This window comes from Streptomyces sp. NPDC002602 (assembly GCF_042889445.1).
In the GTDB taxonomy this organism is placed as follows: domain Bacteria; phylum Actinomycetota; class Actinomycetes; order Streptomycetales; family Streptomycetaceae; genus Streptomyces.
This window is the reverse complement of sequence record NZ_JBIAQX010000015.1, coordinates 1-56401: the sequence shown is the minus strand read 5'-3', so window position 1 is coordinate 56401 and position 56401 is coordinate 1. Positions and strand designations below refer to the sequence as shown.

At 72.8% G+C, this 56401-nt stretch carries 49 protein-coding genes (1 of these 49 cut by a window edge); 30 read left to right on the top strand and 19 right to left on the bottom strand.

Features of this window, described 5'->3' with window-relative positions:
* Positions 1 to 1103 carry the 5' portion of a phosphoserine transaminase gene (gene serC, locus ACFYW3_RS29970; RefSeq protein WP_351381316.1) on the bottom strand. 19 nt of this gene lie to the left of the window's left edge, so only the first 1103 of its 1122 coding nucleotides appear in the window; its start codon is at positions 1101 to 1103; its stop codon lies beyond the left edge, outside the window.
* Between the two features lie 238 nt (positions 1104 to 1341).
* On the opposite strand from serC, the gene ACFYW3_RS29965 reads away from it, so the two are divergent.
* Positions 1342 to 2301: an EamA family transporter gene (locus ACFYW3_RS29965; RefSeq protein WP_351750277.1), complete on the top strand. Its 960-nt coding sequence runs from the start codon at positions 1342 to 1344 to the stop codon at positions 2299 to 2301.
* Positions 2302 to 2407: 106 nt separating this feature from the next.
* On the opposite strand, the gene ACFYW3_RS29960 is transcribed toward ACFYW3_RS29965, so the two are convergent.
* Positions 2408 to 4030, bottom strand: a complete 1623-nt coding sequence (locus tag ACFYW3_RS29960; protein WP_351750278.1) for an alpha/beta fold hydrolase — start codon at positions 4028 to 4030, stop codon at positions 2408 to 2410.
* 318 nt (positions 4031 to 4348) lie between these two features.
* Between ACFYW3_RS29960 and ACFYW3_RS29955 the strand changes: the two genes are divergently transcribed.
* The 7 genes from ACFYW3_RS29955 to ACFYW3_RS29925 all read left to right on the top strand — a co-directional run bounded on the left by ACFYW3_RS29955 (position 4349) and on the right by ACFYW3_RS29925 (position 13023).
* Positions 4349 to 5149 (top strand): TIGR03084 family metal-binding protein, encoded by an 801-nt coding sequence (locus ACFYW3_RS29955; RefSeq protein WP_351750279.1) that lies wholly within the window; start codon positions 4349 to 4351, stop codon positions 5147 to 5149.
* Positions 5146 to 6912 (top strand): acyclic terpene utilization AtuA family protein, encoded by a 1767-nt coding sequence (locus ACFYW3_RS29950; RefSeq protein ID WP_389387917.1) that lies wholly within the window; start codon positions 5146 to 5148, stop codon positions 6910 to 6912. Before ACFYW3_RS29955 ends, ACFYW3_RS29950 begins: the two co-directional genes overlap by 4 nt.
* Positions 6909 to 8507 (top strand): carboxyl transferase domain-containing protein, encoded by a 1599-nt coding sequence (locus tag ACFYW3_RS29945; protein WP_351750281.1) that lies wholly within the window; start codon positions 6909 to 6911, stop codon positions 8505 to 8507. Before ACFYW3_RS29950 ends, ACFYW3_RS29945 begins: the two co-directional genes overlap by 4 nt.
* Positions 8508 to 8515: 8 nt before the next feature.
* Positions 8516 to 10471: a biotin carboxylase N-terminal domain-containing protein gene (locus ACFYW3_RS29940; RefSeq protein WP_351750282.1), complete on the top strand. Its 1956-nt coding sequence runs from the start codon at positions 8516 to 8518 to the stop codon at positions 10469 to 10471.
* Complete coding sequence (locus ACFYW3_RS29935; protein ID WP_266970338.1) at positions 10468 to 11628, top strand: acyl-CoA dehydrogenase family protein; 1161 nt, start codon at positions 10468 to 10470, stop codon at positions 11626 to 11628. Before ACFYW3_RS29940 ends, ACFYW3_RS29935 begins: the two co-directional genes overlap by 4 nt.
* A gap of 73 nt (positions 11629 to 11701) precedes the next feature.
* Positions 11702 to 12448, top strand: coding sequence for an enoyl-CoA hydratase family protein (locus ACFYW3_RS29930; RefSeq protein ID WP_053681024.1), 747 nt, complete (start codon positions 11702 to 11704; stop codon positions 12446 to 12448).
* Entirely contained in the window at positions 12436 to 13023 is a 588-nt protein-coding gene (locus ACFYW3_RS29925; RefSeq protein WP_053681023.1) for a TetR/AcrR family transcriptional regulator, read from the top strand. Before ACFYW3_RS29930 ends, ACFYW3_RS29925 begins: the two co-directional genes overlap by 13 nt.
* Before the next feature lie 75 nt (positions 13024 to 13098).
* Here ACFYW3_RS29925 and ACFYW3_RS29920 read toward each other — a convergent pair whose 3' ends face one another.
* Entirely contained in the window at positions 13099 to 14205 is a 1107-nt protein-coding gene (locus tag ACFYW3_RS29920; RefSeq protein WP_053681020.1) for a citrate synthase 2, read from the bottom strand.
* Between the two features lie 239 nt (positions 14206 to 14444).
* Here ACFYW3_RS29920 and pdxH point away from each other — a divergent pair, with 239 nt between their 5' ends.
* From pdxH to ACFYW3_RS29900, 4 genes are all read left to right on the top strand, one after another.
* Positions 14445 to 15107, top strand: coding sequence for a pyridoxamine 5'-phosphate oxidase (pdxH, locus tag ACFYW3_RS29915; RefSeq protein ID WP_351750284.1), 663 nt, complete (start codon positions 14445 to 14447; stop codon positions 15105 to 15107).
* A 373-nt stretch (positions 15108 to 15480) separates the two neighbouring features.
* Entirely contained in the window at positions 15481 to 16080 is a 600-nt protein-coding gene (locus ACFYW3_RS29910; RefSeq protein ID WP_389387916.1) for a PH domain-containing protein, read from the top strand.
* A 117-nt stretch (positions 16081 to 16197) separates the two neighbouring features.
* Positions 16198 to 17532 carry a PAS domain-containing protein gene (locus ACFYW3_RS29905; protein ID WP_389387915.1) on the top strand — a complete coding sequence of 445 codons (1335 nt, stop codon included), beginning with the start codon at positions 16198 to 16200 and terminating at the stop codon, positions 17530 to 17532.
* Positions 17533 to 17607: 75 nt separating this feature from the next.
* Positions 17608 to 18282, top strand: coding sequence for a M15 family metallopeptidase (locus ACFYW3_RS29900; protein WP_351750287.1), 675 nt, complete (start codon positions 17608 to 17610; stop codon positions 18280 to 18282).
* An 18-nt stretch (positions 18283 to 18300) separates the two neighbouring features.
* Here the strand turns inward: ACFYW3_RS29900 and ACFYW3_RS29895 are convergent, their stop codons facing one another.
* Positions 18301 to 19281 carry a CorA family divalent cation transporter gene (locus ACFYW3_RS29895; RefSeq protein ID WP_351750288.1) on the bottom strand — a complete coding sequence of 327 codons (981 nt, stop codon included), beginning with the start codon at positions 19279 to 19281 and terminating at the stop codon, positions 18301 to 18303.
* Between the two features lie 166 nt (positions 19282 to 19447).
* A complete protein-coding gene (locus tag ACFYW3_RS29890; protein ID WP_351750289.1) occupies positions 19448 to 20203 on the bottom strand; it encodes an SIS domain-containing protein in 756 nt (251 codons plus the stop codon).
* 234 nt (positions 20204 to 20437) lie between these two features.
* Here ACFYW3_RS29890 and ACFYW3_RS29885 point away from each other — a divergent pair, with 234 nt between their 5' ends.
* Together ACFYW3_RS29885 and ACFYW3_RS29880 are read left to right on the top strand one after the other, a co-directional pair.
* Positions 20438 to 21130 carry a metal-dependent transcriptional regulator gene (locus ACFYW3_RS29885; protein ID WP_053681012.1) on the top strand — a complete coding sequence of 231 codons (693 nt, stop codon included), beginning with the start codon at positions 20438 to 20440 and terminating at the stop codon, positions 21128 to 21130.
* A gap of 514 nt (positions 21131 to 21644) precedes the next feature.
* Positions 21645 to 22544, top strand: coding sequence for an alpha/beta fold hydrolase (locus ACFYW3_RS29880; protein ID WP_389387914.1), 900 nt, complete (start codon positions 21645 to 21647; stop codon positions 22542 to 22544).
* On the opposite strand, the gene ACFYW3_RS29875 is transcribed toward ACFYW3_RS29880, so the two are convergent.
* Both ACFYW3_RS29875 and ACFYW3_RS29870 read right to left on the bottom strand, forming a co-directional pair.
* Positions 22528 to 22728 (bottom strand): DUF397 domain-containing protein, encoded by a 201-nt coding sequence (locus ACFYW3_RS29875; protein ID WP_389387913.1) that lies wholly within the window; start codon positions 22726 to 22728, stop codon positions 22528 to 22530. The genes ACFYW3_RS29880 and ACFYW3_RS29875 overlap by 17 nt on opposite strands.
* Positions 22725 to 23591, bottom strand: a complete 867-nt coding sequence (locus tag ACFYW3_RS29870) for a helix-turn-helix domain-containing protein (protein WP_389387912.1) — start codon at positions 23589 to 23591, stop codon at positions 22725 to 22727. The genes ACFYW3_RS29875 and ACFYW3_RS29870 overlap by 4 nt, the downstream gene beginning before the upstream one ends.
* 197 nt (positions 23592 to 23788) lie before the next feature.
* Between ACFYW3_RS29870 and ACFYW3_RS29865 the strand changes: the two genes are divergently transcribed.
* Complete coding sequence (locus ACFYW3_RS29865) at positions 23789 to 24220, top strand: ATP-binding protein (RefSeq protein WP_389387911.1); 432 nt, start codon at positions 23789 to 23791, stop codon at positions 24218 to 24220.
* A gap of 120 nt (positions 24221 to 24340) precedes the next feature.
* Here the strand turns inward: ACFYW3_RS29865 and ACFYW3_RS29860 are convergent, their stop codons facing one another.
* From ACFYW3_RS29860 to ACFYW3_RS29850, 3 genes are all read right to left on the bottom strand, one after another.
* On the bottom strand, positions 24341 to 25990 hold the full coding sequence (locus ACFYW3_RS29860; protein WP_389387910.1) for a transporter: 1650 nt from the start codon (positions 25988 to 25990) through the stop codon (positions 24341 to 24343).
* A complete protein-coding gene (locus ACFYW3_RS29855; protein ID WP_389387909.1) occupies positions 25987 to 26820 on the bottom strand; it encodes an ABC transporter ATP-binding protein in 834 nt (277 codons plus the stop codon). The genes ACFYW3_RS29860 and ACFYW3_RS29855 overlap by 4 nt, the downstream gene beginning before the upstream one ends.
* 114 nt (positions 26821 to 26934) lie before the next feature.
* Positions 26935 to 27606 (bottom strand): bifunctional DNA primase/polymerase, encoded by a 672-nt coding sequence (locus ACFYW3_RS29850; RefSeq protein ID WP_389387908.1) that lies wholly within the window; start codon positions 27604 to 27606, stop codon positions 26935 to 26937.
* A gap of 221 nt (positions 27607 to 27827) precedes the next feature.
* Here ACFYW3_RS29850 and ACFYW3_RS29845 point away from each other — a divergent pair, with 221 nt between their 5' ends.
* Both ACFYW3_RS29845 and ACFYW3_RS29840 read left to right on the top strand, forming a co-directional pair.
* Positions 27828 to 29210, top strand: coding sequence for a transcriptional regulator (locus tag ACFYW3_RS29845; RefSeq protein WP_351750296.1), 1383 nt, complete (start codon positions 27828 to 27830; stop codon positions 29208 to 29210).
* A gap of 126 nt (positions 29211 to 29336) precedes the next feature.
* The gene (locus ACFYW3_RS29840) at positions 29337 to 30986 is read left to right on the top strand and encodes a hypothetical protein (protein ID WP_389387907.1); all 1650 of its coding nucleotides are present in this window, start codon (positions 29337 to 29339) and stop codon (positions 30984 to 30986) included.
* Positions 30987 to 31098: 112 nt separating this feature from the next.
* Here the strand turns inward: ACFYW3_RS29840 and ACFYW3_RS29835 are convergent, their stop codons facing one another.
* Positions 31099 to 32373 (bottom strand): ABC transporter substrate-binding protein, encoded by a 1275-nt coding sequence (locus ACFYW3_RS29835; RefSeq protein WP_351750298.1) that lies wholly within the window; start codon positions 32371 to 32373, stop codon positions 31099 to 31101.
* A gap of 198 nt (positions 32374 to 32571) precedes the next feature.
* On the opposite strand from ACFYW3_RS29835, the gene ACFYW3_RS29830 reads away from it, so the two are divergent.
* Together ACFYW3_RS29830 and purU are read left to right on the top strand one after the other, a co-directional pair.
* Positions 32572 to 33018, top strand: a complete 447-nt coding sequence (locus tag ACFYW3_RS29830) for a hypothetical protein (protein WP_351750305.1) — start codon at positions 32572 to 32574, stop codon at positions 33016 to 33018.
* A 14-nt stretch (positions 33019 to 33032) separates the two neighbouring features.
* Positions 33033 to 33905, top strand: a complete 873-nt coding sequence (gene purU, locus ACFYW3_RS29825; RefSeq protein WP_053680988.1) for a formyltetrahydrofolate deformylase — start codon at positions 33033 to 33035, stop codon at positions 33903 to 33905.
* Positions 33906 to 34541: 636 nt separating this feature from the next.
* Here purU and ACFYW3_RS29820 read toward each other — a convergent pair.
* Together ACFYW3_RS29820 and ACFYW3_RS29815 are read right to left on the bottom strand one after the other, a co-directional pair.
* A complete protein-coding gene (locus ACFYW3_RS29820) occupies positions 34542 to 35978 on the bottom strand; it encodes a maleylpyruvate isomerase N-terminal domain-containing protein (protein ID WP_389387906.1) in 1437 nt (478 codons plus the stop codon).
* Positions 35975 to 36553 carry a sigma-70 family RNA polymerase sigma factor gene (locus ACFYW3_RS29815; RefSeq protein ID WP_351758609.1) on the bottom strand — a complete coding sequence of 193 codons (579 nt, stop codon included), beginning with the start codon at positions 36551 to 36553 and terminating at the stop codon, positions 35975 to 35977. Before ACFYW3_RS29815 ends, ACFYW3_RS29820 begins: the two co-directional genes overlap by 4 nt.
* 336 nt (positions 36554 to 36889) lie before the next feature.
* Between ACFYW3_RS29815 and ACFYW3_RS29810 the strand changes: the two genes are divergently transcribed.
* Positions 36890 to 37411, top strand: coding sequence for an EF-hand domain-containing protein (locus ACFYW3_RS29810; protein ID WP_351758612.1), 522 nt, complete (start codon positions 36890 to 36892; stop codon positions 37409 to 37411).
* 197 nt (positions 37412 to 37608) lie between these two features.
* On the opposite strand, the gene ACFYW3_RS29805 is transcribed toward ACFYW3_RS29810, so the two are convergent.
* Complete coding sequence (locus ACFYW3_RS29805; RefSeq protein WP_389387905.1) at positions 37609 to 39429, bottom strand: AMP-binding protein; 1821 nt, start codon at positions 39427 to 39429, stop codon at positions 37609 to 37611.
* Positions 39430 to 39556: 127 nt separating this feature from the next.
* Between ACFYW3_RS29805 and ACFYW3_RS29800 the strand changes: the two genes are divergently transcribed.
* The 4 genes from ACFYW3_RS29800 to ACFYW3_RS29785 all read left to right on the top strand — a co-directional run bounded on the left by ACFYW3_RS29800 (position 39557) and on the right by ACFYW3_RS29785 (position 43741).
* Positions 39557 to 40774 (top strand): amidohydrolase family protein, encoded by a 1218-nt coding sequence (locus tag ACFYW3_RS29800; RefSeq protein ID WP_351758617.1) that lies wholly within the window; start codon positions 39557 to 39559, stop codon positions 40772 to 40774.
* Complete coding sequence (locus ACFYW3_RS29795; RefSeq protein ID WP_351758620.1) at positions 40765 to 41928, top strand: acyl-CoA dehydrogenase family protein; 1164 nt, start codon at positions 40765 to 40767, stop codon at positions 41926 to 41928. Before ACFYW3_RS29800 ends, ACFYW3_RS29795 begins: the two co-directional genes overlap by 10 nt.
* A gap of 4 nt (positions 41929 to 41932) precedes the next feature.
* Positions 41933 to 42850 carry an acyl-CoA dehydrogenase family protein gene (locus ACFYW3_RS29790; RefSeq protein WP_389387904.1) on the top strand — a complete coding sequence of 306 codons (918 nt, stop codon included), beginning with the start codon at positions 41933 to 41935 and terminating at the stop codon, positions 42848 to 42850.
* Between the two features lie 417 nt (positions 42851 to 43267).
* Positions 43268 to 43741: an ATP-binding protein gene (locus tag ACFYW3_RS29785; protein ID WP_351758624.1), complete on the top strand. Its 474-nt coding sequence runs from the start codon at positions 43268 to 43270 to the stop codon at positions 43739 to 43741.
* Positions 43742 to 43995: 254 nt separating this feature from the next.
* Here ACFYW3_RS29785 and ACFYW3_RS29780 read toward each other — a convergent pair whose 3' ends face one another.
* Positions 43996 to 44922, bottom strand: coding sequence for a cyclase family protein (locus tag ACFYW3_RS29780; RefSeq protein ID WP_389387970.1), 927 nt, complete (start codon positions 44920 to 44922; stop codon positions 43996 to 43998).
* Between the two features lie 109 nt (positions 44923 to 45031).
* On the opposite strand from ACFYW3_RS29780, the gene ACFYW3_RS29775 reads away from it, so the two are divergent.
* Genes ACFYW3_RS29775 through ACFYW3_RS29765 form a run of 3 tightly spaced genes read left to right on the top strand, consistent with a single transcriptional unit; the run spans position 45032 to position 48280 of the window.
* Entirely contained in the window at positions 45032 to 45952 is a 921-nt protein-coding gene (locus tag ACFYW3_RS29775; protein ID WP_389387903.1) for an SDR family NAD(P)-dependent oxidoreductase, read from the top strand.
* A 10-nt stretch (positions 45953 to 45962) separates the two neighbouring features.
* Complete coding sequence (locus tag ACFYW3_RS29770) at positions 45963 to 47216, top strand: acyl-CoA dehydrogenase family protein (protein ID WP_389387902.1); 1254 nt, start codon at positions 45963 to 45965, stop codon at positions 47214 to 47216.
* A complete protein-coding gene (locus ACFYW3_RS29765; RefSeq protein WP_351758632.1) occupies positions 47213 to 48280 on the top strand; it encodes a Zn-dependent alcohol dehydrogenase in 1068 nt (355 codons plus the stop codon). Before ACFYW3_RS29770 ends, ACFYW3_RS29765 begins: the two co-directional genes overlap by 4 nt.
* 92 nt (positions 48281 to 48372) lie before the next feature.
* On the opposite strand, the gene ACFYW3_RS29760 is transcribed toward ACFYW3_RS29765, so the two are convergent.
* Positions 48373 to 48984 (bottom strand): flavin reductase family protein, encoded by a 612-nt coding sequence (locus ACFYW3_RS29760; RefSeq protein WP_389387969.1) that lies wholly within the window; start codon positions 48982 to 48984, stop codon positions 48373 to 48375.
* A 355-nt stretch (positions 48985 to 49339) separates the two neighbouring features.
* Between ACFYW3_RS29760 and ACFYW3_RS29755 the strand changes: the two genes are divergently transcribed.
* Positions 49340 to 50119 carry a VOC family protein gene (locus tag ACFYW3_RS29755; RefSeq protein WP_351758634.1) on the top strand — a complete coding sequence of 260 codons (780 nt, stop codon included), beginning with the start codon at positions 49340 to 49342 and terminating at the stop codon, positions 50117 to 50119.
* 84 nt (positions 50120 to 50203) lie between these two features.
* On the opposite strand, the gene ACFYW3_RS29750 is transcribed toward ACFYW3_RS29755, so the two are convergent.
* The 3 genes from ACFYW3_RS29750 to ACFYW3_RS29740 form a co-directional block, all read right to left on the bottom strand.
* On the bottom strand, positions 50204 to 51043 hold the full coding sequence (locus tag ACFYW3_RS29750) for an enoyl-CoA hydratase/isomerase family protein (protein WP_389387901.1): 840 nt from the start codon (positions 51041 to 51043) through the stop codon (positions 50204 to 50206).
* A gap of 119 nt (positions 51044 to 51162) precedes the next feature.
* Complete coding sequence (locus ACFYW3_RS29745) at positions 51163 to 53397, bottom strand: acetate--CoA ligase family protein (protein ID WP_351758638.1); 2235 nt, start codon at positions 53395 to 53397, stop codon at positions 51163 to 51165.
* A 409-nt stretch (positions 53398 to 53806) separates the two neighbouring features.
* Positions 53807 to 54976, bottom strand: a complete 1170-nt coding sequence (locus ACFYW3_RS29740; protein ID WP_389387900.1) for a flavin-containing monooxygenase — start codon at positions 54974 to 54976, stop codon at positions 53807 to 53809.
* A 294-nt stretch (positions 54977 to 55270) separates the two neighbouring features.
* Here ACFYW3_RS29740 and ACFYW3_RS29735 point away from each other — a divergent pair, with 294 nt between their 5' ends.
* Together ACFYW3_RS29735 and ACFYW3_RS29730 are read left to right on the top strand one after the other, a co-directional pair.
* A complete protein-coding gene (locus tag ACFYW3_RS29735) occupies positions 55271 to 55723 on the top strand; it encodes a DoxX family membrane protein (RefSeq protein WP_389387899.1) in 453 nt (150 codons plus the stop codon).
* Positions 55720 to 56229: a Zn-ribbon domain-containing OB-fold protein gene (locus ACFYW3_RS29730; protein WP_389387898.1), complete on the top strand. Its 510-nt coding sequence runs from the start codon at positions 55720 to 55722 to the stop codon at positions 56227 to 56229. Before ACFYW3_RS29735 ends, ACFYW3_RS29730 begins: the two co-directional genes overlap by 4 nt.
* The last annotated feature ends 172 nt before the right edge of the window (positions 56230 to 56401 follow it).

The following is a 56401-nucleotide window of genomic DNA, read 5'->3' as shown; positions in this document are numbered from 1 at the left end:
TGGTCGATGCACGCGGTCAGCGCCTGCACGTCCGCCGGGTCGATCGCGGGGAACATCGCGACGCGCAGTTGGTTGCGACCGAGCTTGCGGTACGGCTCGGTGTCCACGATGCCGTTGGCGCGCAGCACCTTGGCGACCGCCGCCGCGTCGATGTCGTCGGAGAAGTCGATCGTGCCGATGACGGCGGACCGCTTGTCGGCGTCCGTGACGAACGGGTTCGCGTACTTCGACGCCTCGGCCCAGCCGTAGAGGTTGCGCGCGCTGGCCGCCGTGCGACCGGTCGTGAACTCCAGGCCGCCCTGGCTGTTCATCCACTCCAGTTGCCGGTCCAGCAGGAAGAGGGTGGACAGCGCCGGGGTGTTGTACGTCTGGTTCTTCAGCGAGTTGTCGATCGCCGTCGGCAGGGAGAAGAACTCCGGGATGTGCCGGCTGCCGGACGCGTGCACGCGCGCCGCGCGCTCCAGCGCCGCCGGGGAGAACGCCGCCAGCCACAGGCCGCCGTCCGAGGCGAAGGACTTCTGCGGGGCGAAGTAGTAGACGTCGGTCTCGGTGATGTCCACCGGCAGACCGCCGGCGCCCGAGGTCGCGTCCACCAGGACGAGCGAACCGGCATCGGCGCCCGCGACCCGCTTGATCGGCGCCGCGACACCCGTCGAGGTCTCGTTGTGGGTGTACGCGTACACGTCCACGCCGGCCTCGGCGACCGGCTCGGGGTGCGTGCCCGGCTCCGAGGAGATCACGGACGGCGCGTCCAGCCACGGCGCGAGCTTCGCGGCGGTGGCGAACTTGGAGGAGAACTCACCGAAGGTGAGGTGCTGGGACTTCTTCTCGATGAGCCCGGCGGTCGCGATGTCCCAGAAGGCGGTGGAGCCGCCGTTGCCCAGGATCACCTCGTAGCCCTCGGGGAGGGAGAAGAGGTCCCGGAGTCCCTGCCGCACCGAGCCGACCAGGTTCTTGACCGGGGCCTGGCGGTGGGAGGTTCCGAGCAGGGAGGTACCGGTGGCGGCCAGGGCGTCGAGCGCCTCGGTCCGCACCTTGGAGGGGCCCGCGCCGAAGCGTCCGTCGGCGGGCTTGATGTCAGCGGGAATCTGGATCTCAGCCACGAGCGGAGCGTATCGGGTCCCGGACGCGGTCTCGGAGCCACGTCCATTCGGTGAGACGCGGTGTCCCGGAGGGCGGGTGCTCGGCCGAGCGTCCGGTGCGGAGGGCGTCCGGAGGGGCTGCCGGGCCCGTCACCTCGCGCAACGCACGGCCGCCGGCTTCGGCCGGGGGTGCGGTGGAGTGACCGATGTAAGGCAAGAATCGGCTTGCCACCCGTTACAGACGGCTTAGCCTGGGGAGATGACCGCGTCCACTCCTCCCGTGTCCCCACGCGCCTCCCGGCCCGCGACCGCGCCCGCCCCGACCCCCGCCGAGGCGGCCGCGTCCGGTGGTGTCCGCGCCCGTCTCGGGCCGGTCGCGCTGGTGGTCTCGGCCGGGGTCTCCGTCCAGTTCGGCGCGGCCCTGGCGGTCATGATCATGCCGAGGGCCGGGGCGGCGGGCGTGGTCACGCTCCGGTTGGCGGCCGCGGCGCTGGTCCTGCTGGTCCTGTGCCGCCCCAAGGTGCGCGGGTACAAACGCGCCGACTGGACCACCGTCCTGTGGTTCGGCGTGACCATGGCCGGCATGAACGGCCTCTTCTACCAGGCCATCGACCGCATCCCGCTCGGCCCGGCCGTGACCCTGGAGGTCCTCGGCCCGCTCGCCCTCTCGGTGGTCGTCTCCCGCCGCCTGGTCAACGTCCTGTGGGCCGGCCTGGCCCTGGCGGGGGTCGTGCTCCTCGCCGGCCACGGGGGCGGCGGCTTCGGCGGGCTCGATCCGCTGGGCGCCGCGTTCGCGCTCGGAGCCGGCGCGATGTGGGCGGCGTACATCGTGTTCAGCGCGCGTACGGGGCGTCGGTTCCCGCAGGCGGACGGCCTGGCCCTGGCCATGGCGGTCGCCGCGGTCCTCTGCCTGCCCCTGGGCATCGTCGAGGCGGGCTCCGACCTCCTGGTCCCGAGCACCCTGGCGCTCGGTCTGGGCGTCGCCGTGATGTCCTCGGTGCTGCCCTACACCCTGGAACTGCTGGCCCTGCGCAAGCTGCCCGCCCCCACCTTCGCGATCCTGATGAGTCTGGAACCGGCCATCGCCGCGACCGCCGGTTTCCTGGTCCTGCACCAGGCGCTGTCCGCCCTGGACGCCCTCGCCATCGTCCTGGTGATCGCGGCGAGCATGGGCGCGGTCCGCTCCCAGATCGGCAAGCGGGCCCTGACGACCCCCTGAGTCGTCTCCTCTTTCCCCGGGACGCCTCCCGCCCCGCCGCCCACGAGAGGGCGGCGGGGCGGTTCCGTACCCGCGGGGAGGCGGTCGGGTCTCGCGCCGCGTCGGCTCAGCCGAGCGGCAGGTCCAGGAAGGACGGCGTGGCCTCCGGGGAGGTGAAGGCCAGCGTGGCGCGCGGCAGGTTGGCGTCGCCGTAGAAGGGGTCGCGGCCGTCGATCACCAGCAGCAGCCGGTGCCCGCGCGGGACGTCGTACGCCGTCGCCTGGAGTTCGATGTCCGCGCCGATCAGGCTGTCCGGGGGCGAGTCGAGGTCGCTGAACGGCGCGTGGGTGACGAGGTGGGCGCTCCCGTCCGGTGCCGTGTCGAACAGGTACGCCACGAAGGTGGATCCGGGGTTCGCCGCCCGGTACGTCACCCGCAGGCGGGGCGTGCCCCGCAGTCGGGCGATCTCCTCCTCGGGCGGCGCCGCCCAGACGGCCGCCACGCCGCGGTCGATGGCACCGGTCGGGTAGACCTTCGGCCGCCCGGCCATCTCCGCGTAACCGGACGTCACGATCGCGTCGGCGACGGTCGCCGGGGTGTCCACCCCGCACACCACGGCCGCCGTCCAGCCGGCCTCGGGCTTGTGCGCCAGTTCGCCACCGCCCGTCAGGTGGACGCGCCGGGTCCGCTCGGTGACGGCGGACCAGCCGGCGCGCGCCTCCAGGCCCTTGCCCCACATCACCTCGCTGACCACCCGGGCCTGGTCGGCGACGCCGTTGTCGATGCCCCTCAGGTGGTGGTCGAACCAGCGGTGGGCGTCCGTCCAGATCCGGTTCGGCAGGCCGAGCATGCCGGACATCTCGGGCCCGGAGTGGTCCCCGATGGAGAGGTCGAGGCGTTTGGGGCCGGTCAGTTCGTTGAACATCCGCACGGTCTGGTTGCCGGGGAAGAGCGTCTCGTGCCAGGCCTGCGCGAAGAGGATCGGGACCTGGCGCCGGTTGAGCTCCTTGACGTGGGTGAGGGGCGAGCGCTGCTCCGCCCACCGCAGGGTCCCCTCGATGTCACGGTTGGCCAGCACGTTCTCGAAGACGCTCCGCGTCCGCGGGCTCAGTCGGGCCTTCGCGGCGGCGCCCAGCAGGGCCTCCACGGCTGCGACATGGCGGGTCGAGTTCTCGAAGAAGGCCTCCCCGAGGTCGCCCCAGGTGCTGAGCGCGACGACGGCGTCCACGCGGGTGTCGTGCGCGGCGACGAGCTGGCTGATGCCGGAGCCGTAGGAGTCCCCGAGGAACCCGATTCTGGTGATCGGCCCGGCGGTCCGCTCGACGATGTGGTCCAGGGCGCGACTGCCGTCCGCGACGTCGAGCGGGCCCGCCACGTCGACCTGGCCCTCGGAGCCGGCGAAACCGCGGGCGGTGTAGGCGAGGACGTTGTAGCCGCGCGCCGCGAAGAGCGCGCCCTGGACGGCGTACGTGAGCCAGCCCAGGTTCGTCCACGGCGAGGGCATCACGATCACCGGCCGGGGGTCCGACCCGGTGTGCCGCCAGAGCGCGGCGTCGAGCAGGTCCCCGTCGGCGCCGGTCACCTTGCCGCGGCTGAACACGGCGACGGACCGGACCTCCTCGACGTCGGCGGCGCGGGAGGGGGACAGGCCGGTGAGGTCACCGGTTTCGAGGGCGGTGACGAAGGCGTGCAGGGCGTTCGCGTCGAGTTCGGGGTAGAGGGAGAAGTCGGCTGAGTTCACGTACGTCACGTCGGTTCATCCTCTTCGTCGAGTGCGATGACATGAACGGATGCGCGCTCTGGGCCCGGAGCGAAGCACTCAGTATCGGTGCGGCGACGGAGAGTTGCGTCGCGTTCCCGGCGTACGGCCGAATTCGCCCCCGAGGGCGGCGCCGCACCCGCCCGCCGCGCCCCTCGCCGGACGGGTCGGGGGGCAAATCCATTGCCGTTCGGGCGAGTTGGACGGGCCGGCGGGAACGTGACAGTCCCCGAAGAAATCATGCAAGCGTGCTTGATTGTTTTGTGGACCCCTGCCAGGCTTCCCCCACGCCGAGAAGGGGAGCGCACCGTGCCCGATCCGTCCGCCGTCGCCGTCTTCACCGATCTCCGAGAGGAGGCTCGGGACCTCGATTCCCTGGTCGGGGACATGTCCGAGCCCGGTTGGGCGAAGGCCACCCCCGCGAGCGGCTGGACCGTCGCCCACCAGATCGCCCACCTGCACTGGACCGACCGCGCCGCCCTGCTGTCCCTCACCGACCCGGCCGGCTTCGCGCGGATGGTCGAGGAGGCCCTCGCCGCCCCCGACTCCTTCGTCGACGAGGGCGCCGCCGAAGGGGCCGCGCTGGCGCCCGCCGAACTGCTCGCCCGCTGGCGGACCACCCGCACCGCCCTCGACGAGGCGCTCGCGGTCGCCTCGCCCGACACCCGCTTCCCCTGGTACGGGCCGCCCATGAAGGCCGCCTCCATGGCGAGCGCCCGCCTGATGGAGACCTGGGCCCACGGGCAGGACGTCGCCGACGCCCTCGGGGTCCGCCGCACCCCCACCGCCCGGCTGCGGCACGTCGCGCGGATCGGGATCCGGGCGCGCGACTACGCGTACGCGGTCCGGGGCCTGCCGGCGCCCGAGGGGGAGTTCCGGGTGGAACTCACCGCCCCCGACGGGGCCGAGCCCTGGACGTACGGTCCCGCCGACGCCGCCCAGCGGATCAACGGATCCGCCCTCGACTTCTGCCTGTTGGTGACCCAGCGGGTGCACCGCGCGGACACCGACCTGACGGCGACGGGCCCGGACGCCGACCGTTGGCTGGACATCGCCCAGGCCTTCGCGGGCCCGGCGGGCCCCGGCCGCGCGCCGGAGGGCTCCCGATGACCCGGCGCCCGCTGCGGATCGGCAACGCCTCGGGCTTCTACGGGGACCGGTTCGGCGCCGTGCGCGAGATGCTCACCGGCGGACCGCTCGACGTGCTGACGGGCGACTACCTGGCCGAACTCACCATGCTGATCCTCGGCCGCGACCGCCTGAAGAACCCCGACCTCGGCTACGCCAAGACCTTCCTGCGCCAGTTGGAGGAGAACCTCGCCCTCGCGCACGAGCGGGGCGTACGGATCGTCGCGAACGCCGGCGGCCTGAACCCGGCGGGACTCGCCGACGCGCTGCGGGAGTTGGCGGACAAGCTGGGCGTGCCCGTCTCGGTGGCGCACGTCGAGGGCGACGACCTGATGCCCTTCTCGGAGGGCGCGCTGACGGCCAACGCCTACCTGGGCGGCGCCGGGATCACCGCCTGCCTGCGGGCGGGCGCGGACGTGGTGGTCACGGGCCGGGTCACCGACGCGGCGCTGGTCAGCGGCTCGGCGGCCTGGTGGTTCGACTGGGCGCCGGACGCGTACGACCGGCTGGCGGGTGCGGTCGTCGCCGGTCACGTCCTGGAGTGCGGCACCCAGGCCACCGGCGGCAACTACGCCTTCTTCACCCGGCACGACGTCCGCACCCCCGGCTTCCCGCTCGCGGAGATCGCCGAGGACGGTACCTCGATCGTCACCAAGCATCCGGGCACGGGCGGGGCGATCACCGTCGGCACCGTCACCGCCCAACTCCTCTACGAGACACAGGGCGTCCGCTACCTCGGGCCGGACGTGACGGCCCGCCTCGACACCGTCCGCCTCGCCCCGGCCGGCCCGGACCGGGTCGCGATCTGCGGCGTCGTCGGCGAGGCCCCGCCCGACACCCTCAAGGTGGGAGTGACCCGGATCGGGGGCTGGCGCAACGAGGTGGTGTTCGTCCTGACCGGCCTCGACGTCGAAGCCAAGGCCGACCTGGTCAAGGCGCAACTCGCGGAAGCCCTCGCGGGAGTGGCCACCGTGACATGGACCCTGGCCCGCACGGACCACCTTGACCCGGACACGGAGGAGACCGCGAGCGCCCTGCTCCGCCTGGTCGTCCGCGACCCGTCCCCGGACCGGGTCGGCCGGGGCCTGACCGCCGCCGCGATCGAACTGGCCCTGGGCAGCTACCCGGGCTTCCACGTGACGGCCCCTCCGGGCCCGGCCCAGCCGTACGGGGTCTTCACCTCGTCCCTGGTCCCGGCCACGACGGTCCCCCACGTGGCGGTCCTCCCCGACACCACCCGCCACCCGATCCCGCCCGTCCCGGCCCCGTCGGCGCTGACCACCCCGGCCCCGCCGGCGTTCGAGGCGCCGGGGTCCGGGGGCGGAACCCCCGAAGGCGACCGGGGCGCGGCCCCGGTTCCGGGAACGGGCCCCGCGGCGGCCACCACCCGCGTCCCGCTCGGCGCCCTGTTCGGCGCCCGCAGCGGCGACAAGGGCGGCGACGCCAACATCGGCGTCTGGGCCGAGAGCGACGCCGCCTGGCAGTGGCTCCGCGCGACCCTCACGGCCGAGGCCCTCACCACCCTGCTCCCCGAGACCTCGGGTCTCCCCGTCGCCCGTCACGAACTCCCGCACCTGAGGGCCCTCAACTTCACCGTCACCGGCATCCTCGGCGCCGGCGTGGCCTCGGGCCACCGCTTCGACCCGCAGGCCAAGGCCCTCGGCGAATGGCTGCGCGCCCGCCACCTCGACATCCCGACGCACCTCCTGTCGGCCGACCCCGCCCCGGAGGGGACCCGCCCATGACCCGCCTCGGCACCACCGTGGATCCGCACGCCCCCGAGCACACGGCCGCCCGTACCGCCGCCCTCGCCCGCCTCGCCGAACTCGACGCCGAGCACCACAAGGCCCTGCTCGGCGGCGGCGAGAAGTACACGGACCGGCACCGGACGCGCGGCAAACTGCCCGCCCGGGAGCGCATCGAGCTGCTCCTCGATCCGGACACCCCGTTCCTGGAACTGTCCCCGCTCGCCGCCTGGGGCAGCGACTACCCGGTCGGCGCCTCGATGATCACCGGTATCGGGACCGTCGAGGGCGTCGAGTGCCTGATCACCGCCAACGACCCGACCGTGCGCGGCGGTGCCAGCAATCCCTGGACGCTCCGCAAGGCCCTGCGGGCCAACGAGATCGCCCGGCAGAACCGGTTGCCCTGCATCAGCCTCGTCGAGTCCGGTGGCGCCGATCTCCCGTCCCAGAAGGAGATCTTCATCCCGGGCGGGGCGATCTTCCGCGACATCACCCGGCTCTCGGCCGAGGGCATTCCCACCGTCGCCGTCGTCTTCGGCAACTCCACCGCCGGAGGCGCGTACGTCCCCGGGATGTCCGACCACACCATCATGATCAAGGACCGGTCGAAGGTGTTCCTCGGCGGCCCGCCGCTGGTCAAGATGGCCACCGGCGAGGAGAGCGACGACGAGTCCCTCGGCGGGGCCGACATGCACGCCCGGACCTCGGGCCTCGCCGACCACTACGCCCTCGACGAGTACGACGCGATCCGCCAGGCCCGCCGGGTCGTGGCCCGCCTCAACCACCGCAAGGCCCGCGTCGAGCCGCCGCGCGCCGAGGAACCCGTCCACGACCCCGAGGAGCTCCTCGGCATCGTCCCGGCCGACCTGAAGACCCCCTTCGACCCCCGCGAGGTCATCGCCCGCCTCGTCGACGGCTCCGACTTCGACGAGTTCAAGCCCCTGTACGGCACCAGCCTGGTCACCGGCTGGGCGACCCTGCACGGGTATCCGATCGGCATCCTCGCCAACGCGCAGGGCGTCCTGTTCAGCGCCGAGTCGCAGAAGGCCACCCAGTTCATCCAGCTCGCCAACCAGCGCGACATCCCGCTGCTGTTCCTCCACAACACCACCGGCTACATGGTCGGCAAGGAGTACGAGCAGGGCGGCATCGTCAAGCACGGCTCGATGATGATCAACGCGGTGTCCAACTCCCGGGTCCCGCACCTGTCCGTCCTCGTCGGCGCCAGCTACGGCGCCGGGCACTACGGGATGTGCGGTCGCGCCTTCGAGCCGCGGTTCCTCTTCGCCTGGCCGAGCGCCAAGTCCGCCGTCATGGGCCCCCAACAGCTCGCCGGGGTGCTCTCGATCGTCTCCCGCCAATCGGCCGCCGCGAAGGGGCAGCCCTACGACGAGGAGGCCGACGCGGGCATGCGCGCGTTCGTCGAGGCGCAGATCGAGTCCGAGTCCCTGCCGATGTTCCTGTCCGGTCGGCTGTACGACGACGGCGTCATCGACCCGCGCGACACCCGTACCGTCCTCGGCCTGTGCCTGTCGGCCGTCCACAACGCCCCCGTCGAGGGCGCCCGTGGCGGCTTCGGCGTCTTCCGGATGTGAGCCCGCAGATGACCATCACCTCCCTGCTCGTCGCCAACCGCGGCGAGATCGCCGTACGGATCTTCCGCACCGCCCGCGCCCTGGGCCTGGCCACCGTCGCCGTGCACTCAGACCCCGACGCGGACGCCCTGCACGTCCGGTCCGCCGACGCGGCGGTCCGGCTGCCGGGCGCGGCCCCCGCCGACACCTACCTGCGCGGTGATCTGGTCGTCGAGGCCGCCCTCGCGGCGGGCGCCGACGCCGTCCACCCCGGCTACGGATTCCTCTCCGAGAACGCCGACTTCGCCCGCGAGGTACGAGCCGCCGGGTTGACCTGGATCGGGCCGCCGCCCGAGGCCATCGAGGCCATGGCCTCCAAGACCCGGGCCAAGGACCTCATGCGGGCCGCCGGGGTGCCGCTCCTCGAACCCGTCGACCCGGCGCAGGCCGGAGCCGCCGACCTGCCCCTGCTGTTGAAGGCCGCGGCGGGCGGCGGCGGCCGAGGGATGCGCGTCGTACGGGACCTCGACCTGCTCAAGGAGGAGCTGGAGGGCGCCCGCGCCGAGGCCCGGTCGGCGTTCGGGGACGGCGAGGTGTTCGCCGAGCCCTACGTGGAGCGCGGCCGGCACGTGGAGGTGCAGATCCTCGCGGACGCCCACGGCACCGTCTGGGCCCTCGGCACCCGCGACTGCTCCCTGCAACGCCGCCACCAGAAGGTCATCGAGGAGGCCCCGGCCCCCGGGCTCCCGGCGCCGCTGCGCGAGAGCCTGCACCAGGCCGCCGTGGCCGCCGCCCGGGCCGTGTCCTACCAGGGCGCGGGCACCGTCGAGTTCCTCGTCACCGCCGACGGCCGCCCGTACTTCCTGGAGATGAACACCCGCCTCCAGGTGGAACACCCCGTCACCGAGGCCGTCTTCGACCTCGACCTGGTGGCCCTGCAACTGCGCGTCGCCGAGGGCGCGGCCCTGCCGACGCAGCCCCCGGAGGCGGACGGTCACGCCGTCGAGGCCCGGCTGTACGCCGAGGACCCGGGCCGGGACTGGCGCCCGCAGACCGGCGTCCTGCACACCCTGGCCGTCCCCGGGGAGGTCCGTGTGGACACCGGGTTCACCGACGGGGACACCGTCGGCGTGCACTACGACCCGATGCTCGCCAAGGTGATCGCCCACGCCCCGACCCGCGCCGAGGCCGTACGGATCCTGGCCCACGCCCTGGCCGGCGCCCGGGTCCACGGCCTGACCACCAACCGCGACCTGCTCGTACGGTCCCTTCGCCACCCCGAGTTCACCGCGGGCCTGCTCGACACCGGCTTCTACGGACGCCACCTCGACGCCCTCACCGCCGAGAACCCCGACGACGCCGCCCCGGCCCTGGCCGCGCTCGCCGCCGCCCTCGCCGACGCCGCGCCGGCGCCCGGGGCCCCGCTCGCCGCCCGCGTCGGCGCCTGGCGCAACGTCGTCTCCCAACCGCAGACCCGCCGCTACGAGATCGCCGGCGCCCCGTACGAGGTCGGCTACCACCCGGCCCGCAGCGGCCCCCCGGTCCCCGTGGACCACCCCGGCGTCCGCGTCCTGGCCGCCGCGCCCGAGCGGGTCACCCTCGAAGTCGACGGGGTCCGACGGGTGTTCCACGTGAAACACAAATCGAACAAGGGGGGTGTGGGGGCCGCCGAGATCTGGGTGGACTCCCCGCTCGGCGCCCACACCCTCACCCGCCTGCCCCGCTTCTCCGACCCCCGGGACCGCACCGAACCGGGCTCCCTGCTCGCCCCCATGCCCGGCACCGTCGTCCGCGTCGCCGAGGGCCTGGCCCCCGGCTCGGCCGTCACCGCCGGACAGCCCCTGCTCTGGCTGGAGGCGATGAAGATGGAACACCGCATCGTCGCGCCCGCCTCCGGCACGCTCACCGCGCTCCACGCCGCCACCGGCCAACAGGTCGAGTTCGGCGCCCTGCTCGCCGTAGTCCAGGAGGAAACGCCCGCATGAGCACCGTCGTAGAGACCGAAGAACACCAGGCCCTGCGCTCCGCCGTCGCAGCCCTCGGCAAGCGGTACGGCCGCGAGTACCTCGCCCGGGTCGCCCGCGAGGGCGGCCACCCCGACGAACTGTGGGCCGACGCCGCGAAGCTCGGCTACCTCGGCGTCAACCTCCCCGAGGAGTACGGCGGCGGGGGCGGCGGCATCGCCGAACTCTCCATCGTCCTGGAGGAACTGGGCGCCGCCGGCTGTCCCCTGCTGATGATGGTCGTCTCACCCGCCATCTGCGGCACGGTGATCTCCCGCTTCGGCACCGAGGCCCAGAAGCGGACCTGGCTTCCCGGCCTCGCCGACGGCACCCGCACCATGGCCTTCGGCATCACCGAACCCGACGCCGGCTCCAACTCCCACCGCATCACCACCACCGCCCGCCGCGACGGCGACGACTGGGTGCTGAACGGCCGCAAGGTGTTCATCTCCGGCGTGGACATCGCCGACGCCACGCTCATCGTGAGCCGCACCGAGGACGCGCGGACCGGCAGCCTCAAGCCCTGCCTGTTCATCGTCCCGCGCGAGACCCCCGGCTTCTCCCGCTCCCTGATCGACATGGAACTCCAGGCCGCCGAGAAGCAGTGGGAGCTGGTCCTGGACGAGGTGCGGCTGCCCGCCGACGCCCTGGTAGGCGACGAGGACGCCGGACTCCTCCAACTGTTCGCCGGACTCAACCCCGAACGGATCATGACCGCCGCCTTCGCGATCGGCATGGGCCGGTACGCCCTCGCCAAGGCCGTGGACTACGCCAAGACCCGCCGGGTGTGGAAGGAGCCCATCGGGGCACACCAGGCCATCGCCCACCCGCTGGCCCAGTCCCACATCGAACTGGAACTGGCCCGCCTGATGACGCGGAAGGCCGCCGCGCTCTACGACGCGGGCGACGACATGGGCGCGGGCGAGGCCGCCAACATGGCCAAGTACGCTGCCGCCGAGGCCTGCGTACGGGCGGTGGACCAGTCCGTGCACACCCTGGGCGGCAACGGCCTCACCCGGGAGTACGGCCTGGCCTCGCTGATCACCGCCTCCCGCGTCGCCCGCATAGCCCCCGTCAGCCGGGAGATGATCCTCAACTTCGTCTCCCACCAGACCCTCGGCCTGCCCAAGTCGTACTAGCACCGCACCGGGCGCCGCCCCCCCACGGGAGGGGCGGCGCCACGACCGGCACGAGCCCCACCGGAGGAACGGCATGACCCCCCTCGTCGGCGCAGCCCACGACCGTGGCATCACCACGCTCACGCTCGACTCCCCGGCCAACCGCAACGCGCTCTCCGCGGACCTCGTCGCCGCTCTGCGCGCGGCCCTCGCCGAGGCGGGCGCCGACCCCGCGACCCGGGCCGTCGTCCTCACCCACACCGGCACCACCTTCTGCGCCGGCGCCGACCTGAAGTCCCCCTGCGACCCGGCGGACTTCGTGGCCCTGCTCACCGAGTTGACCGAGCTGCCCAAACCGGTCGTCGCCCGCGTCACCGGACACGTCCGGGCGGGCGGTCTGGGCCTGCTCGGCGCCTGCGACATCGCGGCGGCCGGACCGGGCTCCACGTACGCCTTCACCGAGACGCACCTCGGCGTGGTCCCGGCCGTCATCTCGGCGCCGCTGCTGCCGCGCCTGGACCCCCGGGCCGCCTCCCGGTACTTCCTGACCGCCGAGGCGTTCGACGCGGCGGAAGCCGCCCGGATCGGCCTGCTGAGCCTGCACGGCGCGGCCGGCGAGGACGTCGACGAGCTGCTCGCCCCCGTCCTCGCGGGACTGCGCAAGGCCGGCCCCGAGGCCCTCGCCGCGACCAAGGAACTGGTCACCGCCCCCGTCCGGGCCGCCCTGGCCCGGGACGGGGCGGCACTCACCGAGCTGTCCGCCCGCCACTTCGGCTCCGCCGAGGCCCGCGAGGGCATCGGAGCCCGCTTCGAGCGCCGGGACCCCTCGTGGGCACTGTGACCGGACCCAAGCAGGCCCGCAGCCGGGTGACCCGCCGCCACCTCCTGGAGGCCGCCGTCTCCTGCCTGGCCGAGCACGGCTGGGCGGGCTCCACCGTCGCGGTCGTCGCCGAGCGCGCCGGCGTCTCGCGGGGCGCGGCCCAGCACCACTTCCCGACCCGCGAGGACCTGTTCACGGCCGCCGTCGAGTACGTGGCCGAGGAGCGCTCCACCGCCGTACGGACCCTCTTCCAGGCCGGACCGGCGGCCCGGCCCGTGGTGGTGGAGGCGCTGGTGGACATGTACACCGGGACGCTCTTCCGGGCCGCGCTCCAACTGTGGGTCGCCGCCTCCAACGAGGAGCAGTTGCGCCCCCGGGTGACCGAGCTGGAAGCCCGGGTCGGCCGCGAGACCCACCGCATCGCCGTCGAGCTGCTGGGCGCGGACGAGTCGGTACCGGGCGTCCGGGAGACCGTGCAGGGGCTCCTGGACATGGCGCGCGGCCTCGGGCTGGCGAACGTGCTGACCGACGACACGGCCCGCCGGGCCCGCGTCGTCGCCCAGTGGGCCCGGATCCTGGACTCCGCGCTCACCTGAGACGGACACGACACGGCGACGGCACCGCACCCCGTCCCGGGTGCGGTGCCGTCGCCCTGGTGTGACCCCGCGGCGTCAGGCCGTCTCGGCCATGTCCGCGTAGCCGGCGATCTCGCGCGGGTTGCGCACACCGGGACCGGTGTAGCGCGCCGACGGACGCACGAGGCGACCCGTGCGCTTCTGCTCCAGGATGTGCGCCGACCAGCCGGCCGTGCGGGCGCAGGTGAACATCGAGGTGAACATGTGCGCCGGCACCTCCGCGAAGTCCAGCATGATCGCGGCCCAGAACTCCACGTTCGTCGCGAGCACCCGGTCGGGACGGCGCGCGTGCAGCTCCTCCAGCGCGGCCTTCTCCAGCGCGGCGGCCACCTCGTAGCGCGGGGCGTCCAGCTCCTTGGCGGTGCGCCGCAGCACGCGGGCACGCGGGTCCTCGGCACGGTAGACGCGGTGCCCGAAGCCCATCAGGCGCTCGCCCTTGTCGAGGGCCTTCTTCACGTACGCCACGGCGTCGCCGGTGCGCTCGATCTCCTCGATCATGCCGAGGACGCGCGAGGGCGCGCCGCCGTGCAACGGGCCCGACATGGCGCCGACCGCGCCCGACAGGGCGGCCGCGACGTCGGCGCCGGTGGAGGCGATGACGCGCGCGGTGAAGGTGGAGGCGTTCATGCCGTGCTCGGCGGCCGAGGTCCAGTACGCGTCGACGGCCTTGACGTGCCGCGGGTCGGGCTCGCCCCGCCAGCGGATCATGAACCGTTCGACGACGGACCCGGCCTTGTCGATCTCCTTCTGCGGGACCATCGGCAGGCCCTGCCCGCGGGCGGACTGGGCGACGTACGACAGTGCCATCACGGCCGCGCGCGCCAGGTCGTCGCGGGCGGTGCGCTCGTCGATGTCGAGGAGCGGTTTCAGACCCCACACGGGGGCGAGCATGGCGAGCGCGGACTGCACGTCGACACGGATGTCGCCGGAGTGGACCGGGATCGGGAACGGTTCGGCGGCCGGCAGGCCGGGGTTGAAAGCACCGTCGACCAGCAGGCCCCAGACGTTCCCGAAGGAGACGTGGCCGACCAGGTCTTCGATGTCCACCCCCCGGTAGCGGAGCGATCCGCCCTCCTTGTCGGGCTCGGCGATCTCCGTCTCGAACGCGACGACCCCTTCGAGCCCGGGTACGAAGTCGGACATCAGGCGGCTCCTCAGATAGTGCGAACACGCGCGGCTCCCGGCGTGATTCGCGGTCCGGCGCGGTCATCCCCGTTGATGCCCGGCACGGCCGTCGGTCACCCTCGCGGGGACCCTCGGACCGGCCCCAAGATTTTGTCCGTTCCGCTTGTCGTTCGGAAGCGTGACATACGGCACACCTCCGTCGGGAGAACGCCTCCCGGCGGACGGCGGGGGAGCCGGCGGGGGAGGACTGCGGCAGGATGGCCGGCGTGACCGATCAGGACCATGACCCCGCCGCCATGCGCAAGCAGTACCGCTCGCAGCTCGTCGACGTGGACAGCCTCGCCGACGACCCGATGGCGCAGTTCTCCCTGTGGTTCCAGGAGGCCGCCGACGCGAACCTCTTCGAACCCAACGCGATGGTCGTCTCCACGGCCACCCCCGACGGCCGGCCCAGCTCCCGCACGGTGCTGCTGAAGCAGTTCGACGAGCGGGGCTTCGTCTTCTTCACCAACCACGGCTCCCGCAAGGGCCGCGAGCTCGACGCGAACCCGTACGCCTCGCTGCTCTTCCCCTGGCACCCGATCGCCCGCCAGGTGATCGTGACCGGCACGGCCGCGCGCATCGGCCGGGACGAGACGGCCGCGTACTTCCGTTCCCGCCCGCACGGCTCCCAACTGGGCGCCTGGGCGAGCGAGCAGTCCCGCGTCATCGGCTCCCGCGCCGAGCTGGACCGGCGGTACGCGGAGCTGGCGGAACGCTATCCGGAGGGGGAGCAGGTCCCGGTGCCGCCGGAGTGGGGCGGCCTGCGGGTGGTCCCGGACGCGGTGGAGTTCTGGCAGGGCCACGAGAACCGGCTGCACGACCGGCTGCGCTACGTCCGCGAGGGCGGGAAGTGGCGGGTCGAGCGCCTCTGCCCGTGAGCCGCCGGGCGGCCGGAGGGCGAGGCGGCGAGAACGCAGGCGACCCGCGGGCTCTGGTTCCTCTCCTGCAGTGAGAGGAGCCGGCCGGACGTACCGGCGAGCCCGCGGGTCGGGTGACTGCTTGGGATTGGCGCCTGGCGTTCCCGCCGGGCACCGCACTGGGTGCGTGCGACGACGGGCGCTTTAGCCCGCAGCCACCTCACGCGTCCGGTTTCCGTACATTTCGGGAACCACCTCCCTTCTCGTGTACCGCAGAGCCTACGACCCCTCCCCGGGTCCCTCAACTTATTAATTCGGGCCACACAACTCCCCTTACCGAGGCCTGAGTTGCTCCCTACACTGGCGTCCCGCGCGGGGAAACGGGGAGGGCGTCATGAGCACACGGCTGCCGCGGGAGTACCGGGTCCGCTCGGAGCAGATGGCCGGCGTGTACGTCGCCGTCGGCATCGGCACACCGGGCGTGCTGCTGACCGTGCTGAACATGGAGAACACCCCGGGGTGGGTGAAGTCCCTGGTCGTGGCCCTGGTGCTGGCCTTCTTCGGCTGGCTGGTCGTGGCCGCGAAACGCTGTTCCACCTCCGCCGACCTCAAGGGGATCCGGGTCCGCCGCTTCACCGGGACCCGCAGGCTGGCCTGGGGGGAGGTCCAGGACATCCGCGCCGCCCCGAACCCGAGCGCGCACACCGCGAAGAACCAGCCGACGGTCCTCTCGTACGCCTACGACGACGCCGGCCGCCGCGTCCAGCTGATGTACGTCGACGACAACCACGTCGACGTCGCCCGCGAGGTCGACGCCCTGCGCGCCGCCTGGGAGGAACTGCGCGGTCCGGACTGGGCACAGGATCCGGAGGCGCTGCGCCGCATCGCGCGCCACGACGTCCGCGACCGGCGCGCACGGAAGACCTACCTGTGGACCGTCATGATCATCGTGGTGGTCTTCGTCGTCGCGATGGTGTCGCTGTTCACCGGCTGAGCGGCCCGATCCCCGGGGACATACCGGGATGATTCCGGGAAGCGGGTGTGGGGTGCGTCACGTTCCAGTTGAATGATCCGACGTGCCGCACACGCGAACACCTGCAGGGGGTGCCAGGTGAGTGCTTCCGGACGTAACGAGACCACCGACGATCTGCTCGCAGCGCTGCTGGACGGGATGGACGCCGCGCTCTGCGCGTTCGACTCCGACGGCGTGATCACCCACTGGAACCGCGAGGCCGAACGGATCCTCGGCTGGTCCGCCGCCGAGGCGGTGGGCCGGCGCGGGTTCGCGGGCTGGGCGGTGCGCGCCGCCGACGCGCACGACGTGGAGGACCGGATCATGTCCGCCCAGGACGCGCCGGGACGGCAGGTGAACGAGTTCGCGCTGCTCACCAAGGACGGCGGCCGGGTCCTCGTCCGCACCCAGTCCGCAGGCGTCCCGGGCGCGGACGGCAAACCCGCCGGCGTCTACTGCGCGTTCAGCGAGGTCCACGCCCAGATCGACCTGGAGCGTTCCATCGCCCTCAGCGAGGCCCTGATGGAGGACGCCTCCTGGGGCGTCGTCCTGGTGGACGTGGACCTGCGCCCGGCCGTGGTGAACACCCACGCCGCCCGCGCGTTCGGCTCCGGCCGCACCGCGCTCCTCGGCCGGCCGCTCGGCGAACTGCTGACCCAGGGCGTCGAGGAACTGGAGGGCGCCCTCCAGCACGTGCTCGCCGAGGGCGCTCCGCCGTCCCCCGTCGAGCTGTGGGTGTCCGTCCGCACCCCCGAGGGGGTGCGCCGACGCTGCTGGCGCTGCGGGTTCCTGCGGCTGGCCTCGCCCCTCGCGGAGGAGCCCGTGCCGCTCGGGGTGGGCTGGCTGTTCCAGGACGTCACCGAGGCCCGACGGGCCGCGCTCGACACCGGACAGTCCCGGTTTCGGTCCAACCAGCTCTACCGGGCCGGCCGGGCCGCCGCCGAGTGCGAGGACCCCGCCGAGGCGGCCGCCGTACGCCTGGACTTCGCCCTCGCCGGCTTCGCGGAACACGCCCTGGTCGACGTGCTCGAGGAGACGGGAGCGGACCCCGGGCGCCGCCGCAGACTCGTCCGGGCGGCGGCTTCGGCGTCCGGCCAGACCCTGCTGCTGCCGGGGCCCGGCGCGATCCCCCTGCGGTACGAGTCCCTGCACCCGGCGCTCCAGGCCCTGGACCGGATCGGCCCGGTACGCACCAGCGCCCCGGGCGGCGAACCGGCCGACGGCTGGGCCAGGGCGCGCCACTGGCCCGAGGACGCGGCGCACGCGCTGTGCACCGTACTGCGCAGCCGGGGCCGCACCCTGGGCGCGCTGACCTTCCTGCGCGGGGCCTCCCGGGCCGCCTTCGAGCGGGCCGACGCGCTGTACGCGGAGGAGGTCGCCGCCCGGGTCGCCGCGGACCTGGACTTGGCGGGCCGGGCCCGCGACCGGCACTGAGGGCTCCCCGCGCCGGGAGCGTCTCGCCCTGCGTGGCGGACGGCGCCGGGCGGACCGCCCGCCTACCGTGATCCGGTGCGCCACACCTCCACCGTGCGCGTCCCGGCAGCGGTCGTCGTCCTGTGCGCCACCGCCCTGTCCTGCACCTCGCCGCCCCCGGCGCCGCGCCTCCAGGCCCCGCGCCCGGAACTCGGCGCGCGCGTAACGGCCGTCCCGGCGGGCGCGCTCGGCGTCACCCATCGGGCCGGTTGCCCCGTACCGCCCGACCGGCTGCGACTGATCCGGATGAACCACTGGGGCTTCGACGGCAAGGTCCACCAAGGCGAGATGGTCGCCCACGAACGGGTCGTCCGCCCCCTGCTGCACGTCTTCGGCAAGGCCTTCGAGGCCAGGTTCCCGATCCGGCGGATGCGGGTGACGGCCGCGTACGGCGGCGACGACGACGCGTCGATGGCCGCCGACAACACCTCCGCCTTCAACTGTCGCCGGGTCACCGGCGACCCTGGGCGGCTCTCCCGGCACTCCTACGGCGACGCCGTCGACATCAACCCCGTCGAGAACCCGTACGTCGACCGCGACGGCGACGTCCACCCACCCGCGGCCCGCGCCCACCTGGACCGCGACCACCCCACCCCCGGCATGCTCCGCGCGGGGGACGTCGTCACCCGCGCGTTCCGGGAGATCGGCTGGTCCTGGGGCGGACGCTGGAGCAACCCGGACTACCAGCACTTCTCCGAGACCGGCGGCTAGGCCGGACCCGGGCGCTCGCTACTCGTCGTCGACGCGGCCGTCGTCGTCGCGCAGCCTGCGCCAGATGCGGGTGCGGTGCAGCGCGTACAGCGCGACGATCAGGAAGGCCACCTGGAGCCCCACGGCGAGCAGCCAGAAGACGGCCCCGCTCTCGATCTCGTCCGTCAGATAGGCGAAGTTCATGCCGAAGAACCCGGTCAGGAAGGTCAACGGCAGGAAGATCGTCGACACGATCGCCAGTCGGTTGATCACGCCGTTCTGGTCGCCCGACACCAGCGAGGAGTAGCTCCCGAAGGCCCGTCGGGCGGCCTCCTGGAGGGACTCGATGTCCGTGAGCACCAGCCGCGCGGTGCGCTGGTACTCGCGGACGAGCCGCTGGCGCGTCTCCGGGAAGGCGTCGCTCAGCATCCGGCGCGTGACGGTCTCCTCCGCCACCCGGTGGTAGGGGAGGAGCGTGTGGTGCAGGAGGGCCGCGGTGCGGCGCAGCCGGGACAGACGGTAGAGCTGCTCGGGTTCCCGCCGGCGGAACATGTCGTTCTCCAGGTCCTCCACCTCCAGCAGGGCCTGGACCGCGGACCGGCGGTAGCTCTCCAGGGCGGCGTCCAGCAGCAGGAACAGCATGGCCACGGCGTCGGTCGGCTTCTCGTGCGGGAAACGGGCCGCGAGGTCGCGCACCAGCCCGGTCGGCCCCCGGTGCGCCGTGAGCAGGTACCGCTCGGTCACCACGGCGTGCAGGTGGACGATGCGACCCGCCTCGACCGAGGGCACGACGAACGCGGCGCTGTCCCCGAGGAACTCGGCCCGGGCGAATTCATCCTCCCTGCCGAGCCACGTCAGGTCCTGCTCCTCCAGACCGAGCAGGCGGGCCAGCGGCTGTTCGTCGGGCGGGGTCTCCTCGGGCAGTTCCACGTCCACGAGCAGGAACCGGGAGGCCGCGAGACGCTCGCGCGCCTCCGCGACGGGGGCACGCGTCATGACGCCCTCCGGCATGGAGACCATCGATACGATCATCGTCCCTCGCCGTGGGTGGGCCGGTGCGGTCCTTCCCAGACTCCACCCGGCGTGACCCCCCGCAACCGCGGTGACGCATTCGCCCGGCAACGCCTCCCCGAACAGGTGACGGCGTGGAACGGGTGAACGTCGTGACCCGGGGCGCGCCGCGCCCTCAGTGCCGGAAGAAGATCCGGTCGCCGTACTCCTGCATGACGCGGCCGTTCCACTCGTGCCCGCCATCCACGTTGCCGGAGCGCAGCAGCGGGGGTTCGACCCCGCGCGCGGCCAGCTCGCCGGCGGCGGCCGCCATCATGGCCTGCATGATCGCGCTGGTCACGACGGTGGAGGCGGGGGCGAAGGGCGCGTCGATGCCGTCGATGCTCAGTTCGGCGTCCCCCACCGCGATCTTGCTGTCCAGGACGACGTCGCAGTGGTCCTTGAGGAAGGTGCCAGAGACGTGCCGCGACCTGGTCTCGGTCGCGTACGCCACCGAGGTCACCCCGATGACCTTCAGTCCGATGGCGCGGGCGTTCATGGCCATCTCCACCGGCAGGGCGTTGCGCCCGGAGAGGGAGATGATCACGAGGACGTCGCCCTCGGAGGCCGGGCTGCTGTCGAGGACCGCCCCGGCGAGACCGTCCACGCGTTCCAGGGCGCTGCCGAGGGTGGCGGGCATGACGTCGACGCCGGCGGTGCCGGGGACGGCGAGGAAGTTCATCAGGGCGAGCCCGCCGGCCCGGTAGACCACGTCCTGGGCGGGCAGCGAGGAGTGCCCGGCCCCGAAGGCGAAGAGCCGCTTCCCGGAGGCGACGGCCTCGGCGATGATCACGCCGGCGTCGGCGATCCGTGCTGCCTCCTCGTCACGCACCCGCTCCAGCAGGCCGATGGCCGCGTCGAAGAACTGCCCGGCCAACTTGCTCTCGCTCATACGCCGAAGGCCCTTCCAGGGGTGAGGTGCGTCCGTGTTCGCCGCTCACCGTGCGGTCTGGACCAAGGGCGTGTCAATACGAACGTCAATCGAGGGACGAAAGGGCCTCCAGTGGGCCGCGGGACCGGGACCCGAGACGTCCGGTGCGGCCCTTGACGCTCGGCACGGGACGGTTGTCGGCGCGATGCGTCAGAATTGGGGGCAGGGCCAGCGCACGCAATCCGAGGGGCACGAATGTCCGGACTGATCGATACCACGGAGATGTATCTCCGCACCATCCTCGAACTGGAAGAGGAAGGTGTTGTCCCCATGCGCGCCCGTATCGCCGAGCGGCTCGATCAGAGCGGCCCGACGGTGAGCCAGACGGTCGCGAGGATGGAGCGCGACGGCCTGGTGGCGGTCGCCAGCGACCGGCACCTTGAGCTGACCGAGGAGGGGCGCCGGCTGGCGACGCGCGTGATGCGCAAGCACCGGCTCGCGGAGTGCCTCCTCGTCGACGTCATCGGCCTGGAGTGGGAGCAGGTGCACGCCGAGGCCTGTCGCTGGGAGCACGTGATGAGCGAGGCGGTGGAGCGGCGGGTGCTGGAGCTGCTGCGTCACCCGACCGAGTCGCCGTACGGCAACCCGATCCCGGGGTTGGAGGAGCTGGGCGAGAAGGCCGAGGCCGACCCGTTCCTGGAGGACGGCATGGTCAGCCTCGCCGAGCTGGACCCGGGCGCCGAGGGCAAGACGGTGGTCGTGCGCCGGATCGGCGAGCCGATCCAGACGGACGCCCAGCTGATGTACACGTTGCGGCGCGCCGGCGTGCAGCCCGGCTCGGTGGTCAGCGTGACGGAGTCCCCGGGCGGGGTGCTGGTCGGCAGCGGTGGAGAGGCGGCGGAGCTCGACTCGGAGGTCGCCTCGCACGTCTTCGTGGCGAAGCGCTGACCTTTGGCGCGGACCCTTGGCGGGTCCTCCGAACGGGCGTAGTACTGGTCGGTACGAGGTAGGACAGAGCCAAGGGCGTGACCATGGCCGCGCTCTGGCCGCTTCGGCCGCGACGAGACCGTGACGACACGAGACCGTGACGGCGCAAGAATGTGGCGGCACGAGACTGTGACGGTACGAGACTGTGGCGGCACAAGACTGTGGCGGCACAAGACTGTGGCGGCACAAGACTGTGGCGGTACGAGAATGTGAAGACCTTGGACGTGGGCGGTCCCGGCGCCTTGCGGCGCCGGGACCCGTCCTCCCCTTGCTGACCTGGAGCCCCGAGCTCTCAAGGTCATCCCCTTCGGACCGTCTTCCCCGAGCGGCCCGCCTCCCTGTTGAAAGGATCTCCATCGGCAGTGGCGGCCAATCCTTGAGCAAGGTCACTCGAAAGAGCGGTGTTGTCGGCGAGAGACCCGTTCTCGAATACGGGTTCGATACTCTGGCCGGGAGCGAAGGGGGTGCATCTGCGGTGGTACAGCGCATCGATGTGACTGGGGCCGACGGCGTACGCCTGGCGGCCTGGGAGTTCCGCGAGCCGGCCCGCGAGCCGGGTGACGCCCCCCGAGCGCCCACCGAGCGGGAGCGGCCCGGGGTCCTGTTACTCCACGGTCTGATGGGTCGTGCCCTGCACTGGTCCGGTACCGCCCGCTGGCTCGCGGAACACCATCGCGTGATCGCCCTCGACCAGCGCGGCCACGGCCAGAGCGCCGGCCCCGCGGCCGATCACGGCAATCCGACCCCCTTCGGGCGCGAGGCCTTCGTGGCGGACGCCGAGGCCGTCGTCGAGCGGCTCGGCCTCGCCCCCGTGACCCTCATCGGCCACTCCATGGGCGCCCTCACCGCCTGGCAGCTCGCCGCCCGCCGCCCCGACCTGGTGGAGGCCCTGGTCATCTGCGACATGCGCGCCTCGGCCCTGGGGGAGGCCTCGCAGCAGGAGTGGGAGGAGTGGTTCCGCCGCTGGCCCCTCCCCTTCCCCACCCAGGACGCCGCCCGCCGCTGGTTCGGCGAGGACGACCCCCGGGTGGAACGCCCCGATCCGGGGCGCGGCGCGTTCTTCGCCGAGGTCATGCACCAGGCCCCCGACGGCTGGCGCCCGGTGTTCTCCCGCCGCCAGATGCTGACGGCCCGTGAGACGTGGGTCCACGACGCGCACTGGGAGGAACTGGCCCAGGTCCGCTGCCCGACCCTGGTCGTCCGAGGCCTGGACGGCGAACTGGGCCGCGCCGAGGCCCAGGAGATGGTCCGGGTCCTCCCGGCGGGCCAGTACGCGGAGATCCCGGACGCCGGCCACTACCTCCACTACGACCAGCCGGACGCGTGGCGAGGAGTCCTGGAGCCCTTCCTGGCGGGGGTCAAGACCTCGTCCTGACCTCCGCGACCAGCGCCGTCCACGCGGCGGCGCTGGTCCGCAGGACCCGGTGGCCGGGGTCGCCCGGTTCGCCGGGGTCGCCGCGCTCCGCGACGAGGACCCGGCCGTCGGGGGCGACGGCGACGTACACACAGGAGTTGCCCTCGGCGCAGTGGGAGGACCGGTACCAGTCGTGGTGGGTCATGGGGCTTCCTTTCGCAGGGGTCGGGCGATGTCGGCGATCAGGTCGCGCGTGTGATCCGGGGGCAGGGACACCGCTTCGATGCGTTCGAAGAGGAGCCGGTACTTGGCGAGTTGAGACTCGGCGTCCAGGAACACCACGCCGTGGGACTGATCCAGTTGTACGGAGTCCAGCTGGGGCACCCGCCCGTGCGCGTAGTAGAACGACTGCCCGGACCCCGGAACCGCGCCGGCCGAGAACGGAATGGCGCGGATGGTCACGTGCTCGCGCTCGCCCATGTCGAGCAGGTGTCGCAACTGGGCCCGCGCGATGGTCGGCCCGCCCACGGCGATGCGGAGCCCGGCCTCGTGAATGATCGCCTGGTAGGGCGTCGGGGTTTCCCCGAAGAGGATCCGCTGACGTTTCACGCGGAACGAGACGCGATGCTCGACGTCCGGTGGTGACAGGGCCGGTGCGGCCTGCCGGAAGATCTCGCGGGCGTGCTCGGGAGTCTGGAGCAGACCGGGCACGTGCATGGTGATCGAGTCGCGCAACTCCTGTGCGTGATGCTCCAGTTCGGCGAGGTCAAGCCAGCCGGCCGGGAGCAGTTCACGGTATTCCTCCCACCAGCCTCCCTTGCGCTCACCGGTCATCGCGACCAGTGCCTCGATCAACTCCGTGTCCGCGCAGTCGTAGTGGCACGCCAGTGTGCGCACCCGCTCGGGGCTCACGCCGAACCGGGCCGCCTCCATGTTGCTGACCTGGTTCGGCTTGATGCCGAGCAGACCGGCGGCTTCGGCCGAGGACAGTCCGGCACGCTCGCGCATCCTGCGCAGCTCGGCTGCGAAGCGCAGTTGACGCGCGGTGGGGCTGCTGCGCATGGGCATCGTGCGTTCCTCCGCGAGGAAGTGTCACCCACACGAGTGGGCGGAGAGTGCATTCAGCGAGAACCGCCTAAATACTTAAGCGGAGTCCCTATCGTGGTGGCAGGCCACCGCCCGGAAGTACCCCGCTCGACGGAGCGACCTGGTCACCGGGCATCGCACGTACACGGTCCAACTGTCCTCCTTGATCGGAGACTTCCATGTACACCACCGTAACTCCGTCCTGGGCCTACACCCTCCGACTTCCCCACGATCCGCGGTCCGCCGGCATCGCCCGCAGTACCCTGCGCGCCGTGTTGCGGGGCCACGGGATGACCCGGTTGACCGACACCGCCGAGCTGTTGACCAGCGAGCTGGTCTCCAACGCCTACCGGCACTCCCGCGGTCCCTGCGCGCTGCGGGTCCGCGCGATGGCCCCCGAACGGGTCCGGGTCGGCGTCTGGGACACCAACCCGGCCATCCCGGCGCCCTTCACGGAGGCGCCCGCCCCACCCGGCCCCGACGCCGGCGACACCGCCGCCGAGGACGGGCGCGGGTTGCTCCTCGTACGGCTCTGCGCGGAGCGCTACGGCGCGTACCGGCTCGACGGCGCGCACTGCGGCAAACTGCTCTGGGTCGAGTGCGGACCCTAGGCCACAGGCCACAGGCCACAGGCCACGGGCCACGGGCCACAGGCCCCGGGGCGCGCCGCCCGCACGCCGAAGGCCCCGTCCGGCGGACCGGGCGGGGCCTTCGAAGGGGGGAGCGGCGCGTCAGCCCTTGCTGACCGCGACGAGGATCTCCGGGAGCTTGCGGGACACCGCGGGGGCGGAGATGCGCACGCCCGCCCACGTGGTCAGGGTGCCCCAGGCGATGCCCAGCGGGAGCAGGATCCAGGTCAGGGACTGTTGGTCCGTCGCCCCGAGGTAGATCGTGAGGGCGATCATCGGCGCACAGATCACGGCCGAGACCAGCACACCGCCGAAGATCCCCAGCCAGGCCAGGCCGGCCTGGCCCGGGACGACGTTCTTGAAGGCCCCGTCCGTCGGGATGGAGTACGCGAAGTGCGCCGAGGCCAGCGAGCCCGTGCACATCATCGAACCCACCAGCGCCAGGCACATGCCCAGACCGGCCGGGAACGCGTTCCAGTCGTCGAGCAGTCCGGCGGTGACGGCCGTGACCAGCACCGTGTACGGGACGGTGATCAACGCCAGCGCGTAGGCGCGGCCACGGAGTTCGACGAACGCGTCACGCGGGGACGAGATGGTCTGGGCGACCATCCAGAACGCCGAGGTGTCCTGACCGAACTGGTTGTACATCTGGACGCCGAGCATCCCCGCGCCGAAGCAGGAGAGGTACACGGAGCCGGTGCCCTGGAGGGCGTTGAAGACCGGCACGATCAGGCCGATGGCCAGCGCCGACGCCCAGGACGCCTTGGTCTTCGGGTCGCGGATCGCGTAGCGCAGGCTGCGCTGCATGACCGCGCCCGTGCGGCCCGCCGGCAGGAACGCCCAGACTCCGCCGTCACCTCGGTCACCGCGGTCCTTGCGCGGCTCGGCCGCCGCGATGGTGGAGCCGTCCGGGGTCACCATCAGCTTCGTCAGGCTGCGCTCCCAGAACCAGAGCAGCGCGGCCAGGGCCACCAGCGTGAGGACCAGTTGGGCGGCGGCGACCGCGTAGTCGCCGTCGCTCACCGAGTCGACCATGCCGACCGCGGTCGCCGGCGGCAGCCAGCGCACCACGGCCTCGGCCGGCTCCAACTGCGTCAGGCCGCCGGCCTCGAACAGCCGCTGGCTCGCGAAGTTCGCCACCTGTGCGCCGATCGCGATCAGCAGGCCGCTGAGCAGGGCCAGGTCGCGTCCCTTGCGGCTGGACAGGAGCCGCACGTTGGCCGTCGCCACCGCGCGGGCCAGCGCGACGCAGCCGACGAGCAGCAGCGGGACGGCCACCACGGCGGCCACCACGCCCGCGGCGCCCCGCGCGACGGCGACCACCGAGCCGATGGCCAGGCAGAGCGTGAACAGGGGGCCGATGCCCACCAGCGAGGAGGCCAGCAGGGCCGCTATGAGCGGACGCGGGCGCAGCGGCAGCATGACCAGCCGGCTCGGGTCGAGGGTCTCGTCGCCGGTCGGGAAGAACAGCGGCATGAAGGCCCAGCCGAGCGCCAGGATCGCCGCGAGCAGCACCACGACGGTGCCGGCGTGCGCGTGCCCGTGCAGCAGGGACAGGCCCAGCGTCATGAAGAAGGCGACGACCAGGGCGAAGACGAGGCTGGAGATCCAGACGGCCTTGCGCTTCGAGGAGCCCTTGAGGCCGTTCTTCAACAGGGACAGCTTGAGCCGGACGAACAGCGGCGTCAGGGAGACGGCGGGCGTCCCCGCGGGAGCGGTGGGGACGGTGACGGAGGCGGTGGTGGCGGTCATCGGGCGCCGCCGAGCCAGTCCAGGGAGTCGCCGGAGGCGCGGTCCTGGGCGCCGACGAGCCCGAGGAAGGCGCTCTGGAGTGACGGCGCTTCGCCCCGTACGTCGGCCAGCGGGCCCGCGGCGCGGATCCGGCCCGCGACCATGACGGCCACCCAGTCGCACAGCGACTCGACGAGCTCCATCACGTGGGAGGAGAAGATCACGGTGGCGCCGGACGCGGTGTAGCGCTCCAGCACGCCGCGGATGGTCTGCGCCGACACCGGGTCCACACCCTCGAACGGCTCGTCCAGGAAGAGCACTTCGGGATTGTGCAGCAGCGCGGCCGCGAGGCCGATCTTCTTGCGCATGCCCGTGGAGTAGTCCACGACCAGCTTGTGCTGGGAGCCGGCGAGGTCCAGTACGTCGAGCAGCTGGGTCGCCCGCTTGTCGGTCTCCTCGCCCGGCAGGCCGCGCAACCGGCCCATGTAGCCGAGGAGTTCACGTCCGGAGAGACGCTCGAACAGTCGCAGCCCCTCGGGCAGGACGCCGATCCTCGACTTCACCTCGACGGGATCGGCCCAGACGTCGTGCCCCGCGACGAGGACACGCCCCGCGTCGGGTCGCAGCAGACCCGTGATCATCGACAGGGTGGTGGTCTTGCCCGCGCCGTTGGGTCCGACGAGCCCGATGAACCGGCCCGCCGGGATCTCCAGGTCGATGCCGGAGACGGCCACCTGTTCGCCGAACCGCTTCCACAGTCCCTCGATGCGTACGGCGGCGGACGGCGCGGATCGCACCTCACCCGTCCCGTCGTCCGTCCTGCTCGTCGTGGCGTCAGCCTGGTCGGGCATGCGCGTGCCTCTCGTTCCGTTCCCCGTGGTCCTACGTTCCTCACCATAGGAGGAGGGGGAGAGGCCGCAGCAGTTACTTATGTCATGAACTTCGCGGAGGATTCGGCGGTGTGCTCAGGCGGTGCGCAGGTCCCGGGCGTGACTGCCGCACGCGTACGCGAGGGCGTCGATCAGTTCCTCGGTGTCCGGCAGCCACCGGTTGGCGGGCGTGGGCTTGCGGGCCCACTGCACCGAGCCCCGGCCGCCGAAGCGGGTGGGCGGCGCGGCCACGTACTCGCCCTCGCCCCGGACGGCCAGGTCGATCGCGGCGGGCGACCAGCCCGACTTCCGTACGAGGTCCGGCACCTTCACGCCGGCGCCCGGCAGGACGAAGAAGAGCATCCGGTGGTCGGGGGTGAGGGCGACCGGCCCGAGGGTGCGCTGCATGCGCTCCAGCCGGGCCAGGGCCAGGAAGCCGGCGGAGTCCGGCACGTCCAGCGCGTCGAACGTGCGCCCCGTCGGCATCAGGATCGAGGCCTCGGGCTGCTTCGCCCAGATCCGCCGGACCTGCACCGCGCTCCCGGTGGCCTGTGCGGCCCAGTCCTTCACCGTCGGGTGGGCGCCGGGCGCCGTGCAGTCCGGGGTTCCGCAGGAGCAGATCTCCCGGCCGTCGGCCGCCTCCAACCAGGTGCCGGCGAAGACATCCCAGTGCCGTTCTTCCGCGTACCGCACGGCATGGTCCAGCAACTGCTCGCCGCGCTGCTTGGGGATGGATGCGGTCTCCGTGACTCCGATGGTCTCTTCCACGCCCATCACAACTCTCGCGATCACCGGGGGTTACGGGCGTAAACCGGCCCGTGGACGGAGCATCGATCCTGCATACGGGGCGCACCGGTGCATGGGCGGGGGCGCGTGGGAGGTCGGGGAGCGGCCCGCGGGTAGCCACGCAACGCAGAGGGGAAGATTCTCCGCACATCAGGCGGGAAGTGATCATTCCTACGCTCTCCCGCGGCTTCAGGGGGTTTTTCATGGCAGCCAGGCCTCTCGTCGCCCGTCAACCGAACGAACGGTTGCAGGCGCTCATCCAGGAAGCCGGGTGCTCCAACGCCGGGCTCGCCCGGCGCGTGAACATGTGCGGGGCCGAGCACGGCCTCGATCTGCGCTACGACAAGACCTCCGTGGCCCGATGGCTGCGCGGCCAACAACCGCGCGGCCGGGCGCCCGGCATCATCGCCGAGGCGCTCGGCCGCAAACTCGGCCGGACCGTCACGATCGACGAGATCGGCATGGCCAACGGCAAGAACCTCGCCTCCGGCGTCGGCCTGCAGTTCTCCCCGACCGTGATCGGTGCCATCGAGCAGGTCTGCGAGCTGTGGCGCAGTGACGTCGGCCGGCGCGACTTCCTCTCCGGATCGAGCGTGGCGGCGTCCGCGCTCGTCGAACCGAGCCGCGACTGGCTGATCACCGGCGCCGACCCGCAGGTGGCCCGCAGCGGCGGCTCGCGCGTCGGGATGTCCGACGTGGACGCGGTACGGGCGACCACCGAGGCACTCAAGGAGCTCGACCACCGCTTCGGCAGCGGGCACGTGCGGCCCGTCGTCGTGCACTACCTCAACTCCGTGGTGTCCGGGCTGATCGGCGGCTCCTACCGGGAACCGGTCGGGCGGGCGCTGTTCGCGGAGGTGGCACGGCTGACGGAACTCGCGGGCTACATGGCGGTGGACACCGGCCAGCCCGGCCTGGCCCAGCGCTACTACATCCAGGCGCTGCGCCTCGCCCAGGCCGCGGGCGACCGCGCGTACGGCGGGTACGTGCTGGCCGCCTCGATGAGCCACCTCGCGGCCGAGCTGGGCAATCCCCGGGAGATCTCGCAGTTGGCGCGGGCCGCCCAGGAAGGCACGCGGGGGCAGGTCACACCGAGAGTGGAGGCCATGTTCTACGCGGCCGAGGCGCGCGGGCACGCGCTGATGGGCGACACCCGGGCCACGGCGGTGCTGTCCGGGCGGGCGGTGACGGCACTGGAACGGGCGGAGCCGGAGACGGGCGACGACCCTTCCTGGATCCGGCACTTCGACCAGTCCTACCTGGCGGACGAACTGGCGCACTGCCATCGGGACCTGGGACAGGCCGACGCGGCGGTCAGGCGGGCGGAGGAGGCGTTGCGCGGGCTTCCGGAGACCAAGGCCCGCCGCCGGGCCATCGGCATGCTGCTGCTGGCGGCGGCGCAGGTGCAGCAGCGGGAGGTGGAACAGGCCTGCCAGACGGCGGCGAAGGCCGCCGACCTCCTGGGCTCGCTGCGGTCGCGGCGCGGAATGGAGTACCTGGACGACTTCCGGGCGAGGCTGGAGCCGTACCGCGACGAGGCCTCGGTGCGGGAATTCGGGGCCCGGCCGGCGGTGCAACCGGCCTGACGGACCTGCCCCGGGCGGGGTGGGTGACGTGGAAGGTTCGGGTGGGCCTGCCGGTGACGGCGGATGACCGGGTAGCGTGACCCGACGGTTCCGTAGGTTCGGACAAGTCGGAGAAGGAGTCTCCCGGTGACGCAGAACGGACGAGGGGGCGCCCCCCGGTCAGGGGCGCCGTGGGGTCCGGATCCGGCATATCCGGGGCAGCCGGAGTACCGGGAACAGGACGACTACGCGCTCCAGGACCCGGAGCCCCAGCAGGGACAGGAGTCCCCGCGACAGCCCCAGCAGCCCCCACCGCCTCAGCAGCAGTACCAGGACCACCAGGGCTACCAGCAGGCCCAGGCCCAGGAGTACCAGGGGTACCCGCAGGGACAGCAATACGGGCAGCAGGAGCAGTACTCGCAGCAGGAGCAGTACTCGCAGCAGTACGAGCAGCGGCAGCCCGGGCCCGCCTACGGGTACCCGCCGCAGGAGGACCCGGCGCAGCGGGCCGGCGAGCCCGGCTACGGCTACCCGCCGCCGCTGCACGAGGCCGCGACCCAGTTCATTCCGCCGGTCCCCTCGGGGCCGGGTTCCGGTCCGGGACAGGGCGGCGGTGCGGGCGAGGACGCGACGCAGTACATACCGCCCGTTCCCTCGGGTCCGGGCACGCCCGCGCACGCCGAGGCCGCGACCCAGTTCATCCCGCCCGTCCCCTCGGGTCCGGGTTCCGGTCCGGGGCGGGGTCCCGGTGCCGGTGAGGACGCGACCCAGTACATCCCGCCCGTCCCCTCCGGTCCGGGTTCCGGTCCGGGACAGGGCGGCGGTGCGGGCGAGGACGCGACGCAGTACATACCGCCGGTCCCCTCGGGTCCGGGCACGCCCGCGCACGCCGAGGCCGCGACCCAGTTCATCCCGCCCGTCCCGCCCGGGCCGGGGCCCAATGCCGCCGAGGGCTTCGACGGGCTGTTCCGCGGCGACGACGAGGGCGCCGGGCACACGCAGCACATGCCGCCGATCCAGGAGCCGGTGCTGCGACAGCAGCCGCCCCGGCCCCGTCCGCCGCGCGGGCAGGGCCCGGCGGGTCCCGGTCGTCCGATGCCACCGCAGTACCAGCAGCAGCCGCAGGCCCAGTACTCCCCGCCGCCCCCGCCGCCGACCGGGCGCAAGGTGTCGCCGGCGGTGATCGCCGCCGTGATCGCGGGCCTCGTGGTGGTCGGACTCGGCGTCGGCGCGCTGTTGTCGGACGGCAAGGCGCAGAACACGGACCCGGGCGCGGAGCCCGCGGCCCCGACCGACACCGGAGGGTCGGCCGCCGCGGTCGGGGAGGCTCCGGTCGACCCGGCCCGCCCCCAGGCCGTACAGCTCGACAAGCTGCTCGCCGAGAGCAACGACAGCAGGGCCGCCGTGATCAAGGCCGTCGAGGACATCAAGGGCTGTGCCAACCTCGGCCAGGCCGCCGGCGACCTGCGCGCCGCGGCCCTCCAGCGCGAGCAGTTGGTGACCAAGCTCCAGGACCTCAAGATGGACGAACTGCCGAACCACGTGAAGCTCGCCGCCTCCCTCACCAAGGCCTGGAACGCGTCGGCGGAGGCCGACAACAACTACGCGGCCTGGGCGGACGACGTGGGCCGGGACAAGGGCAACTGCAAGGACGGCAAGGCCAAGTCCACCGCCAACGCCGGCAAGGGCAACGCGTCGAGCGGTGAGGCGACGAGGGCCAAGCAGTCGGCCGCGACCATGTGGAACTCGATCGCGGGCAAGTACGAGCTCACCAAGCGGGACAAGTCCCAGCTCTGATCCGGGCCGCCCGTACGCGCACGCCGGAGGGCGCGTACGGGTACGGACGACGACCCGCCGGGGAGCGCGTACGCGAACGGACGACGACCCGCCGGGATCAGACCCGCCGGGATCAGGTCGCGCGGGGGGCCTGCTCCAGCGTCGAGGTCATGTCCAGGGTCTGTTCGCCGGGCTGGGCGACGAGTCGGCCCGACCGGACGATCTGGAAGGTGACCCGGCCGTTCGAGATCCGGGGGAAACCGGCGACGGCGCGCAGGTCCTGGTAGCGCCAGCTCAGGTCGGGGGTGAGCCCGCCGGTCTTGACGCTCTCGGCCTGGTTGAGGGCGCGGGTGAGCCCGCGCGCGGTGATGTTCTCACCCCGGTCCAGGCGCCGCACCATCTCGTTCAGCACGGAGTACGCGATCCAGGTGGTCTGCGCTCCGCTGTCGTCGGGATCGAGGGTGTCGTCACCGAAGCCCTGTTCGGAGATGACCTTGCGCATGGGCTCCCACAGCGGGTCCGTGGACACGGGGTACCAACTGGTGAGGTAGGCGCCCTCGAAGGGGCTCTCCTTGCCGCCGGTGCGGTCCACCAGGGACTGGCTGACGCTGCCGAGCACGGAGGAGATCTGCGCCTTCGCGTGCCGGCCGTCCGAGCGGCGGAAGGCGTCGAAGAAGGTCTCGGTGCGCTCGCCCAGCACGGCCGCGACGCAACTGCGGTTCTTGCCGGTGGAGACGTTGGCGAGCGCCTCGCGGGCCTGCGGGGCGAAGTCGGCGGAGTCCTCGGCGGCCCGGATGTCGGCGGCCTCGGGCACGTTGTTGGCCTTGAGGCCGGCGTTGAGCAGTACCGGCAGGGCGTCGCCGGCGAGGGTGTCGGGACGGACCAGGGACACCTTGGAGCAGGCGCGGCCCAGTTGGTGGCCGGCGCCGGCGAGGAGGACGGGCTGACCGCCGTTGACGGGGTAGGACAGGAGGCTCTGGAACTCCTCGGAGGAGACCCCGTACCCGCCGATGAAGGGGATGCCCTCGGCCTCCAGGGGAGCCATGTAGGCACGGCCGTGCTGGCTGTACGAGCCGACGACCGCGACGGCCTTCTCGGCGATGGCCTCGCGGGCGCAGTCGGCGGCGCCGGTGGGGGTGTTCTTCTCGTTGCAGGTCAGGACGCGCAGCTTGTGGCCGTTGATGCCGCCCTTGGCGTTCACCCAGCGTTCGTACGCCTTGGCCATGCCGGGCATTCCCGGCATGTTGGTCGCTTTGGTGCCCATCGGGGCGAAGGTCATGACCGTGAGGGTGCCCCCGGACTGCCCCGCGTCCCCGGGGAGCGTCCCGCAGCCGGCGACGAGACACGCGCCCATCGCCATGGCCAGGAAGGTGCGGGTGAGGGTCGCCGTGCGTCGCCGATTGGTCATGTCCACGCACCATTCCGCCCCACGGGGAACTGGAGAGTGAGGTGTACACAACATTCGGTGACGCCCGGGTGAATTGCCGGGGCATCCTCGCACGCCCGGGCGCCTCAAGATCGCAGGTCGGGGGAACGTACGATCGAAAGCGTGACATTCGCCCAAGGTTCGAAGAACTCTTCCCGCCGCGGCGGCCGCTCCTCCACCATGGGCGGCATGCCCCTCAACGACATGCCGTGGTGGCGCTGGCGCGCCAATGTGCGCTCGGCGTTGCACATGCTCTCCGACCCGGCCTTCCAGGAGGAGGTCTGGTCGACGGGCGTCGAAGGCTACGGCGACGTCACCGATGCCGTGTACCGGCTCGTCGAGGACACCTGGCTCGACAGCTGGTCCGCCGAGAAGTACGTCGGCACGATCTTCCGCGACTCCGCGGAGGCGGCCGTCGTGGACCTCGCCGTGCTGCGCGTGCTGCGGATCCTGCACCAGGTCGGACCGGACGCGCCCGTGTCGACGTACCTGGAACACCACGCCTGGCCCGAGGCGGTACGCGCCGCGCGCGAGGCCCACGTACGGCTCGCCGCGGCGGACGGGGACGACCCGGACGCGGCGCCGAGGTCGCTCGACGTGCTGAGGATCCTCACTCGCGCGGTGTGAAAGGCTGTGGGGTCATGAGCGCAGACCCGCAGCAGCAGCCCCAGCAGTACGTCCTGACCCTGTCCTGCCCGGACAAGCAGGGCATTGTGCACGCCGTGTCCAGCTACCTGTTCATGACCGGATGCAACATCGAGGACAGCCGGCAGTTCGGCGACCGTGACACCGGTCTCTTTTTCATGCGGGTGCACTTCACGGCGGACTCGCCGGTCACGGTGGACAAGCTGCGGGCCAGCTTCACCGCGATCGGGGACTCCTTCCGGATGGACTGGCAGATCCACCGCTCCGACGAGCGCATGCGGATCGTCCTGATGGTGTCGAAGTTCGGCCACTGCCTCAACGACCTGCTCTTCCGGTCCAGCATCGGGGCGCTGCCGGTCGAGATCGCGGCCGTCGTGTCGAACCACACCGACTTCGCCGAGCTGGTCGGCTCGTACAACGTGCCGTTCGTGCACATCCCGGTGACGAAGGACACGAAGGCCGCCGCCGAGGCGGAACTGCTGGAACTGGTCCGCGCCGAGCGGGTCGACCTGGTCGTCCTCGCGCGGTACATGCAGGTGCTCTCGGACACCCTGTGCAAGGAGCTGAGCGGGCGGATCATCAACATCCACCACTCGTTCCTGCCGAGCTTCAAGGGCGCCAAGCCGTACCACCAGGCGCACGCCCGCGGCGTGAAGCTGATCGGCGCGACCGCGCACTACGTGACGGCCGACCTCGACGAGGGGCCGATCATCGAGCAGGAGGTCGAGCGGGTCGGCCACGAGGTCACCCCGGACCAGCTGGTGGCCATCGGTCGTGACGTGGAGTGCCAGGCGCTGGCGCGGGCCGTGAAGTGGCACAGCGAGCACCGCGTCCTGCTGAACGGCACCCGCACGGTCGTCTTCGCCTGACCCCTGCCGGGGCTTCCCCGCACCGATCCGACCCCGGCCGTTTCAGCCTTGCCGGCCCGGGCCATCCCAGCCTCGCCCGCCCCGGCCGTTTCAGCCTCGCCGGCGTCCGCCATCTCAGCCTGGCCCGCCCCGGCCATCCCGGCCTTGCCGACGTCGGGCCATTTCAGCCTCGCCGGCGTTTGAGGCGCGGGGGCGGGGGGGGCCCCGGGGCCCGCGGGGCCGGGGGGCCCGGGGGGGGGGGCGGCCCCGCCCCCCCCCTGGCCCCCCCGCCCCCCCCCGCCCCGCCGGCCGGGGGGGGGGGGGGCGCGCCCCCGCGGGGGGGGGGGGGGGGGGGGGGGGGGGGGCGCCCCCCCCTGCCCGGCGGAGCCGGGGTTCCCTGGGGCTCCGCCCCAGACCCCGCGCCTCAAACGCCGGCGGGGCTGGATGTGCCGGGCCCGCGCCTCGTGCCGGCGGGGCTGGATGTGCCGGGCCCGCGCCTCGTGCCGGCGGGGCTGGATGTGCCGGGCCCGCGCTTCGTGCCGGCGGGGCTGGATGTGCCGGGCCCCTGCGCCTCAAACGCCGGCGGGGCCGGGCCCGGGGCCTCGTGCGGGCGGGGCTGGGTGTGCCCGGCACCCGCGCCTCAAATGCCGGCGGAGCCTAGAGGCGGCTGAGGGAGGCCGCCGCGAAGAGGACGTCGCGGATGGCCTCGCGGTCGCCGTGCTGCCCGGCGGCCGCCTCCTCCGGGGAGATGTGGCCCGCGGCCAGTTGGCAGAACTCGGTGCCCTCCAGGGCGACGTGCGCGACGGTGTGCTCCGCCGACGGCTTCGCCGCCGGCGAGTCCAGCGCGATGTCCCATCCGCCGCCGCCCGCCCCCTCGATCTCCAGGTGCAGGGTCCGGCCGGGCGCCCCCGCCGCGACCAGTCCGCGCGCCGGAGCCGCCAGCCCGGCCCGGCGCCGCTCGGCCAGCGCGCCGGGCAGCAGGCGCGCCGCGAGGTCGATCATCTGGTGCAGGTGCGGTGCGGACGGCGCCTCGTACGGATAGTCCACGGCTTCCGCGATGTCCCAGGCGTGCACCCAGCACTCGAAGGCCCGCTCCAGGAAGGCGTCCGCGAGGGGCAGTGCGAACTGCCCGTAGTCCACGGCCAACTCGGCGACGCCGCGGCCCGCGAAGGACACCGTACGGATCAGGGTGTGCCCCTGTTCCCGCCACGGCTCGCGGACCTGGCGGGTCGTCGGGTGGTGCTGGGAGTTCCAGAAGTGCTCCGTACGGTCCGTCGGGTCGCCCGGCGGCGCCTGCGGACCCAACGGGTCGTCCAGCCCGAGGGCCGCCGCGACGAGCCCGTCCACCGTCAGGAGATGCCCGATCACCCCCGCGACCGTGGTCCGGCGCGACTGCCGCCGCTCCTCCTCGAACCACTTGAGCCGCACCGGGGTGTGCCACTCCGCATCGCCGAAGTCGCGCAGCAGCGCGTCGAGCCGCGCCGTCTCGGTGTCGTACGGCGTCGCCCACCCCGGTACCGGAATGCGGGCCGGGCGCCTGCCCAGGCAGTCCTCCAACACCCGCGACCGCAGCAGCGGCTTGAGGTCCAGGGTCTCCTCGGGCTGCAACAGGCCCACGGCGTCCCGCAGTCTCAGGGCCTCCTCGGCGCAGGGCGCGCACTCGGTGAGGTGGTCCTCCACGGCCAGGGTCTCCTCGGCCGAGCAGGCGGCCAGCGCCCAGGCGCCGAGCAGGGACTTCAGCAGGGCGTGCGTGGGCGGCGGCCCGGGCACCGCGAGGTCCTCCGCCGAAGGATCGGACGACGGCTCGGGCGGTGGTTCCGAGGAGGGCTCGGGCGACGGTTCCGAGGACGGCTCAGAGGACGGCTCCGACGGTGGCGACTGCTCGGGCAGCGGGAGTCGGGACGGCTCGCGCGCCGGCGGCGGCGTCCGGCCCGGCGCGGGTTCGGGCGACTCCCGCGGCAACGGGTCCGGCGCGTGCCGCGGATCGAGGTCGTCGGCGGGCCCGCGGGGACCGGGTATCCACGCGGAACCGCTCACGGGCCGCTGGTAGCCGTCGGGAAAGTCTTCGGGGAACTCCTCGGCGGGACCGGTCATCGGCGCGTTCCATATCCGGGCGGGCCGTATCCGGGCGGTGAGGCGCCTTCCCGGGGGAGGACGTTGGCGGTCGACAGCAGTTGCAGCCCGAGCCGCAGCCGGCGGCGCGCCTCGTCCTCGCTGATCTGCAGGTCGGCGGCGGCCTGCCGGTAGTCGCGGCGCTTGAAGTAGGCGAGTTCCAGGGCGGCCCGCAGGGAAGCGGGCATGGAGGTGACGATGTAGTCCGCGCGGGCGGCGGCGTTGGCGGTGCGCACCTTCTGCTCCAGTTCCTCTCGGGATCCGCGGCCCAGTTCGGCCTGGCGCAGCCGGTCCACGGCCTGGCTCTGAGTGACGCGGGCGACCCAGGAACGCATGGAGCCCTGCTTGGGGTCGTAGGCGTCCGGGTTCTCCCAGATGTAGCCGAACACCTCGCGGGTGATCCGGTCCGCGCCCGTCTCGTCGCCCAGGACGCGGTGGGCCAAACCGTGGACCAGCGAGGCGAACCGGTCGTACAGCTCGCCGAGCGCCGCGGCCTCGCCGCGGGCGAGTCGTTGCTGCATGCGGCGGTCCCAGCGCGGTGGTACGTCCTTCGGCATGATGCCCCCAGCCGTGTGTCGACTCAACGAATGTAGTGGGCACATGGGGGTGTGCGCCTCTTTTGGGGGAAGCCGGTCCCGTGAGCGTGCCCTGCGTGATAGGCCCGTCGCTCGTGGTCGCCGGCGAGAAGTGACTCCGGTACGTGACACCCGTAAGGGCACGTCGAATGGCACACACATGCGCGCCCCGCCGCGCTCCCCGTGCGCGGGTTCGATGCGGCCACCTCCTTGACCGCTTCGCTTAACGCGCAGGCCACGGAGGCCTTACGCTCCTGCCTTGTCTTGAACTGCACCTCAACTGCACCCCATCGCACATGTGAAGGCGGAACGCCGAATATGGACAGCGCAGAATACGAGCGCAAGATCGCCGCCCGATTCGCCACCTTCGACCAGGACGGGTCCGGCTATATCGACCGCGAGGACTTCAGCGCGGCCGCGAAGGCCGTGCTGGCCGAATTCGGTACGACGGCACGCTCGGACAAGGGTCAGGCGGTCTTCGGCGGAGCCGAGGCGTTCTGGCAGGGCATGGCCGGCATCGCGGACGTCGACGGGGACCAGCGGGTCTCCCGCGAGGAGTTCGTGACGGGCGCGGCGAAGCGGCTGCGGGACAACCCACACCGGTTCGCGGAGATCGCCCGACCGTTCCTGCGGGCGGTGATCGCGGTGGCCGACGAGGACGGCGGCGGCGCCGCCACCCCGGCCGCCGCGGCCCGCGTGCTGAGCGTGCTCGGCACCCCCGTCGAGGTGGCCGGGACGGTCGCCGAGGCGCTGGACGCGGACGGCGACGGCCGCATCTCCGAGGACGAGATCCTGGCCGCCTTCGCGGGCTACTGCGGGGTGGAGGCCCCGGACGCCTGACCGGGCAACGGGTTTCGGGCCCGCGTCGTCGCGCCCCTGGCCGTCGGGCCCGCCCCTGTGGGCGGCCCGGGGTGCGGCGGGTCCGGGCCGCGGTGTGCCCGGGCGAGGCGCGTTCGGGCCGGGTGTGTCCGGGGCGAGGCGCGTCCTGCTCTCGCGCGCCCTCGTCCCGACCGCGGGTCGCTGTGCTTGGTGTCCGCTCAGGAGTAGCGTTCGCGGAGCCGGTACTTGAGGACCTTGCGCAGGGCGTCGTTGCGGGGGAGCGCGTCCACCACCTCCAACTGTTCCGGGAGTTTGTGGGGGGAGAGCCCCTGGGCGCGGAGATGACCCGTCACGTCCGCCAGCGTCAGGGGGGTCGAGCCGGGGGGTTGTTCGACCACCGCGCAGACGCGTTCGCCGCGCTCGGGGTCCGGGAGGCCGATGACGGCGACGTCCGCGACGGCGGGGAGCCGGTGCAGGAGGTCCTCGATCTCCTTCGCGGAGATGTTCTCGCCCTTGCGGATGATGACGTCCTTGCTGCGCCCGGTGAGCACGAGGTGGCCGTCCGGGGTGAGGTGGCCCAGGTCGCCGGTGACGAGGTAGCCGTCGGCGTCGAAGGCGTCGGCCGACTGCTCGCGGTCCAGGTAGCCCCGGCAGACGGCCTCGCCGCGCAACCGGACCTCGCCGTCCTCGTTCGCGGGGAGCGGCGTCCCGTCGGGTGAGGTGATGCGGATCGACATCGTCGACGGGGGGCGGCCCTCGGTGGTCGCGAGGTTGTCGGGGGTGTCGTCGGGCGACCCCATGGTGATCATGGGGACCTCGGTCATGCCGTAGCCGTGGGTGAGTTGGCAGCCGAGTTCGCGGACCACCGCGTGGTAGATCTCCGGGGGTTTGGGGGCGCCGCCGCCCGCCAGGAGGCGGAGGGTGGGGATGAGCCTGCGGTCGGGTTGCCTGCGCTGCTCGGTGAGGAACATGGAGTAGAAGGCGGTCGATCCGCCCGCGACGGTGACCCCGTGGCGCCGGTACCCGTCCAGTGCGTCGGGCATCGCGAACTTCTCGAACAGGACGGCCGGGAACCCGTACAGCAGCAGCATGACGGTGTAGTCCGGGCCGGCGATGTGGGCGAACGGGAACGCCATCGAGCCCACGTCGGTCGGGGTCAGGCGCAGGGCGTGGGCCAGGCAGGAGCCTCCCGCCATCAGCGAGCGGTCGGTGTGCAGGACGCCCTTGGGGTCCGAGGTGGTGCCGGAGGTCCAGTAGATCCAGCGCACGTCGGTCCCGGACGCGGGTGGCGGCGGGAGAGTCGAGGGGTCGCCCGCGGGGAGGGAGCCGTAGGCCTCGAAGATCCCGCGGGCGCCGAGCCGTTCGGCCATCGCGGTGTGGTCGAAGCCCCGCCAGACGCCGGGGACCGCGAAGAACTCCGCCTTCGACTCCCTGAGCGCGAAGCCGACCTCCCGGTCGCGGTAGAAGGGGATGACCGGCGACTGGACGGCGCCGAGGCGGGCGAGCGCGACCGAGAGCAGGACCGTCTCGATGCGGGTGGGCAACTGCCAGGCGACGACCGTGCCCGCCCGCACGCCCTTCGCGTACAGACCGGCGGCCACCTCTTCGGAGCGGTCGCGGAGGGCGCCGAAGGTGAGGGAACGGTCGTCGGCGGGGTCCTCGGCGGCCTCGATGAGGACCGGGGCGTCGGGGGTGAGGGCCGCCCGGCGGTCGATGAGCTCCCACAGGGTCCGGGAGCGGGCGAGTTCGATGGCGAGGGTCGTCGCGGTGTCCGTGGCGGTGGTGGCCGGGGTGGCGGTGGCGGTGGCGGTGGAGGTGGTGGCCGGGGTCGCGCCGGTCGCGATGGTCCTGCCGGCGTCCGTGCCCGTGCCCGTGCCCGTGCCGGTGCCCGCGCCCGCGCCCGGGTCCGTGCCGGTGCCCGTGCCCGTGCCGGTGCCCGCGCCCGGGTCCGTGCCGGTGCCCGTGCCCGTGCCCGCGCCCGTGCCCGCGCCGCCGTTCGTTTCCGCTTCCCTGCCGGTGCCCGTTCCTGTGCCCGTCATTGCGGACCCCCCTTAACTGACGGTTAGTCAGATCCAGCGCAGAGCGTAGGGCTCGGGCGCTTGTCGGTCCAGGGGTGGCGGGGCTAGCTTGTTTCTGACGATCCATCAGATATGGCGAGGGGACACCATGGAACTGCCTCGGATCATCAGCGTCGACGACCACGTGATCGAGCCCGCGCACCTCTTCGACGTGTGGCTGCCCGCCAAGTACCGTGACCGCGGCCCCAAGCCGCTGACCGCCGGCATCGGCGAACTCGCCTACACGGGCGGCAAGTACGTGATCACCATGGATCCCGACGGCCCGCCGACCGACTGGTGGATCTACGAGGACCTGAAGTTCCCGTACAAGCGCAACATCGCCGCCGTCGGCTTCGACCGCGACGACATGACCCTGGAGGGCATCACCCGCGAGGAGATGCGCCGGGGCTGCTGGGACCCCAAGGCGCGGCTCGCCGACATGGACCTCAACCACGTCGAGGCCTCGTTGTGCTTCCCGACCTTCCCGCGCTTTTGCGGCCAGACCTTCGCGGAGGCGCACGACAAGGAGGTCGCGCTGGCCTGCGTGCGCGCCTACAACGACTGGATGGTCGAGGAGTGGTGCGGCGACAGCGCCGGCCGACTGATCCCGCTGTGCATCATCCCGCTCTGGGACATCGACCTCGCCGTCGCCGAGATCCGGCGCAACGCCGCGCGCGGGGTCCGGGCGGTGACCTTCTCCGAGATCCCCACCTACCTCGGGCTCCCCTCCATCCACTCCGGCTACTGGGACCCCTTCTTCGCCGTCTGCCAGGAGACCGGCACCGTCGTCAACATGCACATCGGGTCCTCCTCGCAGATGCCCGCCGCGTCCCCCGACGCGCCGCCCGCCGTGCAGGCCTCCCTCAGCTTCAACAACGCGATGGCCTCGATGATGGACTTCCTCTTCTCCGGGGTCCTGGTGAAGTTCCCGACGCTGAAGCTCGCCTACAGCGAGGGCCAGATGGGCTGGATCCCGTACGCGCTGGAGCGCGCCGACGACGTGTGGCGCGAGCACCGGGCCTGGGGCGGGGTCCGCGACCTGATCCCCGAGCCGCCGTCCACCTACTACTACCGGCAGATGTTCTGCTGCTTCTTCCGCGACAAGCACGGCATCGCCTCGCTCGACGTCGTCGGACGCGACAACGCGACCTTCGAGACCGACTACCCGCACGTCGACTCGACCTTCCCGCACACCAAGGAGGTCGCCCTGGACCACGTCGAGGGCCTCGACGAGGAGACGGTCTACAAGCTGATGCGCGGCAACGCCATCCGCATGCTGGGGCTCGACCTCGACAAGGGCCTGCGGGCGGAACGCCAGTGGACCTGACCCCCACCGAGGAGGAACGGGAGTTCCGCGCCCGGCTGCGCGAGTGGCTCGCCAAGGTGCTCCCCGAACTGCCCGCGAAGCCGTCGCCCGACGACTGGCCCGGCCGGCGCGCGTACGACGCGGGCTGGCAGCGCCGGCTGTACGACGCCGGGTACGCCGGACTGCACTGGCCCGTGGACGCCGGCGGGCAGGGCGCCGGCCCGACCCGGCACCTGATCTTCCTGGAGGAGACGGAGCGCGCCGGCGCCCCCTACGTCGGCGCCAACTTCGTCGGGCTGCTGCACGCCGGCCCGACCATCGCCGCCGAGGGCACCGCCGCGCAGCGGGCGCGCTGGCTGCCGCCGGTCCTGCGCGGCGACGAGGTGTGGTGCCAGGGGTTCAGCGAGCCGGGCGCGGGCTCGGACCTGGCGGCGTTGCGGACCCGCGCCGTGCGCGACGGCGACGAGTACGTCGTGACGGGGTCGAAGATCTGGACCTCGCACGCCGAGGTGGCGGACTGGTGCGAGCTGCTGGTCAGGACCGCACCCGTGGACGCGGACACCCCCAAGCACCGGGGGATCACCTGGCTGGCCATGCCGATGGACGCGCCGGGCGTGACGGTCAGGCCGCTGCGCACCCTCGCGGGATCGACCGAGTTCGCGGAGATGTTCCTGGACGAGGTGCGGATCCCGGTCGGCAACCGGGTCGGGGCCGAGGACGACGGCTGGCGGGTCACGATGGTGACCCTGTCCTTCGAGCGGGGGACGGCGTTCGTCGGCGAGGTGGTCGCCTGCCGGCGGACCCTCGGGGAACTGGCCCGCACCGCGAAGGCGAACGGGCGCTGGGACGACCCCGTCGTACGGCGCGCCCTGGGACGTCTTCACGGCGAGTTCGGCGCCCTGTGGCGGCTCACGCAGTGGAACGTCGGCGAAGCGGAGCGCTCCGGCGGCGTCCCGGGCATCGGGGGCAGCGTCTTCAAACTGGCCTACTCGCACGCCCGACAGGAGCTGTACGACGTGGCCGCCCTGGTGCTCGGCGCGGGCTCCCTCGTGCTGGACGAGCAGTGGGTCCTGGACCGGCTCTCGTCCCTGTCGTACACCATCGCCGCGGGCACCTCGCAGATCCAGCGGAACATCGTCGCCGAGCGGATCCTCGGCCTCCCGAAGGGCCGGTGAGCCGGTGGACTTCCAGCCGACCGAGGAACAGCGGGACCTGAGGGCGGGCGTACGGAACCTGCTGGCCGGACGGTACGGGCGCGAGGCCCTGCGGGCGTCCGTCGAGTCGGGGGTCTGCGTGGACCGGGACCTGTGGCGGGAGCTCGGCGAGGCCGGTTTCTTCGCGCTGCGCCTCCCCGAGGTCGAGGGCGGGGTCGGGCTCGGCCTCCCGGAGGCGGTCCTCGTCTTCGAGGAGGCCGGCCGGGCGCTGGTGCCGGGGCCGCTGGTGGCCACGCACCTGGCGGCCGGGGCGGTCCCGGGGGCCGCGGCCGGGACCGCCGTGGTGACGGCCTCGGACCTGGACGGGACTCTGGTGGCGCACTGGGGGGAGGCGGACGCCGTGCTCGGGCTGCCGGGGTTCGCCTCGACCCCGGCCGAGCCGGTGCGCTCCGCGGACCCGCTGACCCCGCTGCACCGGGTCGCGTCGGCCCCCGTGCCCGGCGCCCACCGCGACGAGGGCGCGCTGCTGACGGCCGCGCTCCAGGTGGGGAGCGCCCTGCGGACGCTGGAGCTGGCGGTCCGGTACGCGGGGGAGCGCGAGCAGTTCGGCCGCCCGATCGGCTCCTTCCAGGCGGTGAAGCACCTGTGCGCGGACATGCTGGTACGGGCCGAGCTGGCCCGTACGGCGGTCTACGCGGCGGCGGTGACCGGTGACCCCGTGGAGACGGCGGCGGCGAAGCTCCTGGCGGACGAGGCGGCCGTGCGCAACGCCCGGGACTGCCTCCAGGTACACGGCGGCATGGGGTTCACCTGGGAGGCCGACGTCCACCTGCACTTGAAGCGGGCCTGGGTGCGGGCGGAGCAGTGGCGCACGGCGGGAGAGGCGGAGGAACTGCTGGCGGCGGACCTGCCGGGGACGGGCCTGGCGGAGGGCGCGGTGTAGCGGGGGCTGGGCGGGGTACCCGGGGGATGGCATCCGGAGGGAGGCGTTCGGAAGGCGTTCGGAAGGCGTTCGGAAGGGCCCGCGCCCGGGTGCCGGCTCGGTATGACGCAGAGGCACGGGAGGGACACGGCGGGACGCATGTCTGATTACAGAGAGTTGATATCGGTTTGTGTCCTTCGCCCGGCACATTACGGACCGGAGTCGGGTGCTCGCTCCGGTACGCTCCGACGAATGCGAGCGGTTGAGCGGCGTGAGCGCCGCACAGTATGCACCACGCCTACTCCTTCGCGCGGGAATATGCCCGAAGCGCTTGTTGTGGTGACTGTACGTCAACCATGCTGCTCCGCAAGGGGGTCACGGATCGTGATCCCGTTCCGTCGTGAGGCGAAGTGTCCGCCGGTTCGGATGGTGTGAGCGGTGCAGGTGCTTCAGGTTCAGCTCGAAGTAGGCGCGGACCCCGCCGAGGTCGGCCGGGCACGCCGGTGGGCGCGCTCCAGGCTGGCGGGCTCCGGCATAGGGGACGACGAACCGCTCGCCGAGACCCTGATCCTGCTGATCTCCGAGCTGGTCACCAACGCCGTCGTCCACACGGGCTGTCCGGCGGTGCTGCGGATGCTGTTCGGGGGCCCGGGCGTGCGGGTCGAGGTGGCCGACGCGAGCGACCGGGCGCCGGCCCGCCGGCAGGCGGCCGGGGACGACACGGGCGGGCGCGGCCTGGAGCTGGTGGACGGCCTGGCGGACCGCTGGGGCTGGCAGCCCGAGGGCGCCGGCAAGCGGATCTGGTGCGAGGTCGACCGCGCGGAGAAGGCGGCCGCGGACTGCGCCGCGGACGGCCTCCGGAAACCTTCCGAACATTTTGACCAGAACCGGGAACCCCGCGTGTACCTCTAACGAGGTGTTGACGGTTCGTCACATCTTGATCACTCTGGTGTGGAGCGATTCGTCGCGAGGGGACGCCAAGGTCCTGCCTTGACGAGTGCGGGTCGTGGGGTGGCGGCTGCCGTGCCGCGCTCGGGGCGTGCATGCGCGTCGCCGCCACCCGCAGGTCGAACCCGCTTCGGGGCCCACGACCGGGCCCCGGGGCGGATGCCCGGCGCCGCCCGCCCCGGCCGTCGCCCCGGGTGGCCGTGGGGGCTGCCGGCCGGTCAGAGGATGGCGACCGGGGCCACCGGGGTGCCCACCGCGCCGACGAAGGGTTCGGGCATCGCGGAGAGGAGGAACGCGTGGCGGGATTCTTCTGCACAGGCTGTGGACAACTTTTCGAGATTCCAGTTCTGGCCCTGGTGCATGCCCATCTCCACCAGGTCCAGCGCGTGCACCGGCAACCAGAGGTTGTCGATCTCCGGCGGGAAGATCTCGAAGGTCAGGGTGTCATTGGCGACGGCCGCCACGTCCCGGGCGTGGAACCACTCGGGCGTACGGACGGACAGGCCGGGTGACGGGAAGCCGTAGCCGTGCTTGTCGCCGGCCAGGTAGGCCTGCATCTGGCCCGTGCGGACCAGGACGATGTCCCCGGCGCGGACGGTCACCCCGCCGAACTCCTCCGCCTCCGCGAGGTCCTCGGGCGTCACGGCGTGGTCGCCCGGGAGTCGGTCCAGGCCCTTGGCGCGGGCCACGTCCAGCAGGACCCCGCGCGAGACGATGGGTCCCGCCTTGTCGATGCCGCTGAACTCCGCCCGGCCGTGCGCCGTGACGGTGCCGGCGGGGCGGCCGTTGTAGATCCTCCCGGAGTGGGAGACGTGGGTGAGGGCGTCCCAGTGAGTGGCGCACTGGAGCCCCATCGTCACGGCGTCGTCGCTGCACGCGACCGTGCCCGGGCCGAAGATCTCCTGGTTGACCTGCACCATCGTGTGCAGCGGGTTGATCCGGCCGGGGATCATGCCGACCTGTACCCCGTCCTCCTTGAGCGGGAGCGCGAGCGGGATCCGGCGGCCGGTGCGGATCTCGGCGGCGGCCGCCCGGACGATCTCGTCGGTGATCAGGTTGAGGGTGCCGATCTCGTCGTCCGCGCCCCAGCGGCCCCAGTTGTTGACGCGCTTGGCGATGTCGCGGAACTCGGCGGGCATGCCCATCTGACTCATCAGCTCCTTGCCATGTGGAACCCAACAGGGGCTTGTGCGGGCGCGTCCGCCTGCCCATAGAATCTAACGGTCCGTCAGAAATCGCGGGAAGGGGTCGGGCGTGGGGAACTTCTTGGCAGGCAAGGTCGTCGCCGTCACCGGCGCGGGCCGGGGCATCGGGCGGGCCGTGGCACTCGCCGCGGCCGCCGAGGGCGCCCGGGTCGTCGTCAACGACTACGGCGTCGGCATCGAGGGCGGCGAACCCACGAGCGAGATAGCCGAGGCGGTGGTCAAGGAGATCGTCGCGGCGGGCGGCGAGGCCGTGGCCGTCGCCGACGACGTCTCCACGATGGCGGGCGGACAGCGCGTCGTCGACACCGCGCTCGCCCGGTACGGGCGGATCGACGGGGTCGTCTGCGTGGCGGGCATCCTGCGCGAGCGGATGCTCTTCAACATGTCCGAGGAGGAGTGGGACCCGGTCGTCGCCACCCACCTCAAGGGCACCTTCACCGTCTTCCGCGCCGCCTCCGCCGTCATGCGCAAGCAGGGCGGCGGCACCCTGATCGGCTTCACCAGCGGCAACCACCAGGGCTCCGTCGCCCAGGCCAACTACAGCGCCGCCAAGGGCGGGATCATCTCCCTGGTCCGCTCCGCCGCACTCGGGCTCGCCAAGTACGGGGTCACGGCCAACGCCGTCGCGCCCGTCGCCCGTACCCGGATGTCGGCCAACGTGCCCATGGAACTCAAGGAGATCGGCGAGCCCGAGGACGTCGCCGCGCTGGTCACCTACCTGCTCTCCGACCGGGCCGTCGCCGTCGGCGGCGAGCGGATCACCGGGCAGGTCTACACGATCGCCGGCCCGAAGATCGCCGTGTGGGCCCAGCCGCGCGAGCTGCGCGCCGGGTACGCGGAGGGCTCCTGGACCCCGGAGAAGATCGCCGACTTCCTCCCCGGGACGGTCGGCACCGACCCGATGCCGATGCTCGCGCAGCTCGAAGCCATGGCGAAGGCGGCGGCCGCCAAGGACCGCCCCAACGCGTAGAGGGGGGCCGGTGGACTTCAGCTTCGGGGCCGAGGACGAGGCGCTGCGCGCCCGCGCCCGGTCGTGGCTGGCGGGGCACCTCGTCGGACCGTACGAGCGGACCGTCGGCCTCGGCCGACCCGGCAGCGAGCACGAGGAGGTCGCGGCGCGGCGCGCCTGGGAACGGGAGTTGGGCGCCGGCGGCTGGATCGGGCAGGGCTGGGAGGTCCCGGACGGGGCCTACGGGCAGCGGCGGCTCTCCCTGACCGGGCAGGTGGTGTGGGCGGAGGAGTACGCGGCGCTGCGCGCGCCCGGCCGGGTCGGCCACATCGGGGAGAACCTCCTGGCCCCCACCCTGATCGCCCACGGGAGCCGGGAGCAGCGCGAACGCTTCCTGCCCGGGATCGCGCGGGGCGAGGAGCTGTGGTGCCAGGGGTACAGCGAACCGGGCGCCGGGTCCGATCTCGCGGGCGTCCGTACGAAGGCGGTCCGGGATCCGGGCGTCCCGGGCGGACCGTACCGGGTGACCGGGCAGAAGATCTGGACCTCCCTGGCACGGGACGCGGACTGGTGCTTCGTCCTGGCCAGGACGGAGGCCGGGTCGCGGCGGCACGCGGGGCTGTCGTTCCTCCTCGTGCGCATGGACCAGCCGGGTCGTGTCGAGGTCCGGCCGATCCGGCAGATGTCGGGGACGGCGGAGTTCAACGAGGTCTTCTTCGACGGTGCGTTGGCCGCCGAGGTCGTCGGCGGCGAGGGCAACGGCTGGTCGGTGGCCATGGGACTGCTCGCCCTGGAACGCGGGGTCTCCACCCTGGTCCAGCAGATCGGCTTCGCGGCCGAGCTGGAACGGGTGCTGGCGGCGTACACGGCCTCCGGCGCGACCTCGGGCGCGACCTCGGGTGCGGCCGGGCGCGGGTCGGCGGGCGCGGGGGACCCCGTGCTGCGGGACCGTCTCGTACGGCAGTGGGCCGAGCTGCGCACGATGCGGTGGAACGCGCTGCGGACCCTGGGCGCGGCCGGTGACGCGGGCGCGCCGAGCGTGGCCAAGCTGCTGTGGGGCGGCTGGCACAAGCGGCTCGGGGAACTCGCGGTCGCGGTCCGGGGCGCGGCGGCCTCCGCCGGACCCGCGGACTGGGCGCCCGACCTGCCGTACGAACTCGGACTCGACGAGGAACAGCGCCTGTTCCTGTTCACCCGCGCCGACACGATCTACGGCGGCTCGGACGAGATCCAGCGGAACATCATCGCCGAGCGCGTGCTCGGCCTGCCGAAGGAGCCCAGGTGAGAGGCGTCGTGTTCGACGGCAAGCAGGCCCAGGTGGTCGAGGATCTGGAGATCCGCGATCCGGGGCCGGGAGAGGTGCTCGTCGCGACAGCGGCGGCCGGGCTGTGCCACAGCGACCTGTCGGTGATCGACGGGACGATCCCCTTCCCGCCGCCGGTGGTGCTGGGGCACGAGGGGGCGGGCGTCGTGGAGGCGGTCGGCGCCGGGGTCACGCACGTGGTGCCCGGCGATCACGTCTCCCTGTCCACCCTCGCGAACTGCGGGGCGTGCGCGGACTGCGACCGGGGCCGGCCCACGATGTGCCGCAAGGCGATCGGGATGCCGGCGCAGCCGTTCTCGCGGGGCGGGAAACCGCTGTTCCAGTTCGCCTCCAACTCGGCCTTCGCGGAACGCACGATCGTCAAGGCCGTGCAGGCGGTGAAGATCCCCGCGGACATTCCGCTGACCTCGGCGGCGCTCATCGGGTGCGGGGTCCTGACGGGCGTCGGGGCGGTGTTGAACCGGGCGAGGGTCGACCGGGGCGAGTCGGTCGTCGTCATCGGCACCGGCGGCATCGGGCTCAACGTGCTCCAGGGCGCGCGGATCGCGGGCGCGACCACCATCGTCGCGGTGGACGCCAACCCGGCGAAGGAGGCGGTGGCCCGGCAGTTCGGCGCCACCCACTTCATCGACGCCTCGGCGGTCGCGGACTCCTCGGCGGCGGTGCGGGAGATCCTGCCCACGGGGGCGGACCACGCCTTCGAGTGCGTGGGCAACGTGAAACTGATCCGCCAGGCCGTCGATCTCCTGGACCGGCACGGGCAGGCGATCCTGCTGGGCGTGCCGGGCTTCAAGGAAGAGGCGTCGTTCCTCGTGTCGTCCCTGTACCTGGACAAGACGATCATGGGCTGCCGGTACGGATCCTCGCGTCCCCAGCGCGACATCGCCCTCTACGCGGAGCTGTACCGGCAGGGAAAGCTGCTGCTGGACGAACTCGTCACCGAGGTCTACCCGATCGAGGACTTCGCCAAGGCCGCCGACGACGCCCACCACGGCCGGGTGGCCCGCGGGGTCCTCACCTTCTGAGCCGCCTGCGCGTCACCTCGAGAGACGGAAGGCGGACGGCGAAGGGCCCGGCCGGCGGGGAATCCGCCGGCCGGGCCCTTCGGGGTGGGGCGTCAGCCCGTGAAGCGGCCGAAGCGGCCCTTGTGGAAGAGCAGCGGGTCGCCCTCGCCGTCCGCGCCCATGGCCTCGACGCGGCCGACGACGATGAGGTGGTCCCCGCCGGTGTGGACGGCGTGGATCCGGCAGTCGATCCAGGCGGGCACGCCGTCGAGCCGCGGAGAGCCGGTGACCGGGCTCGGGCGGTGCGGCACGCCGGCGAACTTGTCGGCGCCGCTCACGGCGAACGACCGGCACAGGACGCCCTGTTCGGCGCCCAGGATGTTGACGCAGAACACCCCGGCGCGGGCGATGCGCGGCCAGGTGGTCGACGTACGGGCCACCATGAACGTGACCAGGGGCGGGTCGAGGGAGAGCGACGCGAAGGACTGGCAGGCGAAACCGGCCGGCCCGTCCTCGTCCGCGCCGGGCGGGGCGGTGATGACCGTGACCCCGCTGGCGAAGTTCGACAGCACGGACCGGAACTCGGCGGGGCTGACGGGCGCGCGCTCGTTCTCGCCGACGGCTCGCAGGTCGGGGCGCGGCAGCGTGTTGACGGGTTCCGGCTCCGCCGCGGCGGAGGTGGGGGAGCCCACTGACCTGAGGTATCGGACGACGGTGGCCGCCATCCCTGCGTGTCCCATCACAGGAACGATTGAAGCTGACGGAGCGTCAGATAGGAAGGGTCGGGCGGGATGGGGTGGATCCGCCCGGCGGACGAGGCGATGGCGATGGCGGGGCGGCGGGCGCGGGCGGCGTGCGGCGTGTGGCGGGTCGGGTCGGCGGGGTGGCTCGGCGGGTCGGCGGCGCGGCTCGGTGGGGTGGCTCGGCGGGACGGTCGGGCCTGCGGGACGGTCGGTGGGGCGAAATGCCCCCGTACGGGTGAAACCGGCGCCTCGCGTGGACTCGAACGCCCGGCTGCCCCGCGCGGGCTCGGCATCGTGGCACCCGTCCCGCCGGCCCCGTCCACCCAGGAGGATCCTCATGCTCGGCACCGATTTCCGTACCGGCTCGCCCAACTGGCTCGACCTCGGCAGCCCCGACATCGCCAGGGACGCGGCCTTCTACGGCGCCCTCTTCGGCTGGGAGTTCGTCTCCGCCGGCCCCGACACCGGCGGCTACGGGTTCTTCCGGCTGGAGGGCAAGACCGTCGCCGCGATCGGCGCGCTCACCGAGGAAGGGGCGAAGCCGGCCTGGATGGTGCACTTCGACACCCGCGACATCCAGGCCACCGTCCAGGCCATCAAGGACGGCGGCGGCACGATCCGCATGGAGCCCACCGACGTCATGGGGCAGGGGTGGCTGGCGCAGGCCACCGACCCGCAGGGCGCGGAGTTCGCCCTGTGGCAGCCCGGCCGGACCGCGGGCTTCGAGCTGGGCTCCGCCCCCCACAGCCTCATCTGGGTGGAACTGCACGTACCGGACCCGGCCCGGGACATCGCCTTCTACAACGGCGTGTTCGGCTGGCGGCACGCGGAGATGCAGGCGACGCCCGAGATGACGTACCGCGTGCTCAGCATCGCCGACGGGGACCAGCAGGACGGCTCGTTCGGCGGCGTCGCCCCCTCGCAGGGCGGAGGGCCGACGGGCTGGGTGCCGTACTTCAACGCGCCGGACGTCGACGGCACCGTCGCCAGGGCCACCGAGAACGGCGGCACCGTGCTGATGCCGCCCGCCGACGTGCCGAGCGTCGGCCGGATCGCGTTCCTCACCGACCCGGCGGGGGCGATGTTCGCCTTGCTGAAGCCCGACCCGCAGATGTAGTACCCGGTCGCGGCCCCCGGCGGTGAGTCTCGGTCGTGGGTCGCGGTCGTGGTCGCGGTCGTGGTCGCGGTCCTGGGCCTGTTCTCAGCGACCGAGGTACTTAGGGGTGCGGCGCTCCACGAAGCTCGCCACGCCCTCGTTCGCGTCGGCGGTGGTCATGTTGATCTCCTGGGCGGTGGCCTCGGCGGCCAAGGCGGTCGCCCGGTCGCCGTCCAGCGAGGCGTTGACCAGTTGCTTCGTCATGGCGATGGCCCGGGTCGGGCCCTGCGCGAGGCGTTCCGCCCACTCCCGGGCCGTCGCCTCCAGGGCCTCGGCCGGGACCACCTTGTTGACCAGGCCCAGACGTTCGGCCTCGGTGGCGGGCACGGCGTCGCCGAAGAACATCAACTCCTTGGCCTTCTGCGGTCCGAGCAGCCTCGGCAGCAGGTACGCGCCCCCGCCGTCCGGGACCAGCCCGCGGCGGACGAACACCTCGATGAACCGGGCCGGTTCCGCCGCGATCACCAGATCGCAGGCCAGTGCCAGATGCGCGCCGATCCCGGCGGCCGTCCCGTTCACCGCGGCGATCACCGGCTTCTCGCAGTCGAGGACCGCCGTGATCAACCTTTGCGCCCCCGACCGGATCAACCGGGCCACGTCCCCCGCGACCCGCTCGCCTGCGGCGGGCCCCCCGCGCAGATCGGCGCCGGCGCAGAACCCCCTGCCGGTCGCGGTGACCACCACGGCCCGGACGGCGGGATCGCACGAGGCCTCGTCGAGCAGCGCGATGACGCGCTCGCGCTGCTCCATGGTGACGGCGTTCATGGCCTCGGGGCGGTTCAGGGTGATCCAGGAAACGCCGTTCTCGGTGCGGTGCAGCACGAGCGATTCGATGTCCGGTGCGGTCGTGGTGTCCGGTGTGCTCGTGGTGTCCGGTGCGGTCATGGGGTACGGGCTCCAGTCGGTCCGGGGGCGGGAGGGCGGGGGGACCAGGGCGGCTCTTTCGGATCCTGCCGGGGCCGCGGCGCCCGGCCCCGTGCCGAAGGAGACGTCCCGGCGGCCGGTCAGCGGCAGATGGCCAGCGCGTCGAGCGCCACCGCGCCCTGGCCGCGCGGGAGGACCATCAACGGGTTGACGTCCAGCTCCGAGAGCACGTCGCCCAGCTCCAGCGCCATCCGCTGGACCCGCAGGACGACCTCGACCAGCGCGTCCACGTCCGCCGGCGGAGCGCCCCGTACGCCCTCCAGCAGCGGATGGCCGCGCAGTTCCGTCAGCATGGCCCGCGCCTGGTCCTCGCCGAACGGCGGCACCCGTACCGCCGTGTCGCGCAGCACCTCGACCAGGACCCCGCCGAGACCCACCGTCACGGTCGGCCCGAAGAGGTCGTCCCGGGTGACGCCGACGACCATCTCCACGCCGCGCTCCACCATCTGGCAGACGAGGATCCCGTCCAGCGGGACGTTCTCGTAGCGTGCGATGTCCGTCAGCTCCCGGTACGCGTCGCGGATCTGACTCGCGGAGGTCAGGCCGATCTTCACCAGCCCCAGCTCCGTCTTGTGACCGAGCTGCGGGCCCGAGGCCTTCATCACCACCGGGTAGCCGACCAGTCCGGCCGCGCGGACGGCCGCCGCCGCGCTGGTGACCAACTGCTCGCGGGGGACCCGTATCCCGTACGCCCGCAACAACTGCTTCGCCGCGTGCTCGCTGAGCTGCTGGCCCGGCCGCATCAGGGCCTGCGCCTTGCGGTACGAGGGCGAGGGCGTGCGCGGTGCCTCGTCGAAGGGGGAACGGTAGGAGGCGGTGAACCGGTGGTGGCCGAGGTACGCCCGCACCGCCGTGATGCAGTTGCCGAAGGTGCGGAACGTGGCGACGCGGGAGGAGCCCAGCAGGGTCGTGCGGTAAGCCTCCTCGGTGCCGACGGGGGAACCCCAGATCACGCAGATCAACTTGTCGCTCTGCTCGGCCGCGTCCACCAGGTCCTGCGCCAGCCTGTCGCTCATGGGCGGGAAGGGGCCGGTGATCGGGCAGATCAGCACGCCCACGGACGGGTCGGCCAGGATCGCGTCGATGATCTTGCGGCCGCGCCAGTCGCCGACGGGGTGACCGCCGTTGTCCACGGGGTTCGCGACGTTCAGGTACTCCGGGATCCACTGGTGCAGCTCGTCCTGCTTGGCCCGCGTCAGGGTCGGCAGGCTCAGGCCCGCCTCGGTGGCCAGGTCGGAGAAGTGGGCACCCGTACCGCCGGAGATCGAGTACACGACCACGCCGTCCGCCAACGGCTTGCGGGCCCGCGCCAGCAGGGCGGCGGTGTCCTGGAGTTCGTCCAGGCCGTCCACCCGGATCACCCCGAACTGGCGCATGGCCGCGTCCACGACGGTGTCCGCGCCGGTCAGCTTCCCGGTGTGGGAGGCGGCCGTCCGGGCGCCCGTCTCGGTACGGCCGACCTTGACGGCGACGACCGGCACCCCGTTGCGGGCGGCCCGGTCGGCGGCCAGCAGGAAGGACCGGCCGTCCTTGAGCCCCTCGACGTAACAGGCGATGGCGCCGACCTCGGGCCGCTCCGCGAAGTAGGAGATGAAGTCGGAGGTCTCCAGGTCGGCCTCGTTGCCCGTCGGCGCCCAGTGCGAGAGCCGGATGCCGAGCTCCTGGAGCGTGTACACGGGCCGGCCCTGATGGCCGGACTGGGTGATCAGCGCGATGGCCGGGCCTTCGAGGTCCTCGCGGAACGCCTCGAAGGCGTTGAGGTTGGTGTTCGGGCCGAGCAGGCGCAGGCCCGAGCGTTCGACGGCGGCCGACAGCCGGGCCTGGGCGGCGGCCCCGGCGTCGCCCGTCTCCGCGAAACCGGAGGCGAAGGCCACCGCGAACTTGACCTTGGCCTCGGCCAGTTCCTCGATGACGGGCAGCGGGTCGCCGACGAGCAGGACCGCCAGGTCCACCTGCTCGGGCAGGTCGGCCACCGAGGCGTGGCACGGCAGCCCGAAGACGGTGGCGCGGGTCGGGTGGACGGGGTGGATCCGGGCGCCGACCCGCTGCGCCCAGGCGAGGAGCTGCCGGGTGATGCCGGTGTTCGGCCTGCCCTCGGCGTCGGAGGCGCCGATGACGGCCACCGACTCGGGCCGGAAGAACCGGTCCAGGTCGGGGACCTCGGCGTGCAGGGGGCGACCGCTGACGTCCAGGGCGACCGCGTCCTCGGCGGACGGCGCCGCCGTGGAGTGGACGGCCGTCCTGGGGGTCTCCCCGCAGGCCTCGACGCGTGCGCGGAAGTCGGTGGTGAGGGTGCCGTGAGTAGATCCAAGCATCGTTCCGCCCGCTCCTGCTCGATGAACTCCATGAACCGAACTCATGAGCGCACAACGCGAATGCACGACGTGAATGCGCTAACTGACGCGTAGTCAGATTACTGAACTGACGCGCCGTCAGGAACAGGCCTGCGCAGGAAAGGTGGTGGAGGTGATGTGGTGAACGGTGGCAGATCCCCCCACCGCGGGTCCAGGCGGGATTCGGCCGAGGCCGCCGGGGGCTCGGGCGAGGGCGGCGGTCTGGGCTGCGGCGGGGCCTCGGCGGGGCCTCGGCGGGGCCTCGGTGGGGCCTGGGCGGGGCTTCGGTCGGGCTCTTCGGTCGGGGGTTCGGCGGGGGTTCGGCGGGGGTTCGGCGGGGGTTCGGTGGGGCTTCGGCGGGGCTTCGGTCGGGGCGGTGCGGGACCCGGGCTCAGGGGCGGGCGCGGTCCCTGCGGGCCACCGCCTTGGCGATCTTCCGGGCGTCCAGTGCCAGCTCGCGGAACATGCCGCTGATGGGGTTGGTGAAACCGGTGAAGTACAGGTCGGGGGCGTGCGCGGGAGTGCGGGCGCCGTGCACGCGCGGCCGTCCCCGGTCGTCCAGTACGTCGAGGTGGCCGACCAGGCCCTCCAGGGCCCGCCGGTAGCCGGTCGCCGCGATCACGACGTCCGGACCGATCCGCGTACCGTCCGCCAGTACCACCTCGTCGCCGTCGAGGGAGTCCACGGCGGCGACCGGTTCGACCCGGCCGGACCGGACGGCGTCGATCAGGCCGACGTCCTGGATCGGGATCGCACCCTGCCTGACCCTGCTGTACAGGCCGGTGGTGGGGCGGGGCAGCCCGTACGCCGACAGGTCCGGGACGGAGGCCCTCGCCACCAGCGCGGACAGCCGGTCCACCAGCCATGCGGGCAGCCGGCGCACCAGGATCCCGGTGCGTTGGGCCGGCCAGCCGCAGGTGGAACGGCGCACGATGTGCGGGGCGGTGCGCACGGCGAGCCGCACCCGCGCGGCGCCGCCCTCGGCGAGGTCTACGGCTATCTCGGCGCCGGTGTTGCCGACGCCGACGACCAGTACGTCGCGGTCCGCGTACGGGGCGGCGGCCCGGTAGTCGGCGGCGTGCAGCAGCTCCTTGCCGTACGCCTCCCGGCCGGGCCACTCGGGCAGCCGGGGGGTGTGGTTGAACCCGGTCGCCACGATCACGGCGCCGGCCGCCAACTCCCGGCCGCCGCTGGCGTGCAGGGTCCAGCCGGAGTCGTCCGCGGCCCGCTCGATCCGTGTCACCTCGACCCCGGTGACCAGTTCCAGCTCGTGGAACTCGGCGTACTTCTCCAGGTAGCGCACCACGTTGTCGCGCGTGACCCAACGTCCGAAGCGACGCGGCACGGCCAGGCCGGGCAGGGCGGAGAGCCGTCGCGTCGTGTGCAGGTGGAGCCGGTCGTAGTGGCGGCGCCAGGAGGAGCCGACGGCGTCGGACCTCTCGACGACCACGGCGCGGACCCCGCGGGTACGCAGGGCGGCGGCTACGGCGAGGCCGCCGGGACCGGCGCCGATCACGTACGTCGGGCGGGGCTGGGTGGTCATGTCGGGAGCTTCGGGCATGAGGAGTGATCGTATCGACACACAGAGTTGGTGGGTCTCGGACGAGGAGGGAATCGATTGCGGATCGATCACGGGGGGTCTGTGTGTGGGGGCTCGTGGGTTCGGTGCGGGTGCCTTGCGGGATCGGTGCGGGTGTCTCGCGGGGGGCCTGTGCGCGGGCTCGTGGGTTCGGTGCGGGTGCTCGTGGGTTCGGTGTGGGTGTCTCTCGGGGTTCGGTGTGCGGGGCCTTGCGGGATCGGTGCGGATCCGCTCAACTGACGTACCGTCAGATCGTGAGAGGGGTGGAGGACGCCGATGCAGACCATCTGGCTCAGCGGGGCCGAATGGACAGCCGTGCTCCGGATAGGCCTCGGCCTGTGGTGGCTGGAGAGCTGGCGGCACAAGGACAAGAAGGGCTGGTTCGAACGCGGCACCGGCATCGCCTGGGCCGCCGACGTCGCGGGCAAGCACCGGTGGGGCTTCGTGAAGGGCGGCTTCGACACGGTCGTCCGGCCGAGGCCGAAACTCATGGCCTACGTGGTCGTCTACGCGGAACTCGCGCTCGGACTGGGCCTGGTGCTCGGCCTGCTGACGCCCGTGGCGCTGATCGGCGGACTGCTGCTGAACCTGCTCTACCTGGTGCTGATGATCCACGACTGGGCCGAGCAGGGGCAGAACGCGATGATGGCGCTCATCTCGGTCGTCGCGCTGTTCGCGATGGGTTGGCAGGCCTGGTCACTCGACGCGGCGATGGGGCTCTTCCTGTGAACACCGTCCGGTACGACCTGCCCGAGGTCGACGACTTCACCCGCCCGTACTGGGACGCGGCGGCGCAGGGCCGGCTCCTCGTACGCCGCTGCGCGGACTGTGGGCGTGCCCACCACTACCCGCGCGAGTTCTGTCCGTACTGCTGGGCGGGCGAGGAGCGCGTGACGTGGGAGCAGGCCGGGGGACGGGCCGTGCTGTACACGTGGTCGGTGATCCACCGCAACGACCTGCCGCCGTTCGGGGAGCGGGTGCCGTACGTGGCGGCGGTGGTGGATCTGGAGGAGGGGCCGCGGCTGATGACGGAGTTGGTGTCGGCCTCGGGGGACGGGTTCTCCGGGGACGGGTTCTTCGGGGGCGGGGGTGTGGTCTCCGGGGGTGGGCCGGTCGGGGGCGGGCCCGCCGGGGGTGGGCTCGTCGGGGGTGGGTTGCGGGTCGGGATGCCGCTGGAGGTGGCGTTCCGCGAGGTGGCGGAGGGGGTGTGGGTGCCGGTGTTCGGGGTGGTGTAGCCGTTGCCCTGGCCGGGCGGGGGATGGGTGCCGTCTTGCCGGCTTGGGGTTGGTTGCTGTCGGTCCCGGCTGCGCCGGGCGCCTCAAGCGCCGGCGTGGCTGGGGGTGGGGGTCGGGCGGGGGGTGGGGGTGGGTGGCGGGGGTGGGGGTTGTGGGTGGCAGGGTGTTGTGT

Bases quoted from the DNA above. Each gene is read 5' to 3' on its own strand.
- ACFYW3_RS29920 (WP_053681020.1), bottom strand. From the start codon at position 14,205: ATGTCCGACTTCGTACCCGGGCTCGAAGGGGTCGTCGCGTTCGAGACG.
- pdxH (WP_351750284.1), top strand. From the start codon at position 14,445: ATGGCCGGCGTGACCGATCAGGACCATGACCCCGCCGCCATGCGCAAG.
- ACFYW3_RS29820 (WP_389387906.1), bottom strand. From the start codon at position 35,978: ATGACCGGTCCCGCCGAGGAGTTCCCCGAAGACTTTCCCGACGGCTAC.
- ACFYW3_RS29755 (WP_351758634.1), top strand. From the start codon at position 49,340: ATGCTCGGCACCGATTTCCGTACCGGCTCGCCCAACTGGCTCGACCTC.
- ACFYW3_RS29950 (WP_389387917.1), top strand. From the start codon at position 5,146: ATGACCCGGCGCCCGCTGCGGATCGGCAACGCCTCGGGCTTCTACGGG.
- ACFYW3_RS29865 (WP_389387911.1), top strand. From the start codon at position 23,789: ATGTACACCACCGTAACTCCGTCCTGGGCCTACACCCTCCGACTTCCC.
- ACFYW3_RS29780 (WP_389387970.1), bottom strand. From the start codon at position 44,922: ATGGGCATGCCCGCCGAGTTCCGCGACATCGCCAAGCGCGTCAACAAC.
- purU (WP_053680988.1), top strand. From the start codon at position 33,033: ATGAGCGCAGACCCGCAGCAGCAGCCCCAGCAGTACGTCCTGACCCTG.
- ACFYW3_RS29965 (WP_351750277.1), top strand. From the start codon at position 1,342: ATGACCGCGTCCACTCCTCCCGTGTCCCCACGCGCCTCCCGGCCCGCG.
- ACFYW3_RS29800 (WP_351758617.1), top strand. From the start codon at position 39,557: ATGGAACTGCCTCGGATCATCAGCGTCGACGACCACGTGATCGAGCCC.
- ACFYW3_RS29930 (WP_053681024.1), top strand. From the start codon at position 11,702: ATGACCCCCCTCGTCGGCGCAGCCCACGACCGTGGCATCACCACGCTC.
- ACFYW3_RS29760 (WP_389387969.1), bottom strand. From the start codon at position 48,984: ATGGCGGCCACCGTCGTCCGATACCTCAGGTCAGTGGGCTCCCCCACC.
- ACFYW3_RS29870 (WP_389387912.1), bottom strand. From the start codon at position 23,591: ATGCCCATGCGCAGCAGCCCCACCGCGCGTCAACTGCGCTTCGCAGCC.
- ACFYW3_RS29935 (WP_266970338.1), top strand. From the start codon at position 10,468: ATGAGCACCGTCGTAGAGACCGAAGAACACCAGGCCCTGCGCTCCGCC.
- ACFYW3_RS29875 (WP_389387913.1), bottom strand. From the start codon at position 22,728: ATGACCCACCACGACTGGTACCGGTCCTCCCACTGCGCCGAGGGCAAC.
- ACFYW3_RS29855 (WP_389387909.1), bottom strand. From the start codon at position 26,820: ATGCCCGACCAGGCTGACGCCACGACGAGCAGGACGGACGACGGGACG.
- ACFYW3_RS29895 (WP_351750288.1), bottom strand. From the start codon at position 19,281: ATGGTCTCCATGCCGGAGGGCGTCATGACGCGTGCCCCCGTCGCGGAG.
- ACFYW3_RS29885 (WP_053681012.1), top strand. From the start codon at position 20,438: ATGTCCGGACTGATCGATACCACGGAGATGTATCTCCGCACCATCCTC.
- ACFYW3_RS29835 (WP_351750298.1), bottom strand. From the start codon at position 32,373: ATGACCAATCGGCGACGCACGGCGACCCTCACCCGCACCTTCCTGGCC.
- ACFYW3_RS29745 (WP_351758638.1), bottom strand. From the start codon at position 53,397: ATGCTTGGATCTACTCACGGCACCCTCACCACCGACTTCCGCGCACGC.
- ACFYW3_RS29860 (WP_389387910.1), bottom strand. From the start codon at position 25,990: ATGACCGCCACCACCGCCTCCGTCACCGTCCCCACCGCTCCCGCGGGG.
- ACFYW3_RS29830 (WP_351750305.1), top strand. From the start codon at position 32,572: ATGGGCGGCATGCCCCTCAACGACATGCCGTGGTGGCGCTGGCGCGCC.
- ACFYW3_RS29945 (WP_351750281.1), top strand. From the start codon at position 6,909: ATGACCCGCCTCGGCACCACCGTGGATCCGCACGCCCCCGAGCACACG.
- ACFYW3_RS29815 (WP_351758609.1), bottom strand. From the start codon at position 36,553: ATGCCGAAGGACGTACCACCGCGCTGGGACCGCCGCATGCAGCAACGA.
- ACFYW3_RS29890 (WP_351750289.1), bottom strand. From the start codon at position 20,203: ATGAGCGAGAGCAAGTTGGCCGGGCAGTTCTTCGACGCGGCCATCGGC.
- ACFYW3_RS29805 (WP_389387905.1), bottom strand. From the start codon at position 39,429: ATGACGGGCACAGGAACGGGCACCGGCAGGGAAGCGGAAACGAACGGC.
- ACFYW3_RS29750 (WP_389387901.1), bottom strand. From the start codon at position 51,043: ATGACCGCACCGGACACCACGAGCACACCGGACACCACGACCGCACCG.
- ACFYW3_RS29735 (WP_389387899.1), top strand. From the start codon at position 55,271: ATGCAGACCATCTGGCTCAGCGGGGCCGAATGGACAGCCGTGCTCCGG.
- ACFYW3_RS29910 (WP_389387916.1), top strand. From the start codon at position 15,481: ATGAGCACACGGCTGCCGCGGGAGTACCGGGTCCGCTCGGAGCAGATG.
- ACFYW3_RS29740 (WP_389387900.1), bottom strand. From the start codon at position 54,976: ATGCCCGAAGCTCCCGACATGACCACCCAGCCCCGCCCGACGTACGTG.
- ACFYW3_RS29810 (WP_351758612.1), top strand. From the start codon at position 36,890: ATGGACAGCGCAGAATACGAGCGCAAGATCGCCGCCCGATTCGCCACC.
- ACFYW3_RS29845 (WP_351750296.1), top strand. From the start codon at position 27,828: ATGGCAGCCAGGCCTCTCGTCGCCCGTCAACCGAACGAACGGTTGCAG.
- ACFYW3_RS29940 (WP_351750282.1), top strand. From the start codon at position 8,516: ATGACCATCACCTCCCTGCTCGTCGCCAACCGCGGCGAGATCGCCGTA.